At 65.6% G+C, this 55,594-nt stretch carries 56 protein-coding genes (2 of these 56 only partly in view); 32 read left to right on the forward strand and 24 right to left on the reverse strand.

Features of this window, described 5'->3' with window-relative positions:
• The 3 genes from GRI42_RS00945 to GRI42_RS00955 form a co-directional block, all read left to right on the forward strand.
• Positions 1 to 2,130, forward strand: the 3' portion of a protein-coding gene (locus GRI42_RS00945; protein ID WP_160606199.1) for a zinc-dependent metalloprotease. The gene continues 438 nt to the left of window position 1, outside the view; 2,130 of the gene's 2,568 nt are visible here — the last part of the coding sequence; its start codon lies off the left edge, out of view; the stop codon is at positions 2,128 to 2,130.
• A 167-nt stretch (positions 2,131 to 2,297) separates the two neighbouring features.
• Positions 2,298 to 3,170 carry a crotonase/enoyl-CoA hydratase family protein gene (locus tag GRI42_RS00950; RefSeq protein ID WP_160606200.1) on the forward strand — a complete coding sequence of 291 codons (873 nt, stop codon included), beginning with the start codon at positions 2,298 to 2,300 and terminating at the stop codon, positions 3,168 to 3,170.
• Between the two features lie 67 nt (positions 3,171 to 3,237).
• A complete protein-coding gene (locus tag GRI42_RS00955) occupies positions 3,238 to 3,708 on the forward strand; it encodes a MarR family winged helix-turn-helix transcriptional regulator (protein WP_160606201.1) in 471 nt (156 codons plus the stop codon).
• 51 nt (positions 3,709 to 3,759) lie between these two features.
• Here GRI42_RS00955 and GRI42_RS00960 read toward each other — a convergent pair whose 3' ends face one another.
• From GRI42_RS00960 to GRI42_RS00990, 7 genes are all read right to left on the reverse strand, one after another.
• Entirely contained in the window at positions 3,760 to 4,758 is a 999-nt protein-coding gene (locus GRI42_RS00960; protein WP_160606202.1) for a type II secretion system F family protein, read from the reverse strand.
• 20 nt (positions 4,759 to 4,778) lie between these two features.
• Complete coding sequence (locus tag GRI42_RS00965) at positions 4,779 to 5,750, reverse strand: type II secretion system F family protein (protein ID WP_160606203.1); 972 nt, start codon at positions 5,748 to 5,750, stop codon at positions 4,779 to 4,781.
• A gap of 79 nt (positions 5,751 to 5,829) precedes the next feature.
• Complete coding sequence (locus tag GRI42_RS00970) at positions 5,830 to 7,119, reverse strand: pilus assembly protein CpaE (protein WP_160606204.1); 1,290 nt, start codon at positions 7,117 to 7,119, stop codon at positions 5,830 to 5,832.
• 3 nt (positions 7,120 to 7,122) lie between these two features.
• Positions 7,123 to 7,773 carry a CpaD family pilus assembly protein gene (locus tag GRI42_RS00975; RefSeq protein WP_325065276.1) on the reverse strand — a complete coding sequence of 217 codons (651 nt, stop codon included), beginning with the start codon at positions 7,771 to 7,773 and terminating at the stop codon, positions 7,123 to 7,125.
• A gap of 11 nt (positions 7,774 to 7,784) precedes the next feature.
• On the reverse strand, positions 7,785 to 9,359 hold the full coding sequence (locus GRI42_RS00980) for a type II and III secretion system protein family protein (RefSeq protein ID WP_160606206.1): 1,575 nt from the start codon (positions 9,357 to 9,359) through the stop codon (positions 7,785 to 7,787).
• Between the two features lie 39 nt (positions 9,360 to 9,398).
• Positions 9,399 to 10,517 (reverse strand): Flp pilus assembly protein CpaB, encoded by a 1,119-nt coding sequence (cpaB, locus tag GRI42_RS00985; protein ID WP_160606207.1) that lies wholly within the window; start codon positions 10,515 to 10,517, stop codon positions 9,399 to 9,401.
• A 91-nt stretch (positions 10,518 to 10,608) separates the two neighbouring features.
• Positions 10,609 to 11,322 carry an A24 family peptidase gene (locus GRI42_RS00990; protein ID WP_160606208.1) on the reverse strand — a complete coding sequence of 238 codons (714 nt, stop codon included), beginning with the start codon at positions 11,320 to 11,322 and terminating at the stop codon, positions 10,609 to 10,611.
• A 62-nt stretch (positions 11,323 to 11,384) separates the two neighbouring features.
• Between GRI42_RS00990 and GRI42_RS00995 the strand changes: the two genes are divergently transcribed.
• Genes GRI42_RS00995 through GRI42_RS01005 form a run of 3 tightly spaced genes read left to right on the forward strand, consistent with a single transcriptional unit; the run spans position 11,385 to position 13,723 of the window.
• Positions 11,385 to 12,392: an alpha/beta hydrolase gene (locus GRI42_RS00995; RefSeq protein ID WP_407692146.1), complete on the forward strand. Its 1,008-nt coding sequence runs from the start codon at positions 11,385 to 11,387 to the stop codon at positions 12,390 to 12,392.
• Positions 12,389 to 13,486: an NAD(P)/FAD-dependent oxidoreductase gene (locus GRI42_RS01000; RefSeq protein WP_160606209.1), complete on the forward strand. Its 1,098-nt coding sequence runs from the start codon at positions 12,389 to 12,391 to the stop codon at positions 13,484 to 13,486. Before GRI42_RS00995 ends, GRI42_RS01000 begins: the two co-directional genes overlap by 4 nt.
• Before the next feature lie 60 nt (positions 13,487 to 13,546).
• A complete protein-coding gene (locus tag GRI42_RS01005; protein WP_160606210.1) occupies positions 13,547 to 13,723 on the forward strand; it encodes a YegP family protein in 177 nt (58 codons plus the stop codon).
• A gap of 2 nt (positions 13,724 to 13,725) precedes the next feature.
• Here the strand turns inward: GRI42_RS01005 and rnhA are convergent, their stop codons facing one another.
• The 3 genes from rnhA to ispH are packed head-to-tail and all read right to left on the reverse strand — an operon-like array spanning position 13,726 to position 16,136.
• A complete protein-coding gene (gene rnhA / locus GRI42_RS01010) occupies positions 13,726 to 14,175 on the reverse strand; it encodes a ribonuclease HI (protein WP_160606211.1) in 450 nt (149 codons plus the stop codon).
• Positions 14,176 to 14,203: 28 nt separating this feature from the next.
• Positions 14,204 to 15,157, reverse strand: coding sequence for a homoserine kinase (gene thrB, locus GRI42_RS01015; protein WP_160606212.1), 954 nt, complete (start codon positions 15,155 to 15,157; stop codon positions 14,204 to 14,206).
• Position 15,158: 1 nt separating this feature from the next.
• Complete coding sequence (gene ispH / locus GRI42_RS01020; RefSeq protein WP_160606213.1) at positions 15,159 to 16,136, reverse strand: 4-hydroxy-3-methylbut-2-enyl diphosphate reductase; 978 nt, start codon at positions 16,134 to 16,136, stop codon at positions 15,159 to 15,161.
• 93 nt (positions 16,137 to 16,229) lie between these two features.
• Between ispH and GRI42_RS01025 the strand changes: the two genes are divergently transcribed.
• The 9 genes from GRI42_RS01025 to tatC all read left to right on the forward strand — a co-directional run bounded on the left by GRI42_RS01025 (position 16,230) and on the right by tatC (position 23,444).
• The gene (locus tag GRI42_RS01025) at positions 16,230 to 16,883 is read left to right on the forward strand and encodes a hypothetical protein (RefSeq protein WP_160606214.1); all 654 of its coding nucleotides are present in this window, start codon (positions 16,230 to 16,232) and stop codon (positions 16,881 to 16,883) included.
• Positions 16,884 to 16,946: 63 nt separating this feature from the next.
• Positions 16,947 to 18,686, forward strand: a complete 1,740-nt coding sequence (argS, locus tag GRI42_RS01030; RefSeq protein ID WP_160606215.1) for an arginine--tRNA ligase — start codon at positions 16,947 to 16,949, stop codon at positions 18,684 to 18,686.
• Between the two features lie 2 nt (positions 18,687 to 18,688).
• Complete coding sequence (locus tag GRI42_RS01035) at positions 18,689 to 19,387, forward strand: SPOR domain-containing protein (protein WP_160606216.1); 699 nt, start codon at positions 18,689 to 18,691, stop codon at positions 19,385 to 19,387.
• Between the two features lie 88 nt (positions 19,388 to 19,475).
• Positions 19,476 to 20,495, forward strand: coding sequence for a beta-N-acetylhexosaminidase (nagZ, locus tag GRI42_RS01040; RefSeq protein ID WP_160606217.1), 1,020 nt, complete (start codon positions 19,476 to 19,478; stop codon positions 20,493 to 20,495).
• Positions 20,492 to 21,292, forward strand: a complete 801-nt coding sequence (locus tag GRI42_RS01045) for a segregation and condensation protein A (RefSeq protein ID WP_160606218.1) — start codon at positions 20,492 to 20,494, stop codon at positions 21,290 to 21,292. Before nagZ ends, GRI42_RS01045 begins: the two co-directional genes overlap by 4 nt.
• Positions 21,289 to 21,879, forward strand: a complete 591-nt coding sequence (scpB, locus tag GRI42_RS01050) for an SMC-Scp complex subunit ScpB (RefSeq protein WP_160606219.1) — start codon at positions 21,289 to 21,291, stop codon at positions 21,877 to 21,879. Before GRI42_RS01045 ends, scpB begins: the two co-directional genes overlap by 4 nt.
• A 59-nt stretch (positions 21,880 to 21,938) precedes the next feature.
• Positions 21,939 to 22,169: a twin-arginine translocase TatA/TatE family subunit gene (gene tatA / locus GRI42_RS01055; protein WP_160606220.1), complete on the forward strand. Its 231-nt coding sequence runs from the start codon at positions 21,939 to 21,941 to the stop codon at positions 22,167 to 22,169.
• A 23-nt stretch (positions 22,170 to 22,192) separates the two neighbouring features.
• Positions 22,193 to 22,639 (forward strand): Sec-independent protein translocase protein TatB, encoded by a 447-nt coding sequence (gene tatB, locus GRI42_RS01060; protein ID WP_160606221.1) that lies wholly within the window; start codon positions 22,193 to 22,195, stop codon positions 22,637 to 22,639.
• A gap of 1 nt (position 22,640) precedes the next feature.
• Positions 22,641 to 23,444, forward strand: a complete 804-nt coding sequence (gene tatC, locus GRI42_RS01065) for a twin-arginine translocase subunit TatC (protein WP_160606222.1) — start codon at positions 22,641 to 22,643, stop codon at positions 23,442 to 23,444.
• Here tatC and GRI42_RS01070 read toward each other — a convergent pair.
• Positions 23,429 to 25,078 carry an amidohydrolase gene (locus GRI42_RS01070; RefSeq protein WP_160606223.1) on the reverse strand — a complete coding sequence of 550 codons (1,650 nt, stop codon included), beginning with the start codon at positions 25,076 to 25,078 and terminating at the stop codon, positions 23,429 to 23,431. The two genes, tatC and GRI42_RS01070, sit on opposite strands and share 16 nt — an antisense overlap.
• Before the next feature lie 107 nt (positions 25,079 to 25,185).
• Here GRI42_RS01070 and GRI42_RS01075 point away from each other — a divergent pair, with 107 nt between their 5' ends.
• From GRI42_RS01075 to GRI42_RS01090, 4 genes are all read left to right on the forward strand, one after another.
• Entirely contained in the window at positions 25,186 to 26,439 is a 1,254-nt protein-coding gene (locus GRI42_RS01075; protein ID WP_160606224.1) for a threonine ammonia-lyase, read from the forward strand.
• A gap of 133 nt (positions 26,440 to 26,572) precedes the next feature.
• Positions 26,573 to 27,415, forward strand: coding sequence for an arginyltransferase (locus tag GRI42_RS01080; protein WP_160606225.1), 843 nt, complete (start codon positions 26,573 to 26,575; stop codon positions 27,413 to 27,415).
• 52 nt (positions 27,416 to 27,467) lie between these two features.
• Positions 27,468 to 29,546: an autotransporter assembly complex protein TamA gene (locus GRI42_RS01085; RefSeq protein ID WP_325065277.1), complete on the forward strand. Its 2,079-nt coding sequence runs from the start codon at positions 27,468 to 27,470 to the stop codon at positions 29,544 to 29,546.
• Positions 29,546 to 33,742: a translocation/assembly module TamB domain-containing protein gene (locus GRI42_RS01090; protein ID WP_160606226.1), complete on the forward strand. Its 4,197-nt coding sequence runs from the start codon at positions 29,546 to 29,548 to the stop codon at positions 33,740 to 33,742. The genes GRI42_RS01085 and GRI42_RS01090 overlap by 1 nt, the downstream gene beginning before the upstream one ends.
• Here the strand turns inward: GRI42_RS01090 and GRI42_RS01095 are convergent.
• The 8 genes from GRI42_RS01095 to GRI42_RS01130 form a co-directional block, all read right to left on the reverse strand.
• Entirely contained in the window at positions 33,736 to 34,299 is a 564-nt protein-coding gene (locus GRI42_RS01095; RefSeq protein ID WP_160606227.1) for a fasciclin domain-containing protein, read from the reverse strand. The genes GRI42_RS01090 and GRI42_RS01095 overlap by 7 nt on opposite strands.
• Before the next feature lie 13 nt (positions 34,300 to 34,312).
• Positions 34,313 to 35,323, reverse strand: a complete 1,011-nt coding sequence (locus tag GRI42_RS01100) for a hypothetical protein (RefSeq protein ID WP_160606228.1) — start codon at positions 35,321 to 35,323, stop codon at positions 34,313 to 34,315.
• 86 nt (positions 35,324 to 35,409) lie between these two features.
• Positions 35,410 to 36,006, reverse strand: a complete 597-nt coding sequence (locus GRI42_RS01105) for a lysozyme (RefSeq protein WP_160606229.1) — start codon at positions 36,004 to 36,006, stop codon at positions 35,410 to 35,412.
• Between the two features lie 204 nt (positions 36,007 to 36,210).
• Positions 36,211 to 37,620 (reverse strand): type I glutamate--ammonia ligase, encoded by a 1,410-nt coding sequence (gene glnA / locus GRI42_RS01110; RefSeq protein ID WP_160606230.1) that lies wholly within the window; start codon positions 37,618 to 37,620, stop codon positions 36,211 to 36,213.
• A 59-nt stretch (positions 37,621 to 37,679) separates the two neighbouring features.
• Positions 37,680 to 38,018 carry a P-II family nitrogen regulator gene (locus GRI42_RS01115; RefSeq protein ID WP_160606231.1) on the reverse strand — a complete coding sequence of 113 codons (339 nt, stop codon included), beginning with the start codon at positions 38,016 to 38,018 and terminating at the stop codon, positions 37,680 to 37,682.
• Between the two features lie 241 nt (positions 38,019 to 38,259).
• Positions 38,260 to 39,186, reverse strand: coding sequence for an N-acetyl-gamma-glutamyl-phosphate reductase (gene argC, locus GRI42_RS01120; RefSeq protein ID WP_160606232.1), 927 nt, complete (start codon positions 39,184 to 39,186; stop codon positions 38,260 to 38,262).
• Positions 39,179 to 39,532, reverse strand: a complete 354-nt coding sequence (locus tag GRI42_RS01125) for a hypothetical protein (protein WP_325065278.1) — start codon at positions 39,530 to 39,532, stop codon at positions 39,179 to 39,181. Before GRI42_RS01125 ends, argC begins: the two co-directional genes overlap by 8 nt.
• A gap of 77 nt (positions 39,533 to 39,609) precedes the next feature.
• Entirely contained in the window at positions 39,610 to 40,998 is a 1,389-nt protein-coding gene (locus tag GRI42_RS01130) for a leucyl aminopeptidase family protein (RefSeq protein WP_160606234.1), read from the reverse strand.
• 43 nt (positions 40,999 to 41,041) lie between these two features.
• On the opposite strand from GRI42_RS01130, the gene GRI42_RS01135 reads away from it, so the two are divergent.
• A complete protein-coding gene (locus GRI42_RS01135) occupies positions 41,042 to 41,872 on the forward strand; it encodes a PdaC/SigV domain-containing protein (protein ID WP_160606235.1) in 831 nt (276 codons plus the stop codon).
• A gap of 40 nt (positions 41,873 to 41,912) precedes the next feature.
• On the forward strand, positions 41,913 to 42,743 hold the full coding sequence (gene map / locus GRI42_RS01140; RefSeq protein ID WP_160606236.1) for a type I methionyl aminopeptidase: 831 nt from the start codon (positions 41,913 to 41,915) through the stop codon (positions 42,741 to 42,743).
• Positions 42,744 to 42,844: 101 nt separating this feature from the next.
• On the opposite strand, the gene GRI42_RS01145 is transcribed toward map, so the two are convergent.
• Both GRI42_RS01145 and ccmA read right to left on the reverse strand, forming a co-directional pair.
• Positions 42,845 to 43,504, reverse strand: a complete 660-nt coding sequence (locus GRI42_RS01145; protein ID WP_160606237.1) for a heme exporter protein CcmB — start codon at positions 43,502 to 43,504, stop codon at positions 42,845 to 42,847.
• On the reverse strand, positions 43,501 to 44,082 hold the full coding sequence (ccmA, locus tag GRI42_RS01150) for a heme ABC exporter ATP-binding protein CcmA (protein ID WP_160606238.1): 582 nt from the start codon (positions 44,080 to 44,082) through the stop codon (positions 43,501 to 43,503). The genes GRI42_RS01145 and ccmA overlap by 4 nt, the downstream gene beginning before the upstream one ends.
• 54 nt (positions 44,083 to 44,136) lie before the next feature.
• Between ccmA and GRI42_RS01155 the strand changes: the two genes are divergently transcribed.
• The gene (locus GRI42_RS01155; protein WP_160606239.1) at positions 44,137 to 44,430 is read left to right on the forward strand and encodes a 4a-hydroxytetrahydrobiopterin dehydratase; all 294 of its coding nucleotides are present in this window, start codon (positions 44,137 to 44,139) and stop codon (positions 44,428 to 44,430) included.
• On the opposite strand, the gene GRI42_RS01160 is transcribed toward GRI42_RS01155, so the two are convergent.
• From GRI42_RS01160 to GRI42_RS01170, 3 genes are read right to left on the reverse strand one after another with little or no spacing between them, the layout of a single operon-like run.
• Positions 44,427 to 45,470: an alpha/beta hydrolase gene (locus GRI42_RS01160; RefSeq protein WP_160606240.1), complete on the reverse strand. Its 1,044-nt coding sequence runs from the start codon at positions 45,468 to 45,470 to the stop codon at positions 44,427 to 44,429. The two genes, GRI42_RS01155 and GRI42_RS01160, sit on opposite strands and share 4 nt — an antisense overlap.
• Positions 45,471 to 45,480: 10 nt before the next feature.
• Positions 45,481 to 46,287: an SDR family oxidoreductase gene (locus tag GRI42_RS01165; protein ID WP_160606241.1), complete on the reverse strand. Its 807-nt coding sequence runs from the start codon at positions 46,285 to 46,287 to the stop codon at positions 45,481 to 45,483.
• Between the two features lie 26 nt (positions 46,288 to 46,313).
• Positions 46,314 to 46,931 (reverse strand): DNA-3-methyladenine glycosylase family protein, encoded by a 618-nt coding sequence (locus tag GRI42_RS01170; RefSeq protein ID WP_160606494.1) that lies wholly within the window; start codon positions 46,929 to 46,931, stop codon positions 46,314 to 46,316.
• 81 nt (positions 46,932 to 47,012) lie between these two features.
• Between GRI42_RS01170 and GRI42_RS01175 the strand changes: the two genes are divergently transcribed.
• The 10 genes from GRI42_RS01175 to GRI42_RS01220 all read left to right on the forward strand — a co-directional run.
• Positions 47,013 to 47,330, forward strand: coding sequence for a 2Fe-2S iron-sulfur cluster-binding family protein (locus GRI42_RS01175; RefSeq protein ID WP_160606242.1), 318 nt, complete (start codon positions 47,013 to 47,015; stop codon positions 47,328 to 47,330).
• A 42-nt stretch (positions 47,331 to 47,372) separates the two neighbouring features.
• On the forward strand, positions 47,373 to 48,389 hold the full coding sequence (locus tag GRI42_RS01180; RefSeq protein ID WP_160606243.1) for a cysteine synthase A: 1,017 nt from the start codon (positions 47,373 to 47,375) through the stop codon (positions 48,387 to 48,389).
• A 32-nt stretch (positions 48,390 to 48,421) separates the two neighbouring features.
• Entirely contained in the window at positions 48,422 to 48,787 is a 366-nt protein-coding gene (locus GRI42_RS01185; protein ID WP_160606244.1) for a hypothetical protein, read from the forward strand.
• Positions 48,765 to 49,520 carry a Gldg family protein gene (locus GRI42_RS01190; protein WP_160606245.1) on the forward strand — a complete coding sequence of 252 codons (756 nt, stop codon included), beginning with the start codon at positions 48,765 to 48,767 and terminating at the stop codon, positions 49,518 to 49,520. The genes GRI42_RS01185 and GRI42_RS01190 overlap by 23 nt, the downstream gene beginning before the upstream one ends.
• Before the next feature lie 336 nt (positions 49,521 to 49,856).
• Positions 49,857 to 50,342 carry a division/cell wall cluster transcriptional repressor MraZ gene (locus GRI42_RS01195; protein ID WP_160606496.1) on the forward strand — a complete coding sequence of 162 codons (486 nt, stop codon included), beginning with the start codon at positions 49,857 to 49,859 and terminating at the stop codon, positions 50,340 to 50,342.
• Positions 50,339 to 51,277 carry a 16S rRNA (cytosine(1402)-N(4))-methyltransferase RsmH gene (rsmH, locus tag GRI42_RS01200; protein WP_160606246.1) on the forward strand — a complete coding sequence of 313 codons (939 nt, stop codon included), beginning with the start codon at positions 50,339 to 50,341 and terminating at the stop codon, positions 51,275 to 51,277. Before GRI42_RS01195 ends, rsmH begins: the two co-directional genes overlap by 4 nt.
• Positions 51,274 to 51,789: a hypothetical protein gene (locus GRI42_RS01205; RefSeq protein WP_234033753.1), complete on the forward strand. Its 516-nt coding sequence runs from the start codon at positions 51,274 to 51,276 to the stop codon at positions 51,787 to 51,789. The genes rsmH and GRI42_RS01205 overlap by 4 nt, the downstream gene beginning before the upstream one ends.
• Before the next feature lie 41 nt (positions 51,790 to 51,830).
• On the forward strand, positions 51,831 to 53,534 hold the full coding sequence (locus GRI42_RS01210; protein WP_160606498.1) for a peptidoglycan D,D-transpeptidase FtsI family protein: 1,704 nt from the start codon (positions 51,831 to 51,833) through the stop codon (positions 53,532 to 53,534).
• The gene (locus GRI42_RS01215; RefSeq protein WP_160606247.1) at positions 53,531 to 55,003 is read left to right on the forward strand and encodes a UDP-N-acetylmuramoyl-L-alanyl-D-glutamate--2,6-diaminopimelate ligase; all 1,473 of its coding nucleotides are present in this window, start codon (positions 53,531 to 53,533) and stop codon (positions 55,001 to 55,003) included. Before GRI42_RS01210 ends, GRI42_RS01215 begins: the two co-directional genes overlap by 4 nt.
• Positions 55,000 to 55,594, forward strand: partial view of a UDP-N-acetylmuramoyl-tripeptide--D-alanyl-D-alanine ligase gene (locus GRI42_RS01220; RefSeq protein WP_160606248.1) — the 5' portion only. Its footprint extends 872 nt past the window's final position; the window shows 595 of its 1,467 coding nt (coding positions 1-595); its start codon is at positions 55,000 to 55,002; its stop codon lies off the right edge, out of view. The genes GRI42_RS01215 and GRI42_RS01220 overlap by 4 nt, the downstream gene beginning before the upstream one ends.

Consider the following 55,594-nt stretch of genomic DNA (forward strand, 5'->3'; position numbering starts at 1 on the left):
AAGATTGCCGCCACCAGCGAAGATGGCCGCAAGTTCCTGATTTCCGCAGACGCGTTGCTGGAAAAGGAAGCGCTGTCGCAGATCAGGCCTTGGCAGTCGCCCGACGACAAGCCCGGCTCCGCCTTCGCGCTGGGCGAATTGTCCGAAGACAAGACGCAGATTTCCACCTTCGCCAATTTCCCCGACAACACCGACATCCGCGTCGAATACGTCTTCGACAATCCCAAGCCGTTCCATTTCGGCGGTGCCGACATCACCGATGCGCGGTCGGTCGCGATCCTGGTGCAGCATTCTTTCCTGAAGATGCCTGCTCCTGGTTTCGAACCGCGCGCCGACGATTTCCGCGTGGGCTATTTCACCAACCAGAAGACCGACCTGACATCGATCGAGCATGCGCCCTACCGCGACGTGATCAACCGCTGGCGGCTGGAAAAGAAGGACCCGTCGGCGGCGGTATCCGACCCGGTCAAGCCGATCACCTTCTGGATCGAGAACACCACGCCGATGGAACTGCGCGGCACAATCCGCGACGCGACGCTGGCCTGGAACGAAGCATTCGAGGCGGCCGGTATCTCCAACGCGATCGAGGTGCAGATCCAGCCTGACGATGCGAGCTGGGATGCAGGCGACGTCCGCTACAACGTGATGCGCTGGACTTCATCGCCGACGCCCCCCTTCGGCGGATACGGCCCCAGCTTCACCAATCCGCGCACGGGCGAAATCATCGGCGCGGATATCATGCTGGAATTCATCTATCTGAAGAGCCGGATATGGCAGTCGGAGATCTTCGAAACGGCGGGCCTGCCTTCCTACGGAAAGTCCGTTCCGGGCATGGGACGTCATGCCGCCAATTGCACGCTTGCCGCCGATTTGCAGGCCAAGATGATGGCCGCACGTTCCGTCTTCGCGGCGCGCGGGCCGAGCGATGACGAACTGGACGAGCTGCTGAGGCAGGAACTGGCCTATCTCGTGCTGCACGAGGTGGGCCACACGCTGGGCCTGACGCACAACATGCGCTCCTCGTATTCGATACCGCTGTCCTCGCTTGGATCGAGTTCGGCCCTGCCGACCAATTCGGTGATGGATTACACCGAGATCAACATCGCGCCATCGGGCCAGCCACAGGGCCAGTTCGCGATTGCGCGGCCCGGCCCCTATGATGTCTGGGCCATCCAGTATGGCTATACGCCCGAAGAAAGCCTGCTGACTGCCATCGTAGCGCGCTCGACCGAACCGGCGCTGGTCTATGGCAATGATGCCGACGACATGCGCTCGCCCGGCACGCATATCGATCCGCGCGTGATGATCGACGATCTGTCGGACGATCCGATCGGCTGGGCAACGCAGCGCGCCGCGCTGGTCGACCAGACGCTCGCCGTGCTCGCCGACCGCGTGGTCGACAGCGGCGATACCTACCAGGCGCTGGTGAACAGCTATTACGGCCTGACCGGGCAGAAGGCGCGCGCGGCGAATATCGCCTCGCGCTGGATTGCGGGCGTCTACAATAACCGTTCGGTCGTCGGACAGCCGGGCGCGCAGCAGCCGCTGGTCCCTGTCTCGGTGGCCGAACAGCGCCGCGCGCTCGGCGTGGTCAGCAAGCTGGCCTTTGCGCCCGATGCCTTTTCGGCTGGCGAGAACCTGCTGAACCGCCTGCAGGTCGAACGTCGCGGCTTCGACATGTACGGGACCAATGTCGATCCCCAGCCGCATGCCCGGGCGTTGCGCGTCCAGCAGTCGCTGCTCGACCATCTGCTGCACCCCAATGTGCTCACGCGCCTTACCGACACGCGCCGCTATGGCGGGGCCTATCCGGTCAGCACTTACATGGCGGAACTGACCGGCGTGATGTTCGATGCGGACCGCTCAGGCCCGGTGAACACCTATCGCCAGAACCTGCAGGTGGAATATCTCACCCGCCTGATCGGTATCGCGTCGGGCGCAGGCGGCGGGATGGAGCCGACCCCCATGGGACCGCGGCCGCTGCCGACTTACGACTATGTCTCGCGCTCGGCCGCGCTGGCAGGGATCGCGCGGATCAAGGCGATAGCAGCAGGGCCTGCGGCGGATGCGGAAACGCGCGCCCACCGGGCCCACCTTGCCTCGCTGATCGCGGCGTTCGAGCGGCGGTAAGGTAAGGGCACGCTTTCCTACCACTTGTCTTCGCCGCTAGGCGTGGTGCATGGAAAGCAGCGAGAAAAAGCGCCTCGGGACCCGGCTGGGCGAGAGGGGAAGTATTTCCTCCCAGGACCCTGTTCCATGTGTTCCATCCTGTAGGCGCTAGAGGAGAGGGAATCCGAATGAGCGCCTACACGCAGATCAAGCTCGACATCGCCGATGGCGTGGCCATCGTCACGCTGCACCGGCCGGAGAAGATGAACGCCTTCACCCGCGTGATGATGGACGAGTTCATCGATGCGCTCGACGTGACCGATGCAGATGACAGCGTGCGCGCGGTGATCGTGACGGGGCATGGCGACCGCGCGTTCTGCGCCGGGGCCGATCTCACGCCGGAGGGCGGGGGGCATGTCTTCTCCGATCCCAACCCGGTGGAAAGCCTGTCCGACGAACGCGTGCGCGATGGCGGTGGTCGGCTGACGCTGCGCCTGTTCAACTCGCAGAAGCCGCTGATCGGCGCTTGCAACGGCGTAGCCGTAGGGGTGGGCGCGACCATGCAGCTGCCTTTCGACATCCGGCTGGCGAGCGACAATGCGCGGTTCGGCTTCGTCTTCGCGCGGCGCGGTATCACGCCGGAAGCGTGTTCAAGCTGGTTCCTGCCTCGCCTCGTCGGGATGCAGACCGCGCTCGAATGGTGCATGACGGGCCGCGTCTTCGATGCGCAGGAAGCGCTGGATCGCGGACTGGTCCGCTCGCTCCACCCGCAGGCAGAGCTGATGGATGCCGCGATGGGTATCGCCCGCGAGATCGCTGACAACACCTCGGCGGTGTCTGTTGCCATGACCCGCGCGATGCTGTGGCGCCTCTCGCCGCTCGAGCATCCGATGATGGCGCACCGCGTGGACAGCCGCGCAATCTACCGCCTCAGCCGCAGCGCGGATGCGAAGGAAGGCATCGCCAGCTTCCTCGAGAAGCGTGCGCCCGCCTATCCCGACACGGTCAGCGGCAACATGCCCGACTTTTACCCCTGGTGGGACGAACCCGGGTACGAATAGTAACGCTTGTGACGGTTACAGACGCAACGGTCTTGCCAAGGCGCGCCGCCTTCGCAAGGGTGGCGTCATGTCGAAACGCCAACCTGCCAAGCGCCTAGCGGACTTCCTGCCGTACCAGCTGTCGGTCGCCTCCAACGCGGTCTCGACGCGCATTGCGGAGCAGTATCGCAAGCGGTTCGCGCTCAAGACCACCGAATGGCGCATCATGGCGGTGCTCGGCGACAGCGGCCCGTTGACCCAGCGAGAGCTTTCGCAGCTCACGCTGATGGACAAGGTACCGGTCAACCGCGCCTGCAAGACGCTGGAAAGCCGCGGGCTGGCCGAACGCGCGCCTAATGCGAAGGACGGGCGCTCTCACCTGCTGGCACTGACCGCGGAGGGCAGGGCAGTCCATGCCGGCATCATGCCCCTGGCCCTGACGATCGAGCGCGAGATGTTCTCGGTGCTCGACGAGAGCGAGCAGGGGGCCCTGCGCGACATGCTCGCCCGCGTGCGCGACAATGCAGGGGACTTCGATGCAGAAAGCCTGGCCGACTAGGAAGTCGACCAGGCTCTCGATAACGACCCGCTTTTCTGCCGGGTAGCCGGGTTATCCGATACCGCCACTGAAGGCGTCGGAGATCGAACAGGCCGCCGGGCCGAGAATGACGATGAACAGCACCGGCAGGATGAACATGATCAGCGGAACGGTCATGATCGCCGGAAGACGCGCGGCCTTCTCTTCGGCGCGCATCATGCGCTCGTTGCGGAATTCCGCCGACAGCACGCGCAGCGCACTGGCGAGCGGCGTACCGTAACGTTCGGTCTGGATCATGGTGGTGACCACGCCCTGCACCGCTTCCAGGTTCACGCGATAGGCGAGGTGGTCGAAAGCCTGTTTGCGTTCGTTGAGGAAGGACAGCTCGATCGCGGTCAGGGCGAATTCGTCACCCAGTTCCGGATAGGCGCGGCCCAGTTCCTTGGCGACGCGGTTGAAGGCGGCGTCGACGGTCAGACCGGCTTCGGCGCAGATGACCAGCAGGTCGAGCGCGTCGGGCAGGCCCTTGCGGATCGCATCGGTGCGCTTGGTGGCCTTGTTCTTGAGGACGATTTCCGGGCCCTTGTAGCCAAGGAAGGTCGCCAGCGCGAGCGCAGCCACGCGCTTAAACTGCCAGTCGGGATAGATCTCGATGCCATAGAGCAGGATCGCAGCGATACCGCCAAACAGGATCGGCAGCACCATGCGCAAGCCGATGAGCAGGACCGCGACTTCCTTGTTGCGATGGCCGGCCCAGGCCAGCTTCTGCTGCATGTCCTCTACCTGGCTCTGCTGCAGCACCTTGAGGTTGCCGAGCGTGTCCTTGACCTTGTCCGCCGTGTCGTTCTTGCGCACGAGGCTCTGGCGCTTCTTGGCGCTGGTCGTGATCAGGCCGAGCTTGAGCTCTTCACGGCGGCCTTCGAGCGCTTTCACGCGCTTGGCCATCGGGTCCTTGATGGTGACGGCAGAGTAGATCGCCACGAACACCGCCAGTGCCGCGATCCCGGCAAGGATCGAGCCGACGAGGATGACGTCGAAGCCGAGGAGGGTGGGGCCGCTTGCGGGTTCCATGTTTACTCTTCCCTGCTTCCTTAGATTTCGAAACTGACCATCTTGGCCATGATGAATCCGCCGATGCTCATCCACACGAGCCCGCCGAGCCCGGCTACGATCAGGCGGTCATCCTCGAAGAAGGCACCGATGTAGGTCGGGTTGATCCACCAGATCATGAAAAAAACGATGAAGGGCAGTGCGCCAACGATGTAGGCCGAGGCCTTCGATTCCGAGCTCATTGCCTTGATCTTGAGCTTCATCTGCGCACGCTTGCGAAGCACGTCCGACAGGTTGGACAGCGTTTCAGCGAGGTTACCACCCGTTTCGCGCTGGATGGCGAGCGTGATGCAGAAGAAGTTGAATTCCGGAATGCCCAAGCGATCGGCGGTCTGCTGGAGCGAATCCTCCATGGTCCGGCCGATCTTGATGCGCTCGACGATGCCCTTGAATTCCGCGCCGACGGGCCCGGGGACTTCCTGGGCGACGACGGCCAGCGTCTCGGTCACGGGAAGGCCCGAACGAAGGCCGCGAACGAGCAGTTCGATGGCGTCGGGAAACTTCACGTTGAACTGGTTGGTACGCTTCTTGATCGCGCGGCCGACGATGAAGTGCGGGATGCCCGCACCGGCGAACAGGCCGACGCCGATCGAGAGCAGGAACGCGCCGCTCTTGAGGAAGATGAGGAGCGTGAGCACGAGCGCGATGCCGAGCGAGGCATAGGCGTACTGGCTCAGCGTCCAGCCCTTGCCCGTCCGGTCGAGCCGGATAGCGAGAGCTTCCACGCGCGAGCCGGATCCGGCCTGCCTGAACTGCTTGGGCTTGCGGGCCGCGATCGCCTTCTTAAGCTGCGATTCCACCTTGGCATCGGTACTTTCCGAATGCCGGAAGCGGAGCTGCTGCAGGCGGCGCTGGCTGTTCTTGCCGGCGTCGGGACCTGCGAAAGCCACGTAACCGAGCACGAGCAGCGTGAAGAGCCCGCCGGTAACCAGCAAGAGCTGGATCAAGTTCATCGTGTCTCTCCGTCCCGTCCCGTGATTACTAGGTCAGTCCGGGAGGCGGGGGCACCAGGCCGACCCGCCTCCGGGATACTTATTCGCCCGCGTTCTCGAACTGGGCCTTGTCCTTCTTGGCCAGCAGCGACTTGATGTCGAAGCTGCCCAGCAGCGACTTCTTGTTGCCGCCGACGTCCAGCGCCTCGTCGCTTTCCTCGTCGCCGAGGCCGATGATGCGCGAGGACAGCTGCTTGATCGCGCCGGTCGCCTTGCTCGAACCGTTCGCGTCAACGAAGGTCTTGCCAAGCTTGGCGGCGTTCACAGCGGCCTTCGCATCGTACGGGATCGAGACGTCGATCGAGCGTTCGATGGAAGCCTCGAAGTCGGCCTTGCTGATTTCCTGCATGCCGGGCTGGACCTTGTTGGCCACGATCACCGGGGTGGCATGCGCGGCATTGGTCTTGAGCCAGGACAGGATGCGGATCGTGTCGCGCGCCGAGGCGAGCGTCATTTCCGTAACCAGCGTCACGACGTTCACGTCGTTCAGCAGGTGCGGGAAGTTGATCAGCATGTTGCGCGGCATGTCGACGAGCGTCATCTCGAAGGCGTGACGGAACTCTTCCTGCAGCTGCAGGAAGGCCGAGCCATCGGTCATCAGCGGCGAGTTGATCGGCGCTTCTGCCGACAGGATCGCCAGGTTGTCGTTGGCGCGGATCATGGCGCGTTCGATGAACAGGCCGTCGATGCGGCTCGGATTGTCGATCGCGTCGGTCAGGCCGCGGCCCGGCTCGAGGTCGAGCGTGAGCGCGCCGACACCGAAGTGCACGTCGAGGTCGAGCAGCGCGGTCGGCATGTGCTTTTCCGCGTAGATCCATGCGAGTGAGGTCGCGATGGTCGAGGCACCGACGCCGCCACGCGTACCCACGACCGCAGTCGAGATGTGACGCTTGACCTGGTCGGCCTCGCCGCCGCGCGGGGCCATGAAGACCGCCTGTGCAGCATTGAGCGAGTCGCGCAGGACCGAGGCCGAGAGCGGCTTCAGCAGGTAGTCGTGGATGCCGCTCGCGAGCAGGTCGCGATAGAGGCGCACGTCGTTGACCTGACCGATCGCGATCACCACCGTGCCGGGTTCGCAAACCTCGGCGAGGGCGTTGATATCGTTCAGCGGGTCACCGCTTTCCGACAGGTCGACCATCAGGATGTTCGGGCTGGCCGACACCGACAGCGACTGGATCGCGTTGCGCAGGCCGCCCTTGTTGCACTTTTCAGGCTGCCAGCCGAGTTCGATCACCACCGGGCGCAGGACATCCAGCGCGGTTTCGTCGCAGATGAAGGCTGCAAACGGATCGCGATTTCCGGGCATTCCGGATTTCCAGGAAGCGCTCATGAATTAATCCCCTTCAGTGGTGCTGACTTCGGGCAGGCCGCCCTTTCCGGTCGGCTCCATCTCGCGATAGGCCTTGATGGCCTTGGTCGAGGTGGTGACGACGGTTTCACCGCTGCCCTGCTGGCCGCGGATCAGATCTTCGGGATTGGCGACCATCGCAGCGAGGTTGCTGTTGACGGCGCATCCGTAGTTCGGATTGGTCGCGTTGCCGTCATTGCCTTCGGCCGTGTGCGACCAGTCGGGGCACCCCGGGACCGATGCGGTCGAACGGGTGATGACCACGCGTGCCTGGCCGGGCTGGGCGTATCCGGCAGTGACCGGCACACCTTCGGCAAGCAGCAGGCCATAGCGGCCGGCGAGCACGGCGACGTCTTCGCGGACGGCGGCCGAACCGGTCGCATCCTCGATGGCGACGCGGTCACCGTAACGCAGGTCCATGCTTTCGAACCATTCGGCGAGGCGCTGCTGTTCGGACACGGGCAGGCCGTCGGCATTCGTGTTCACGTCGAGCACGAAGTTGGAGCGTTCCACCACCGGCTGCTTCACGCTGTAAAGCGTCCGGTTTTCCATGTTCGAGCTGCCGCAGGCGCCCAGTGCGAGGGCGAGCGAGGCTGCGATCGAAGCGGTAAGCTTGCGGTTGATTGCGTTAGTCACGTCTCGTCCCCTCATTCAAAGCTGAAGCCGGGCTTTGCAGCGGCGGTCTTCTCTTCGCGGCGGGCTTCGCCCTTGTTTGCTACGCGCTTGTTGTCGCCCGAGGTCTCGTAGGAGATCTGCGGATCGGCGCTGCCTGCGTCGCGCACGGTCGGAACCGGGCGGGCGGGGCCTTCGCTGTTGCTGTCGCCATTGCGGAAGCCCAGCAGGCGCTGGAATTCGGTCGGCTTCTGGTAACCGTCGGTCGGCAGGCGAATGTCGTTCGCATTGACCGGCTTCACCAGGTACGGCGTGATCACGATGACCAGTTCCGTTTCGCCGCGACGATAGTCGGTCGAACGGAACAGGTTGCCGAGGATCGGGATGTCACCGAGGCCCGGTGCCTTCTCGATCTGGTTCGACTGGTTGTTCGACAGCAGGCCGGCGATCATGAAGCTCTGGCCGGAGCCGAGTTCTACGGTCGTTTCCGCACGGCGCGTGATAAGCGCGGGGATACGGAAGCCCTCGAACTCGATCGCGCCCTGGGCCGACAGCTCCGACACTTCGGGACGCACACGGATCGAGATCCGGCCGTTCGAAAGCACTGTCGGGGTGTAAGCCAGGCTGACGCCGTAGTTCTTGTATTCGATGGTGGTGTTGCCGAGGCCCTGGTTGAGCGGGATCGGGAATTCGCCACCGGCGAGGAATTCCGCCGTCTCGCCCGAAAGGGCGGTCAGGTTGGGCTGCGACAGCGTGGTCACCAGACCCTGCGTTTCCGCAAGGTCGAGCGCGCCGCCGATGTCGAGGCCGAGGAACTTGCCGGCAAAGCCGAGCGTGCTGCCAAGGTCCGCGCCCATGATCGAGGTCGCCGGAACGATGACGTCTTCACCCGTGATCGGGTTGGTGCCGACATCGTTGGTGCGCGCGTTCATGCCGAGCGACTGGCCGGGCGCGAACAGCGTGGCCGGACGACCCTGGCCGACGCCGATCTTGAAGCCGCTGGTGCTGTCGATCGACTGGAGGTTCACGCCAAGCGTGCGAACCAGCGAACGGCTGACTTCCGCGATGCGGACCTGCAGGTTGACCTGCAGCGGGGTCGCCATGCGCAGGCGGCTGATGACATTGGTGCCTTCACCCACGAAGGCTTCGACGAGGGCCTGTGCCTCTGCCGCGTCTTCCGGAGCTGCCACCGTCCCGGTCAGGAGAACCACGTTGGTACCCATCGTGGCGACGTTGATCTGCGCTTCGGGCATCGCCAGGGCGAGCATCTGGTCGATGCTGCCGATGTTCGAACCCACGCGGACATTGGCCGACCAGATGATGTCGCCTGCCGCGTTGCTGGCATAGACCGTGGTCTCGCCGCCGGACTTGCCGAACAGGTAGAGCTGGCGCTGCGACTTGACCTGCACATCCGCGACGTTCTCGTTCGAGATGAACACATCGGTCATTGCGCCGGGCACGTTGACCAGTTCGCCGCGACCGATCGAGAGGACGATGTCCTGGCTCGGGCGGACAACCGACTGGGCCGTGGCCGTAGTCGTCGGTGCGGCTGCCAGCGGCGCCATCGCCAGGCCGGCAAGCAGCAGTTTGGTGGAAAGACGACGTTTCATGGAATTGCCCCCTGAATGGCTTCCTGAGCTTGTTTGTTCTTAGCGAAGGGTCTTGAGCGCGACCGGAACAGTGTCCGCTGCCTTGCCCGCACCGTCGCCGATGGCCTTGTTCATGCTGTGGATCGAACCCTGCATCGCGACCGGAACGGCCTCGGTGCTCTTGCCGCGGGTCACGCGGACCATCGGACCACGGACGACCGGAGCCGACGGGGCCGAGTTGCGCGGCGAAGTGTTAGAGAACGTACCATCGGCATTGTCCGAAGTGCGGCCACGCGAACCCTGCGGCGGCATCGTGGTGCGCTGGAAGCGCGAGACGTCACCTCCCGTCACATAGGTGCCGCGGGCATCGTCCGGACGGCTCATGGCAGTGCGCAGGATGCGTTCTTCCTCTTCGGGCGTGGCATCGTCGGGGATGGTCACGTCGCCCGAGGCGAGGGCACGTTCGAGTTCGCCTTCGCTGTCGGCGATGGCGCGCAGCGCGAGGCTGAGCGTGCCGATCGTCTGTGCGACGGCGACCTTCTCGGCAATGACCGGGGTCACTTCGAGCGTAACCGTGCGGAACGCCTTGACCTGAGTAACGCCATCGATGGTTTCCTGCGTGGTCGACTGGTCGGTCGCCAGCACGCGAAGGTTACGAAGGATGGTTTCCGACGCTTTCAGCGCCATGCCGTCATTGCCGGTCACGGTCTGGGTGAGGACCATGTCGACGCGGTCGCCCGGGAAGACGAAGCCGGCAACGCCGCTTTTCGCATCGACCGGAACGGTGATGGCGCGCATGCCCGGAGTAAGGGCTGCAGCAAGGAAGCCGCGGTCGCCGGGGCTCACGAGCGAACCCTGGGTCACCGGCTCGCCGGCCGTGATCGGATGACGCACGACGGTGCCGATCAGCTTGCTGATGTCGGCCTCGCCGTCGAGGAAGTAGGCATCCTGCACCAGCTCTTCCGGCCACAGCTGGTAGCCGATGGCGTCAGCAGTGATGATGGTGCCGGTAGGCAGGGCACGCTGCGCGACCAGGACCTTGGGTCCGGCGGCTTCGACCTGCGCTGCGGCGTTGGCATCCGGAGCCGCGGCTCCTGCGAACATGCTGCGGGCAACAAGTGCCGTGCCGATCGCAACGACCAGCGCACCAACCAGCAGAACCAGCTTCTTCCTATCCATGGCTTTTAAGCCCCCTCATAAGGCCCGCGTGAATCGATGGCGGGCTGCTATGGTTTCCGTCTCTACGATCCGATTGGTTAAAATCGGGTTGTCAGCCCAAAGAGGCCCGAGAAAAGTCTGCAACGAGATCACCGCCCGCGACCCACAGGCCGGCGATTGCGATGGCGAGTCCGTAAGGAATGCGCGGCTGCTGGTCGTGCCGGCGGATGATCCGGATCGAGGCCAGCGTAACGAAGGAAAGAATGGCAACCGGCACCAGCGCGACCAGAATCGACGCGGCCCCGTTCGAGGCCAGCGGTTCCATGATCGCATCGGGCAAGGCCAGCTTGGGACCACCCAGGACGGCGCTGGCGAAATTCGCCGCGACCAGCGTGCAGGCTCCCAGCAGCAGCGTATCGCGGACAGGACGTCCGCCCACGACGCGCGAATGCGCAACGCCCCACATGCCCATGGCGAGTGTCAGCACCCAACCGGCCATCGCCATGATGATTACCAGCACCATGAAGTTGGTCGGCGGGAACCACAGCGCGAGCGCGGTCAGCAGCTTCACATCGCCGCCGCCCATCTGGCGGATGGCGAAGAACAGGCAGCAGACCGCGAAGGTCACGACTGCGATACCGAGCTGGATGGCAACGCCGGGCCACAGCGAAAGGCCGCTGGCCCACCAGAACAGCGGCGCGCCGGCGGCGATCGCCAGGTTCAGGCGATTGCCGATGGTGCGGCTCTTGAGATCGGTCACCGCTGCCCACAGCAGGCCGATTGCCAAGGCGGCAAGCAAAACGTAGGTGAAAATCTGGTCGTGCATCACGCCCCCGGAACTGATCTCAGGGGGTGGTGCTACCGAAACATGCTTACCAAATAGTAACCATGCCATCGACGCGCATGCCGGAGGACATCATTCCCGACGCCACCGAAAAAATCGCCCGGACAGCAATCGACCGCCGCGCTATCCCGGCCCATGCGAACGAGAGCGTTTGGACGGCCGCAGACGGTCACGCATTGCGCCGGATCGACTGGCCGGGTGCCCAGGGGTCGCCGCGCGGCTCGATCCTGTTCCTGCCGGGGCGCGGTGACTTCTACGAGAAATATCTTGAGACGCTGGAAGAATGGCACCGCGCCGGCTGGCGGGTGACCGCGGCCGACTGGCGCGGTCAGGCAGGCTCGGGCCGCTTGGGCGACGATGCGGTCACCGGCCACGTCGGCGACTTTTCCGACTGGGTCGACGATCTTGCGCACCTGTGGCGCGATTGGACGGCACAGACCCCGGGGCCGCATATCCTCGCCGCGCATTCCATGGGCGGGCATATCGTCATGCGCGCCCTCGTGGACGGTGCCGTATTGCCCGATGCGGTGGTCCTCTCCGCTCCCATGCTCGGCATGAGCGGCCCGCCCTTGCCGCTGCCGCTGCTTCACGGCGTCGCCAAGGTCATGACCAAGGTCGGCGAACCGACAAGGCCTGCCTGGAAATGGAGCGAGAAGCCCGGCGAAATCCCTGCACGCCGCCGCGACCTGCTCACCCATGACGGCGAGCGATATGCCGACGAACTCTGGTGGCGCGAGAAGCGTCCCGAACTGGTCATGGGTCCGGGCAGCTGGGGCTGGGTCGAGCGCGCTTATGCCTCGACCCGCGCGATCGAGGCTTCGGGCGCGATGGAGGGAATCGACGTGCCTGTGCTGATCGTCTCCACCGCGAACGACAAGCTGGTCAGCCACGCTGCGGCCAAGCGCGCAGCCGAGCGCCTGCCGCGCGGCGAGCTAGTCGAGTTCGGCTCCGAGGCCCATCACGAGATTTTCCGCGAGGTGCCGGCCGTGCGAAACCGCGCGCTCGATGCCGTTTCCGAGTTCCTTGACCGGGTGGCGCCCGCCGCATCGTGACGACATACGATTTTGCCATTGTCGGAGCCGGTATCGCCGGAGCCAGCCTTGCCGCCGAACTAGCAGAGGCCGGTGCGAGCGTGCAGGTGCTCGAGGCGGAGGACCAGCCCGGTTACCACTCGACGGGCAGGTCCGCAGCCTTCTGGGAAGAATGCTACGGCGGTCCCGAGATCGTCCCGCTGACGATCGCATCGGGTGCGTACCTGCGGGAGCACGGATTCCTGACCCCGCGCGGTGCGCTTTACATCGGGCGGGAAAGCGACGCCGGTGAACTCGACGCCTTCATGTCCCGCTTCGCCGATAGCGGCGCGACGATCGAACGCATCGGCCGGGACGAGCTGGAAGGCCGTGTGCCCGGCCTGCGCGAGAGCTGGACCTCGGCCATCTGGGAACCTGCCTGCGCCGACATCGACGTGGCAGGGCTCCACGCGCATTACCTCGGTCGCGCTCGCCAGCTTGGCGTAGCAATCGCGTGCCGCGCGCAGCTGGCTGCCGCTTCCCGCACCGACGGTGTGTGGACGCTGACGGATACAAAGGGCGAAACCTATCGCGCCGCCGTGCTGGTCAATGCTGCGGGCGCCTGGGCGGACGAAGTCGCGAAACTTGCCGGGGTGAAGCCCCTAGGCATCCAACCATATCGGCGCACCGTTGCACAATTGCGCACCGATCCGGCACCGGACGCGGACCTGCCGCTCGTGCTCGACATCGCGGGGAGCTTCTACTTCAAGCCGGAGACGGGCCGGGTGTGGCTCAGCCCGCATGACGAGGATCCGGTCGAGGCCTGCGATGCCGCGCCGGAGGAACTGGCAGTCGCCGAAGCGATCGACCGGTTCGAACAGGTCGTCGACTGGAAGGTGCGCGCGCTCGAGCGCAAGTGGGCGGGGCTCAGGAGCTTCGCGCCGGACCGGTTGCCGGTCTACGGCTTCGATCCGCAGGTCGAGGGATTTGCCTGGTTCGCGGGGCAGGGGGGCTTCGGCATCCAGACGTCACCGGCGGCGGCGCGGCTGGCAGCCCAGCTGCTGACGGGCGCCGCAAGCGATGAAATGACCCGCACAATTGATGCAACCCTCTATTCGCCGGCCCGCTTCCCCTAGCCAAGCGCATATCATTTGTTAGGGTGTGGCATCCGAAGCCGCAAAAACGGGAGAAGATCGATGGCTCACCATTTCAAGATCAAGAAGAACAAGGCCGGCGAGTTCGTCGCTTACTTCATGTACAATTCGGAAGCGATCTTCTGGACCGAGGGCTACAGCTCGAAGGCCAGCGCCAAGAACGCGATTGAATCGATCAAGAAGAACGGCCCGGGCGCCGAAACGGTCGACGAAAGCTGACCCTATGATCCCTCGCCGGCCGCCGCCCTGTCGGCGGCTTGGTTGGCGAGGGCATCCACCCGTTCGTTTTCCGGGTGGCCCGAATGTCCGCGGACCCAGTACCATTCGACATGATGACGCGCCGTCACCTCGATGAGGTCGTGCCAAAGTTCGGCATTCATGACGGGCTTCTTGCTGGCATTGACCCAGCCGCGCTTCTTCCAGCCGTGCACCCACTTGGTGATGCCGTCGATCAGGTACTTGCTGTCAGTATAGATATCGACCTTGCAGGGCTCGATCAGGGCGGACAGGCCGCGGATCGCTGCGGTCATTTCCATCCGGTTGTTGGTGGTGTGAGGCTCGCCCCCCGACATTTCCTTTTCGTGGCGTCCCATACGCAGCAGCGCGGCCCAGCCTCCCGGGCCCGGGTTGCCCTTGCACGAACCGTCGGTGAAGAGTTCTACGTGTTTCATCGCCGCGCGCCCTAGCTGCCTGATGCGCTCAGGCGAAGACCCGCGCGCCGTTTTCGACGTAGAAATCCCACCGCCGCACGAAATCCATCGGATCCTTGCGCGTCACCAGCGCGTCGGCCGGGGTGTCGAGCCAGTCTTCGGCCCGGCTGGCAACGAAACGCAGGCAGGCCCCTTGCGCCAGCAGCGGCAGGGCCGCCCGTTCGGCATCGCCCAGCGGCCGGACATCGCAATAGCCTTCTACCAAGGCCTGTCCGATCGCCGGGTCGAACCGCTCGCCGCGCTTGTCGAAGCACCATGCAGCGTGAGTGACGGCAAGGTCGTAGGCCATCGACCCGTTGCAGGCGAAATAGAAGTCGATCATCCCCGTCACCTGCTCCCCCAGCATCAGGACATTGTCCGGGAAAAGATCGGAATGGATGACCGATCGCGGCAAGTCATCCGGCCATGCAGCCACTACCTCGCGGCCCTTTTCGAGAGCGCGCGGAAGGTCGGCATCGATGGAGGCGAGCGCGCTGCTGCACCGCTCCAGAATTGCCAGAGTATTGCGGGGTGCGAGGCCGTCGGTCCGGTCGAGCGGGAATTCGCGCGCGGCGAGATGCACTTCGGCAAGGGCGGCGCCGACCGCGCGGGCCTGCGCCGGCGTCGGAGCATTGGGCGAAACGCCCGGCAGGAATTCGATCAGCGCAACAGCCTTGCCGTCGATCAGCCGGTAGATGCCGCCGCTGCGATCATGGATCGTTGCCGGCACCGGGCAATCGCGTTCGGCAAGGTGGTCGAGCAGGCCGAGGAAGAAGGGCAGGTCGCCCGTGTCGATCCGCCGCTCGTACATGGTCAGGATGAACCGGCCCTGCGTCGTCTCGACCAGCCAGTTCGAATTGGAGACGCCTTCCGCGATGCCCTTGGCGGACACCAGCTGGCCGACATCGTATTCGGCGATCAGCCGGGCAAGCTCTTCCGCACCGAGATGGGTGTAGACCGCCAAGCTATTCGGTCAGCTGCCGGGGCAGCTTGAACACCATGTTTTCCTCGGCGGTGGTGATGATCTCTTCGCTCACCTGCCGCCAGTCGGACAGGCGGTCGACCACTTCGCGCACGAGCTTTTCCGGTGCGGAGGCGCCTGCCGTCAGGCCCAGTGTGGCGACGCCTTCGAGCCATTCGGGCTGAATATCCTCGGCCCGCTGGATGAGGCGGGAATCGGTGCCCATGCGCTCGGCAACCTCTACGAGGCGCAGCGAGTTCGACGAATTCGGCGCGCCGATTACGAGGACGAGATCGCAGCCGCCCGCGATTTCCTTCACTGCCGCCTGCCGGTTGCTGGTGGCGTAACAGATGTCTTCCGCCTTGGGCGCGACGATCTGCGGATAGCGGTCCTGAAGCGCCTCGATGATTTCGCGCGTGTCGTCGACCGACAGCGTGGTCTGGCTGAGGAAGGAGAGGTCGTCATTCTGCGTGAAGGGCAGGTCGGCGACATCCTCGACCGTTTCGACCAAGGTGATCTGGCCTTCGGGGACCTGCCCCATGGTGCCGATCACCTCGGGGTGGCCGGCATGGCCGATAAAGAGGATGTGCTGCCCCTTTTCGATCTGGCGTTCGGCCTGGCGGTGCACCTTGCTCACCAGCGGGCAGGTGGCATCGACATAAAGGAGCTTGCGCCGCTCGGCCTCGGCCGGGACCGATTTCGGCACGCCATGCGCGGAAAAGACGACCGGTGCATCGTCGGGCACCTCGTCCAGTTCCTCGACGAAAATCGCGCCCTTGGCCTTCAGGGAATCGACCACATAGCGGTTGTGGACGATTTCGTGCCGCACATAGACTGGCGCACCATACTTTTGGAGCGCACGTTCCACGATCTCGATCGCACGGTCGACGCCGGCGCAGAAACCGCGGGGCGCTGCAATCAGCAGCTTCAGGGGCAGCCGGGGGTCGTTGCCCGCAGCGGTGGATGGAAAGGGGGCGTTCATGCGCGCCCCTCTAGCGCTTTGCATCGCGCCAAGCTAGGGCACGCACGCCCCGGTCGGGTCTTTGAATACGAACTTACGAGGAATGCCGCAGACATGACCAATCGCTTTCGCCTCCTGACCGCACTTGGAATGGGTCTCGCACTGGCGGGATGCAAGAGCGATGGTGAACTGGTCGTGTCCGGAAACGCGGTCGGCATTACCGCAGTGCGCACGGCCTGCCCCGCCGTCGGTATCCCCGATTACACCGGCGATATCACCGTGTTCCGCAACACGGGCACCAAGACGCAGGCCGATCTCGACGTGACGGCCGCGATCACCAACCTGACATCGACCTGCTCGGAAGACGTGGAGCGCGTCTATTCCGAAGCGAGCTTCGATGTGGTCGCCCGCCGCAGCGATGTGCGCGGCGCACGCACGGTCGAACTGCCCTATTTCTCCACCGTCCTGCGTGGTGGCAGCGCGGTCGTCACCAAGCGTGTCGGCACCGTGACGCTCAACTTTGCCGATGGCCAGGAGCGCGCCAGCGCGTCGGCCAAGGCGGGTGCTTTCGTGAACCGTGCCGATGCGACGCTTCCCGCCGACGTGCGCGAACGCATCACACGCAAGCGCGAGCCGGGCGATCCCGATGCCGCGCTCGATCCGCTGGCCGATCCCGAAGTGCGTGCCGCCGTCCAGCGCGCGACCTTCGAACTGCTCGTCGGCTTCCAGCTGACCGAAGACCAGCTGCGCTACAACGTCACCCGTTGACCGGGCGGGCGCAAGCGCCCCTCGCATCTTGCCATTTCGCCCGATTCGTCTAGGCGCGCGGGCATGGCTGACATGCAGACACTCCACGCCTCTTTCGCGGCGAAAATCGACGCTGTTCTCAATGCTCTCGAGATGGAAGGACAGCTTCCGTCCGGGACCGACCGATCGAACGTAACGGTGGAACCGCCGCGCGATCCCTCGCATGGCGACCTTGCGACCAATGCCGCCATGGTGCTGGCCAAGCAGGCCAAGACCAATCCGCGCGCGCTTGCCGAACTGATCGTCGATCACCTCACGCGCGAACCCGATATCGTCGAGGCCAGCATTGCCGGACCGGGCTTCATCAACCTGCGCCTTGCCGACACGGCGTGGCTGCGCGAACTCTCGGCGATTGCCGCCATGGGCGCAGACTATGGCCGGTCCGCGATGGGCGGCGGCCAGAAGGTCAATGTCGAATACGTGTCGGCCAACCCGACCGGCCCGATGCACATGGGCCATTGCCGCGGCGCGGTGGTGGGCGACGCGCTAGCGGGCCTGCTCGAATTTTCCGGTCACGAGGTGATCCGCGAATATTACGTCAATGATGCAGGCGGACAGGTAGACGTGCTCGCCCGCTCGGCACACCTTCGCTACCGCGAGGCGCTTGGCGAAGACATCGGCGAAATCCCCGAAGGCCTCTACCCGGGCGAATATCTGAAGCCGGTCGGCAAGACCCTGGCTGCCGAATTCGGCGGCAAATACGCCGCCGCTCCGGAAGGGGAATGGCTGGTGCTGTTCCGCCAGAAGGCAGTCGCGGCGATGATGGACATGATCCGCGCCGATCTCGCGCTGCTGGGCATCAATCACGATACCTTCGCCTCCGAGGCCGAATTGCAGGCCGCCGGAAAGCCCGAAGATGCCGAAAAGTGGCTGCGCGAACACGGCTTCGTCTATGACGGCGTGCTCGAAGCGCCCAAGGGCAAGGCCCCGCCCGAAGATTGGGAGCCGGTCGAACTGCCGCTGTTCCGCTCGACCCGGTTCGGTGACGACCAGGACCGCCCGATCAAGAAATCGAACGGGGCCTGGACCTATTTCGGGGCCGACCTCGCCTATCACCTGCAGAAGGCGGAAAAGGCCGACGCGCTGATCGATATCTGGGGCGCTGACCATGCCGGTACGGTCAAGCGGATCAAGGCGGCCGTCGCCGCGCTTTCCGAAGGGCAGGGCCAGCCGATCCCCTTCGACGTGAAGCTGGTGCAGATGGTCAACCTGATGCGGGACGGCGAACCGGTAAAGATGTCCAAGCGTTCGGGCACCTTCGTGACGCTGGCCGACGTCGTCGAGGAAGTGGGCAAGGACGTGGTGCGTTTCACCATGCTGACCCGCAAGCCCGAAGCGCAGATGGAATTCGACTTCGCCAAGGTGGTCGAGGCCAGCAAGGACAACCCGGTCTTCTACCTCCAGTACGCCCATGCGCGTATCCGCTCGACCCTGCGCAAGGCCGGTGTCGAGCCGAGCGACGCGCATCTGGGTCGCCTCGGTGCGGACGAACTGGCGCTGGTGCGCGAAGCCGCGCAATTCCCGCGTATCGTCGAGGCCGCCGCGCGCGCCCGCGAACCTCACCGCATCGCATTTTTCCTCGGCGATCTCGCCGCCGCCTTCCACAGCTACTGGAATGCGGGTAACGATGATCCGGCAAAGCGCATCATCCAGGAGGGGGATGCCGAATTGACCGGAGCGCGGCTGTTCGTCGCCTCCCAGATCGGGCAGGTAATCCGCAACGGCCTCGGCATTCTCGGGGTCGAGGCGGTCGAGGAGATGTAGGAATGGCCGCAGGCGGCTACGACCAGGGCGCAGACTGGGACGAGGGCGAAGATCTCGAGCTGATCGACAGCGACGAGCGCTTGCCGTGGCTGGAAGCCGACGAGGAAGAGGGCGAGGAAGGTGGCTTTGCGACCTCGCGCATCGTCCTCATTGGCGTGCTTGCCGTCGTCCTGATCGGTGCGATCCTCGGCGGCGCCTGGTACTTTCTCGGCGGCGCGGCCAGCGAACCGCCTGCCGACGGCAGCCTGATCGCCGCTCCCGACGAGCCCTACAAATCGCGGCCCGAAAACCCGGGCGGCAAGACCTATGCCGGCACGGGCGACACCAGCTTTGCCGTGGGCGAAGGGCAGACCCGCGAAGGCCGCCTGGCCGACAAGCCCGGCAGCGCCGCCGCGCCGTCGCTCGCCACCACGCTCAATGCCGGGGACGAGCCTGCCGCCGCGCCTGCCCCGAAGCCGGAACCGCGTTCGGGCGTCGGCGTCCAGGTCGGCGCATTCCCGAGCCGCGAGGAAGCGGAAGCTGCCTGGGCTCGCCTCATCCGCCAGACCGAGGCGCTGAGCGGGGTAAGCCACCGCGTCGTCGAGGCGCAGGTCGATATCGGCAAGGTCTACCGCCTCCAGGCCGTCGCGGGTGATCGCGGTTCGGCCAACGCGCTGTGCGGCCGGCTGAAGTCCGACGGCCTGCCCTGTTTCGTGAAATAGCGCCCGGCCGGCCAAATAGGGCGCGCTTTCCACACCTCCCGTCGGCAACCCGCTTGCCTGCAAGGGGCAAGCGGCGCAAATTCCTCGCATGTTGCCCGTAATCTTCGGCATTTCCGGCCCCGAACTGACGGCCGAGGAACGCGCCTTTTTCAAGGACGCCGATCCGGCGGGCTACATCCTGTTCGCGCGCAATTGCGAAAACCGCGAGCAGATGCGGCGGCTGACCGACGATTTGCGGGCCATCCATGGCCGTGACCGCCTGATCGTCTCCATCGACCAGGAAGGCGGACGCGTTTCGCGCATGAAGCCCCCCGAATGGCCGAAATTCCCTGCCGGCGAGGCATTCGCGCGCCTGTTCGAAATCGCCCCGGCATCCGCGATCGAGGCCGCCCGCGTGAATGCGGAAGCGATTGCCCGCGAACTCGCCCGAGTCGGTGTCAGCGTGGATTTCCATGCCCCCTTCGACGTGCGGCGACCCGAAACGGACAATGTCATCGGCGACCGGGCCTTGGGCAGCGACCCGATGCAGGTGGCAGCGCTCGGTCGCGCCGTGCTCGACGGGATGGGGCATGCAGGCGTGGTCGGCTGCCTCAAGCACATGCCGGGCCACGGCCGCGCCACGGTCGACAGCCACAAGGAACTGCCCCGCGTCGAAGCCAGCGAGGCGGAGCTCGAAGTCGATATCGAACCGTTCCGCTCGCTTGCCAGCCACCCCTTGGGCATGAGCGCGCATATCGTTTTCACTGCCTGGGATGCGCATCGCCCGGCAACGCTTTCGCCCGATGTGATCGGCAATGTCATTCGCGGGAAGATCGGCTTCGACGGCCTGCTCCTGTCCGACGATATCGACATGCAGGCGCTCGAAGGCACGATCCCCGAACGCTGCGAAAAGGCGCTGGCCGCCGGATGCGACATCGCCCTCAACTGCTGGGCGCGCATGGACGACCAGATCGCCATTGCGAACCGGATCGGCGCGATGGGCGATGCAGCGACCGCGCGCCTCGAACGCGTCCACGCGCTGATGGGCGATCCCATGGACGAGGTCGAGATCGGCCACCTCCTCGCCAAGCGCGATGCGCTGCTCGCGGTGGCGGAGCATGCGGCATGAGCGACGGGCTGCTCTTCGGCGACGCGCCCGATCAGGCGGACGACTGGGACGGCATTGCCGCCGAAGCGCCGGTCGATGACGGCGCGCTCTACCTCGAACTCGACGGGTGGGAAGGGCCGCTCGACCTGCTGCTGGACCTCGCACGGCGCCAGAAGGTCGACCTGCGCGAGATTTCGATCCTCGCGCTGGTCGAGCAATACCTCGACTACATCGACAAGGCCGAGGCGCTGAAGCTGGAACTGGCGGCGGACTATCTCGTGATGGCCGCCTGGCTTGCCTACCTCAAGTCCGCGATGCTGCTGCCCAAGGAAGAGCAGGAGGATCCGAGCCCGGAAGAACTGGCGCTCAGGCTCCAGCTGCGCCTCCAGCGGCTTGGCGCGATGCGCGATGCGGCAGCGCGCCTCATGGGCGGCGACCGTATCGGGCGCGACGTGTTCCTGCGCGGGGCACCCGAAGGCCTCGCCATTGTCCGCAAGACGCAGTGGCACTGCGACCAGTTCGCGCTGATCGAGGCCTACGGACGGGTCAAGGCGCGCACCGCGCCGGCCATCCACATGGTGCGCGAACGGCCCGTGATGACGCTCGACAGCGCGCTCGAACGCGTGTCGAACATGCTGGGCGTGACGCTGGAATGGATGGAAATCCGCGATTTTCTGCCGCCGCATGCCGAACCGCGCCTCAAGCGCTCGGCGCTCGCATCGAGCTTCGTAGCCGCGCTCGAACTCGCCCGGCTCGGCAAGGCCGAGCTTGCGCAGGAGGACATTTTCGGCCCGCTGCGCCTGAGGCGCGTGTCGTGACCGAACTGGAACGCGCGATCGAAGCGGCGCTGTTCGCGGCCGAGGAACCGATGAGCGTGGATGCGCTTGCCGGGTTCCTGGGCGATGCGGCGACGTCGGACGTGCGCGATGCACTGGCAGTGCTGGCGGAAACCTATGCCGAACGCGGCGTCCACTTGGTCGAGCGCGGCAAGCGCTGGCATTTCGAGACCGCGCCCGACCTTGCCCATTTGCTGCGCAAGGAAAAGGAACAGGTCCGCCGCCTCAGCCGCGCCGCGACAGAAGTGCTGGCGATCATCGCCTATCACGAACCCGTAAGCCGCGCCGAAATCGAATCGATCCGCGGCGTCCAGACATCTGGCGGCACGCTGGACGTGCTGATGGAAGCGGGCTGGGTGAAGATCGCCGGGCGGCGGGAAGTGCCCGGGCGCCCCACGATCTACGCGACGACGCCCGAATTCCTCGACCATTTCGGCCTTTCCAGCCGCCGGGACCTGCCCGGAATCGCGGAATTGCGCGCTACCGGCCTGCTCGATCCGGTCGACGACGCGTTCGAGGAACTCACCGCGATGCCGGACGAGGAAGACGAGAGCGAAGACGCAAGCTGACTGGCATTGCGCCTGCCGAACGCCTATATCGGCAGAAACCCACTTACAAAGGTAATCCCATGTCGCTCGGCCCCTGGCAGCTCATCATTATCGCCATCGTCATCCTCGTCCTGTTCGGCCGCGGCCGCATTTCCGAGATGATGGGCGATTTCGGCAAGGGCATCAAAAGCTTCAAGCAGGGCATGAACGAAGACGACGCCAAGCCGACCAAGCACCTCGAACACGAGGCGAAGCCCGCCAGCGAAGGGCTGACCGAAGACCAGGTCAAGTCGACGTCCGACACCAAGTAATCCGCTAGAGGGCGGAGGCACGCATGTTCGATATCGGCGCCAGCGAACTGCTGGTGATTGTCATCGTGGCGATCCTCGTGATCGGCCCGAAGGACATGCCGCGTGCCATGCGTAGCGCCGGACGCTGGATCGGCAAGCTGCGCCGCATGTCCACCCATTTCCGCGCCGGCATCGACGAGATGGTCCGGCAGGCGGAAATCGAGGACATGGAAAAGCAGTGGGCCGACCGCAACAAGGAAATCATGGCCAAGTATCCGACCGGCAACGAGCCGGAAGGCGGCGCGCCCGATAGCGAAATGACGCCCATGGCTCCTGCGGCGGACCCGGCGGATGCCGACGCTGCGGCAGAGGCGGCAATCAAGCGGGCCGCGCCGAAGAAAGCGCCGGAACATGGCGGCCCCGCCGAGGCGGAGCCGGGCCTGCCGCTTGGTGACGTACCGCCCCCTCCGCCGGCCAAGGGCGAGAGCTGACATGGCCTTCGAGATCAAGGACATCGACGAAAGCCAGGCGCCGCTGCTCGACCACCTGATGGAACTGCGCACGCGGCTGGTCCGCTGCGTCGCCGCGCTGGTGGTGGCGTTCGGCGCGTGCCTCTATTTCGCGGACGACATCCTCGGCTTCCTGATCCAGCCGCTCAAATCGTCCTTTCCCGACGGCAAGGGGCAGCTGATCTTTACCAAGCTTTACGAGGTGTTCTTCGTCGAGCTGAAAGTGGCGCTGTTCGCAGGCTTCTGCATCGCGTTTCCCTATATCGCGAACCAGCTCTGGGCGTTCATCGCGCCGGGGCTCTATGCGCGCGAGAAGAAGGCATTTCTGCCCTTCCTGATCGCGACGCCGTTCCTGTTCACCTGCGGCGCGGCGCTGGCCTATTACGTCGTGATGCCGACCGCTTTCGAGTGGTTCCTCGGCTTCGAGGGCACGGCAGGCGGGCTCGAAATCAATGCCCTGCCGACAGCCAACGAATATCTCGGCCTCGTGATGCAGTTCATCCTCGCCTTCGGGATGAGCTTCCTGCTCCCCGTCCTTCTGCTGCTGCTGCATCGCGCAGGCATCGTGACGCGCGAACAGCTGGTCAATGCACGGCGCTATGTCATCGTGCTGGTCGTGATCGTGGCAGCGATCATCACGCCGCCCGACCCGGGTTCGCAGCTGTTGCTCGCCATCCCGCTGCTGCTGTTGTTCGAAGGCTCGCTCGTGCTGATGCGCATCTTCGACAAGCGCGACGCGAAGGAAAAGGCGGCGGAAGAACCCGCCGCCGATCAGTCCGCGTCGTAGACCTTCCGGCCGCCGACCCAGGTTTCCAGCACCTTGGTCGCGCGGATTTCTTCCGGCGTCGCCATCAGCGGGTCGCGGTCGACCAGGATGAAGTCGGCCCTCTCGCCCGGCAGCAGCCTGCCGAAGCGGCCTTCCGCAAAGCCAGCATAGGCCGCGTCCGAGGTGAACCCGGCAAGAGCTTCCTCGCGATTGACGCGTTCCTTCGGCAGCCAGCCGCCGAAGGGCTGGCCGTTCGCATCCATGCGCGTGATCGCGGCTGCATAGCCGGCAAAGACGTCCGACGGTTCCACCGGCGCGTCCGAGCCGAAGGCCAGCTTGCCGCCCAGTTGCAGCACGGTGTTCCAGGCATAGGCGCCTTCGAGGCGGTCCATGCCCAGCCGCGCCTCGGCCATCAGGCGATCGGACGTCTGGTGGAGCGGCTGCATCGAGGCGATGATGCCGTTTTCCGCGATCTTCGGCAGGTCGACCGGATCGATGATCTGCGCGTGTTCGATCCGCCAGCGGCGATCGCCGTCGAAGCTTTCCGCGATCTCGTTCACCGCGTTCAGCACTTCCGCATTGGCAGCCGTGCCGATGGCGTGGACTGCCGGCTGGAAGCCGCCCTGTGCGGCGCGCACGAGGATGTTGCGAAGCTGCGCTGGGGTCTGCAGCGGGAGGCCGTAATTGCCCGGATCGTCGGCATAGGGGCGCTTGAGCCATGCCCCGCGGCTGCCCAGCGCGCCGTCGAGATAGAGCTTCACGCCGTTCATGCGCAGCTTGTCGTCGTAGAGCCAGGGCGAGGGGCCCGATCCGCCGATCAGCACCATCTGTTCGGGCCCCGAGGCGTAGGACATGATGCGCAGGTTCAGCGCACCCATGTCGCCGGCGCGGCGGAAGGCCTGCCAGTCCTCGATCGTGGTGCCCATGTCGGCGACCGCCGTGATTCCGTAGCGGTGGAAGACTTTCTGCGCCTCGGCGAGCGCGAGGTCGCGCTCGTTGGCACGCGGTGCCGGGATGGCCTTGCGCATGAGTTCCTCGGCAGCATCGACGAAGACGCCGCTGGGCTGTTTCGAGCCGGGCAGGGTTTCGATCCTGCCGCCTGCAGGAGACTTGCTCTGCGCGGTGATCCCTGCGGCCTGCATGGCGAGGCTGTTGGCCCAGCCGGCATGGCCGTCGACGCGCTCGAGATAAACCGGGCGATCGGCCACGGCGCTGTCGAGTTCGGCAGCGGTCGGGAAGCGGCCTAGGCCCCATTTTTCCTGGTTCCAGCCGCGCCCGAGGATCCACGGACGGGCTTCGTTTTCGGCAGCAAAGGTGCGGATCTTGTCGAGCGCTTCCTCAAGCGAATTCGTTTCGGACAGGTCCAGCGTCAGCGCGCCGAAGCCGACGCCCATCACGTGGACGTGCGCATCGATCATGCCGGGCAGCATGACGCGGCCCTTGCCATCCTCGCGGTAGTCGGTGCGCGGGCGGTCCTCGCCCCGGCCGATAACCTTCGCCACCTTGCCATCGTCATCGATCACCAGCGCCTCGAACCGCTTCACCTTGCCGTCGGCATCCATGGTGATGCCGGTCACGTTGTCGACGAGCACGTCGGCCTGTGCGGGCACGGCGACGGTGGTGGCGAGCAGGGCGGCAACAAGTGTCTTCTTCATCAGGCTTTCCCAATCCGTGTTCGGGGCCTGCGATAAGGCAAAGCTTGGCACGGGCAAACCCTTTCGCTCATTGCGCCGCCAAGGAGGGGTCCGTAGTTTCCCCGGCGATGACACAGGCCAATCCCCTGCCGACCGGAGAGAAGGCGACCGATCTCCTGACCCTCGACGATGTGAGGGCTGCTGCTGCGCGTATCGAAGGCGCAGTGGTCAAGACCTCGTTGATGCACTCCATCACCCTGTCGGAGATTACCGGGGCGGACATCTGGCTTAAGTTCGAGAACCACCAGTTCACGGCCGCCTACAAGGAACGCGGCGCGCTGAATGCCTTGCTCCACCTGTCGGAAGAACAGCGCCGCCGCGGCGTTATCGCGGCGTCTGCAGGCAACCACTCGCAGGGCCTGTCCTATCACGGGCGCAGGCTGGGCGTTCCCGTGACTATCGTGATGCCCTCGACCACGCCCAGCGTGAAAGTGATGCAGACCGAAAGCGTCGGCGGGAAGGTCGAGCTGTTCGGCGAGACCTTCGACGAGGCCTATGCCCATGCGCGCGAGCTGGAGCGGGAACGCGGCCTCACCTTCGTCCACCCCTTCGACGACCCCAATGTCGCGGCAGGGCAGGGCACGGTCGCGCTCGAGATGCTGGAGGCAAAGGACGATTTCGACTGCCTCGTCGTGCCGATCGGCGGCGGCGGCCTGATGAGCGGCATGGCGACGGTCGCCAAGGCGCTGCGCCCCGATATAGAGATGGTCGGCGTGCAGGCCCAGCTGTTCCCCTCGATGTATTCCGCCGTGACCGGCGAGGAATTGCCGTGCGGCGGCGACACGCTGGCGGAGGGCATAGCGGTCAAGCAGCCCGGTGCCTTTACCAGCCAGGTCATCCGCGAACTGGTCGACGAGGTCCTGCTGGTCGGCGAACCCAAGCTGGAACACGCCGTGTCGCTGCTTCTCCAGATCGAGAAGACCGTCGTCGAAGGTGCTGGCGCTGCGGGTCTAGCCGCCGTCCTGTCCTATCCCGAACGCTTTGCCGGCAAGACCGTCGGCCTTGTGCTGTGCGGCGGCAATATCGACACCCGCCTGCTCGCCAACGTGCTGCTGCGCGACCTTGCCCGCAGCGGGCGGCTGGCGCGCCTCAGGATCACGCTGCAGGACCGCCCCGGCGCGCTCTACAAGGTGATGCGCGAGTTCAACGACCACAACGTCAACATCATCGAGATCTACCACCAGCGCATTTTCACCGCGCTTCCCGCCAAGGGCCTGATCACCGAGATCGAGTGCGAGGCGCGCGACGGCAGCCAGATCGACCGCCTGGTCAAGGCGCTGGAAGCCAAGGGCTATTCGGTCGAACTGGCCGAGCTGGAATAGGGCGACCGGCGGGGCCGGAAACGGCCTTGGGTCCACTTTCGTGGTTAAGGCACTTTTAACCCGGGCACCACTCGGGCATAAAGGAGTCGTTAAACATATAAGTCGCCCGCAACGCAGAGGATGTCATCAACCCGTGACGGCCCCGATCCGCTTCCCCCGCTTCTTCGTGACGAGCCCTGCGCCGTGCCCGTATCTGCCGGGCAAGAGCGAGCGAAAGGTGTTCACGGAACTGCGCGGGCAGAGCGCGGACGAACTCAACGAAGCGCTCGGGCGAATCGGGTTCCGGCGCAGCCAGACGGTCGCCTACCGGCCCTCCTGCCTCGACTGCCAGGCCTGCGTCTCGGTCCGCGTCGTCGCCAACGAATTCAAGCCTTCCGGCAGCCAGAAGCGCACGCTGAAGGCGAACAGCGATATCGAAGTCGCCGAATGCCGCCCCTGGGCGACCGACGAACAGTACGAATTGCTGCGCAAGTATCTCGCTCATCGCCACCCCGGCGGCGGCATGGCAGAGATGGACGAATCCGACTTTGCGGATATGGTGGAACACACTCCGGTATCCAGCTATGTCGTTGAATATCGGGAGCCGGGAGTTGGGTCGCAGCCGGGACGGTTGATCGGCGCCTGTCTCACGGACGTGCAGGGCGACGGGCTGTCGATGATCTACAGCTTCTACGACCCTGATATTGAGGATCGTGCCGGGCTTGGAAATTTCATCATCCTCGACCACATCCGCCGGGCAGCCGCGCAGGGCCTGCCCTACGTCTACCTCGGCTATTGGGTCGAAGGGTCGGAGCGGATGCAGTACAAGGTGCGTTACCGCCCGCTCGAACGGCTTACCCGCGGAGGATGGGAACGCATGCCCGAAGACGAGCAGAAGCGCCTCATCACCGCAGCAACCCGGCCGCGCGTCGCTCGCACCGTCGAGCCCCTGCCGGCCAAGGACGGAAGCCAGCGCGAATACAAGCTGGCCGACTGAACCGATACGCGCATTCCTGAAAAGCTGTGTTGCCGCGCTCGCGCTAGCGTCGGTGCCTGCGGCTACGCAGGACCAGCAGGCGCCTGAACGGCTAGAGGACCTGATCCCCGACAGCGCTCTCGACAATCCCGAGGAGTGGGCAGCGCAGGGCACGGTTGAAGACACCGAGACCACCGGCGACGTCGTTCCCGAACCCGAAACGCCGATCGACGCTCCTCCCGGGTTCGATCTTGCATGGCCGGACGAACTGGAAATCGACGGTTTCGAGCCGCTCGAACCGGAAGAGGACATTCAGTTTGCCGATCTCGACACCGGCGCCCCGCAGGTCGAGTTCGAGAATGCCGAGACGGAGCAACTCGCCGACAATCTGATCCTCGGTTTCCCTCAGGCCGAACCACCCTTTACCGAGCGTGGCGGCTTCGTCGCCCGTTACGAGGCACTATCGACCATCGAGGAACTCGGTTCCGACGATGCCAATGTCGCGCAGATCGCCGCCCGTGCGCGCGAGGACGAGGAACTGCTCAACAACCTCCTGCGGGTCTATGGCTATTACAATGGCGAGATCCTCCGCACGATCGGAGCGCTGGAACCGGGCGAGGGCGAGGCCGAAGGCAGGCCGGTCGTGCGCTTCGATGTCATTCCGGGCGTGCGCTATCGCTACGGCACCATCGACCTCGGCAATCTGAGGAGCGCGCCCGACTACAACGCACTGCGCGATGTCTTCAACATCCTGCCCGGCGATTACCTCCAGAGCGACACGATCATCCAGGAACAGTTCGACCTCGACCGGGCCCTGGGCGAGAGCGGATATGCCTTCGCCAGGATCGAGGAACCCGAACTGCTGATCGATCACGACCGGCAGGAAGGCGACCTGACCCTGCCGGTGGAGCCGGGCGGTAAGTACGTGTTCGGCGAGGTCACCAGCAACGATCCCGAGTTCCTGTCCAGCCGTCACCTTGCCAGCATCGCGCGCTTCGAACCGGGCGATACCTACCAGCGCAGCCTGTCGATGGACCTGCGGCGCGCGGTGACCGCGACCGGCCTCGTGTCCTCCGTAGCGATTACGCCGCGCGAGATTACCGCGCCGCAAGGCGACGAGCCGGGCGTGGTGGCGATGGATGTCGAAATGACCCGCGCCAAGCTGCGCACCATTGCGGGCGCCATCGGCTACGGTTCGGAAGAAGGCTTCCGCGTCCAGGCAAGCTGGGAGCACCGCAACCTTTTCCCGCCCGAAGGTTCGCTCAAGGTACGCGGCGTGGCGGGTACGCTCGAACAATTGGCGGGCGTGACGTTCCGGAAGAACAATTTTGGCGGAAGAGATCAGGTGCTGACTCTCGATGCCTATGTGTCGAACCTCGACACGGCGGCGTACGACGCTCGGACTGTCGCAATAACGGGCACGTACGAACGGCTTTCCACGCTACTGTTCCAGAAACCCTTGGCTTGGGCACTAGGTGCCGAAATTCTGGCGACGGATGAACGCAATCGCGTCATTGGTGGCATCGAGCGGCCGCGTCGCACCTATTTCGTGGGATCAGTTTTCGGTCGCGCCACGATTGATACGACAGATTCGCTTCTCGATCCGACAAAGGGTTTCCGGGTCACCGGCTTTCTGGCACCAGAAACCTCACGGACAGGTGGTGAACAATATTACTACCTGCGCAACCAAGTCGACGGATCCCATTACCAGTCGATTGGCATGGATATGGTCGTGGCGGGGCGGGTCCGTTTCGCCAGCATTCAGGGTGCACCGTTGTTCGCCATCCCACCTTCGCGGCGCCTCTATGCAGGCGGGGGTGGTTCGGTACGCGGTTACGGGTACCAGAAGATCGGTCCGGTCAATGACTTGCTCGAGCCGGTCGGTGGACGCAGCCTCGTCGAAGCTTCGGTTGAAGCGCGCATAGGAACGGGTTTCTTCGACGGGGCAGTTTCAATCGTACCCTTCTTCGATCTCGGCGCCGTTTCCATCGAATCGACGCCTGATTTTCGCTTTGTAAAATACGGTGCAGGCGTTGGCCTCAGGTATGACACGGGCTTCGGTCCGCTGCGCCTTGATGTCGGTGTTCCCCTCAACCCAGACGAAGACGATTCACCTGTCGCGGTTTACGTTTCGCTGGGGCAGGCGTTCTGATGGAAGAGGCCGCCGTGTCCACCGAGGTGCCGAAGCGCCGGTCCATTGCTGGACGCATCGCCAAATGGTCGCTGGGCTTACTGGGCGGGGCGGTGCTGCTGGTCGTGGGCGCGCTCCTGCTTCTCAACACTCCCATCGGGGAGCGTTTCCTTGCCGACCGGATCGCGCGCCACGTCTTTCCCAATGGCCTCAACATCGCCATCGGCCGGATCGACGGGAACATCTACGGCAATGCCGTGCTGCACGATGTGCGCGTGTCCGATCCCCAAGGCGTCTTCCTGACAATCCCGCGCGCGGAGATCGACTGGAACCCGCGCGGCTGGCTGCGCAACCGGCTCGATATCGACAGCTTCATCGCCCGCCGCGGAAACCTGTCGCGCATACCGGAATTCCTGCCGAGCGAGGACGACGGGCCGGTACTTCCAGGATTCGACATCGCGGTCGACCGGTTCGAAATCGACAATCTCACGCTTGCGCCGGGTATCGCAGGCGACGTTTCGCAACGTGTGGATCTTGCTGCCGAAGTCCAGGTCCATGACCGGCTCCTGTTCGTCGACGGCGATGCGAAGCTTGGCGCGGATGATTCACTGGCCTTGTTGTTGCACGCAGAGCCGGACGGGGACGATTTCGACCTGTCCGCCGATATCAGCGCAAGCGAGGGCGGGGCGATTGCCGGCATTCTGGGTGTCGAGGGCCCTTACGAGGCGCGCCTGCGCGGCGATGGCACCTGGTCTGCATGGAAGGGCGGCCTGCTGGTCCGCAGCGGGGAGGAGCGAATTGCCGCGCTTCGCATTACCAATCGCGAAGGCGTGTTCGGAGTTCTCGGCAAATTCGACGCGACCGACTTCGTCGACGGCCTGCCCGAACGCGCGCTCGGCAATGACACGGCGATCAAGGCAAGGCTGACGATCGACGACCGGAAATTCGACGGGCGAACGATACTCGTCGGGCGGGGTATCCTGCTCGATGGCGACGGCCTGCTCGATCTCGCCGAAAACCGTGTCGAGGACTACCGGCTCGGCGCAAGTCTGCGCGACCCGGCGCTGTTCGACGACGGCCTGCGCCTCAATGGCACGACAGCGACGGCAACGCTGAACGGTGCTTTCGACCAGCTCGACATCGTCCACGAACTCAGGATCGGCGAACTCGTCTCGGGTGAGACACGGGTCGCATCTCTGAGGCAGCAGGGCACGGCCCGATACGACGGCAAGACCTGGACTGTCCCGCTGGCAGTCACCGCAGGCCGGGTTTCGACCGGCAATGCGCTGGTCGATCCGCGGCTGGTGGACGGCGTCCTGCGCGGTCAGCTGGCGCTGTCAGGTAACCGGCTGGTTGCCGATGACCTGAGCGTCGCCTTCCGCGGCCTCGCTGCCAATCTTGCCTTGCGCGGCGATCTGGATGCCGGGCGCTACCAGTTGCGCGGTCCCGTGCGGGCGGACGGGCTGGTGCTCGACAATGTCGGGCGGGCAGGCGGTACCGCCATGGCCGACTTCGAGCTCTATCCCGGCGGGTGGAAGCTCGGCGCGGACCTCGATGCGCGCGTCTCGCCGGTGACCAATGCAACGCTCGCCAATCTGGCGGGATCGGCGATCCGAGTGCGTGGCGGCATTGCGACCGGCAGCGGGGCGGCGCTCGATTTCAACCGCGTGCGGGTCAGTGCCGAAAAGCTGCAGATGGCGCTCGACGGGTCGGTCTCGGGCGGGGCGACACAGCTGGCAGGGTCCGGCACGCATACCGAATACGGCGACTTCACCGTCGAAGCGCGCATCGCGGACGACGGCCCCACCGCGCAGCTGGTCTTTGCAAGGCCTTTCACCGGGCTCGAGAACGTACGCGTAGCCATCGCTCCGAGCGAGAACGGATTTGCCATCGACACGCAGGGCGATTCCGTGCTCGGTCCGTTCGACGGGATCCTGGCGCTGTTCGCTCCGGCAAATGGTCCGACGCGTATCGACGTCGAACGGCTCACGGTTTCCGAGACCTCGGTAAGCGGCGGCCTGACGCTGGTCGATGGCCGCGTCGACGGGACGCTCGCGCTTACGCGGGGCGGACTGGAAGGCACGATAGCGCTCGCTCCGCAGGGTGGCCGGCAGGGGCTCGTCATCGACCTGACCGCTCGCGACGCCAGCTTCGGCGGGGATACCTCGCTGACCATCGCGCGCGCCGACATCGACGTCGAGGGCCTGCTGGGTGAAGGCAATTCCAGCTTCTCGGGCACGGCGAATGCGCAAGGGGTGCAGTACGGCAGGCTCTTCATTGCGCGGCTCGCGGCCCAGGGGAAGGTCGAGAACGGGGTTGGCAGCGTCGATGCCCGCATCACCGGCCAGCGGGGGGTCCGTTTCGCGCTCGATCTCAAGGGACGCTTCCAGCCGGAGCGCATCGCTGTCGCCGCGCAGGGCGAGTTTGCCGGACGGGCCATCTACATGCCGCGCCGGGCCTACCTCACCAAGATGGAGGATGGCGGGTGGAGGCTGTCGCCGACGCAGTTGTCCTATGGCGATGGCGGCATGGTCGCATCGGGCGAGTTTGGTGGCGGCAATCTTGCGCTCGACGTGAAGCTGGCGCGCATGCCGCTGTCGCTCGGCGATGTCGCTCTGTCGGACCTCGGCCTTGGCGGCACGATTTCCGGTGTGGTCGAGTACCGCAGCCCCGCAGGCGGCCTGCCCACCGGCTCGGCGCGCGTGAAGGTCGATGACCTCACGCGTTCGGGCCTCGTCCTGTCGTCGAAGCCAATGGACCTGTCGCTCGTGGCGCGGCTGGAAACCAACAGCTTCGAAGCGCGCGCCGTCATGGAAAGCGACGAAATTCGGCGCGGGCGCGTGCAGGCCTATATCACGGGCCTGCCGCCAGAGGGCGATTTGACCCGGCGCCTCAGGGCAGGCCGGCTCGATGGCCAGCTACGCTTCCAGGGTGCTGCGGAAAGCCTCTGGCGGCTGGCGGCTGTCGAGGCGTTCGATCTCACCGGCCCTGTATCGATCGCGGCCAATGCCAGCGGCTCGCTTGCCGAACCAAGGGTGCGGGGAACCGTAGCCAGCGATGACCTGCGGGTCCGCAGCGCCCTGTCCGGCACGGATATCGACGATGTGAGTGTGCGCGGCTCCTTTGCAGGTTCGCGCCTTCGCCTCACACGGTTTGCCGGAACGACCGTCAATGGTGGCAAGGTTTCGGGAAGCGGGATCGTCGATCTCGCAGGGCTTGGCGAGCGCGTCGAAGGGCGGTTTGTCGAGATCCGCGGGCCAACACTCGACTTGCGAGCTGCCGCCAGCAACGCCCGACTGGTCGATGCGAACGGTCTATCGGCGACAGTCACGGGACCGTTGCGCATCATCTCCAACGGGCTTGGCGGCACGATCGCAGGTCGACTGCGCGTGGACCGGGCCAGCTGGCGCCTCGGAACTGCGGCGGATGACCTGCGCCTGCCGCGGATCAGCACGCGCGAGATCAACCTGCCTGCGGACAGGCGCCGCCGGGCGGCTTCCGCGCGTCCGTGGCGTTACCTGATCGATGCCAAGGCCGAGAGCCGGATCGATGTCGACGGCATGGGTCTCGACAGCGAGTGGCGCGGCGACATCATCCTGCGCGGAACCACCGACGATCCCCGCATCGGCGGCACTGCCGAGGTCGTGCGCGGCGATTACACCTTTGCAGGCACGCGCTTCGAACTGACCCGCGGCGAGATCGATTTCGACGAGAACGTACCCATCAACCCGCGCCTCGATATCCGGGCGGAGACGGAGGCCGGCGATACCAACGTCATCGTCACGATCACCGGCAATGCCGTGCAGCCCGAAATCACCTTTGCTTCCGACCCGTCGCTGCCGGAAGAGGAGATCCTTGCCCGCCTGCTGTTCGGCGGTTCGATCACCACGCTGTCCGCCACCGACGCCCTCCAGCTCGGCGCGGCTGTCGCCAGCCTTCGCGGCGGCGGAGGCATGGACCCGATCAACCAGCTGCGTTCTGCCATCGGCCTCGACCGCCTGCGCATCGTCAGCGCCGATCCGGCGCTTGGGCGAGGCACGGGCATTGCGCTCGGCAAGAACATCGGCCGGCGCTTCTACGTCGAGATCATCACCGATGGTAAGGGTTACAGCGCCACCCAGGTCGAGTTCCGTGTCACGAGCTGGGTGTCGCTGCTGGCGAGTGTCTCGACCATCGGACGCGAGAGCGTCGTGGCCGAGATCAGTCGCGATTACTGAGGCTGGAGGACAGCCCCGATCGGAATAACGACGCCGTTCGATGCGGCGACCGCCTTGCCCGAGAACTGCGCGCTTGCGCCGTCCTCGCGCGTGACAGTGATCGTTTCACCATCCTTGGTGAAGGTCACATCGCCTCCGCCGAGCGTGGTCATGGTCACCGCGCCATCCTTGGCATCGATCGCCTTGGAAATGTCTTCGGGCTGCAGATAGCCCGGCAGGATGTGATTGCGCAGCACGCCGACGAGGATCGGCTTCTGCTCTTCGGTCATAAGCGCCTGTCCGGCCTCACCGAGAGCCGCGAAGGCCTCGTCGCTCGGGGCAAGCAGCGTGTAGCTGCCCACACCGTCGAACACGGTGTTGAGATCGGCAGTCACGATCGCCGAATTTACGGTCGACAGTTCGGGCAGCTTGCCGAGGGCGGCTGCCAGCGTTTCCGTCTCGTCGATCTGCGTCGACCCGTCGGCGGCATCGGTTTCCGCGCCGCTGCCGCAGGCGGAGAGGGCGACCAGTCCCACGATTGCGAAGGCGTGGACGAAGGGCTTGTTCTTTGTCAGCATTGCTCGCGTCTCCTCAGATCAGCAGGTCGATGGCGGCAGCCACGAGCTGCGTTTCCGGGTCGATGCGGTACACATACCCGTCCGAATAGCGGTAATAGGCATCCGGCGTGTCGTAGTACCGGTCGCGATAGGGCGCAGGGACGTTGTAGACGTCGTAGCCGCGCGGCATCGGCTGGCCGACGGCGAACTCGTCGCCGGTGATCAGCGCCGCGATCGACATGATCGCCGCATCTTCGGGATCGACCCGGTAGATCACATTGTCGGCATAGCGATAGCGGTCCGGTCCACCGAGGCCGTAATAGTCGACGTAATAGTCGGGCACCTGGTAGCTGGTGTAGCCGACCGGCCAGAGGTTGCCGACGCCCAGCGCGCCGCCGAGCAGCGGGATCCAGCCCGAAATGCCGTCATTGCCGTAACGCACCAGATAACCGTCGCGGTAGTAATAGTCGCCGCGGCCGTAGCTGGTGAGACCGAACAGGCTCGGGCGATAGTCCACACCGAACAGGCTGCGGCGATAATCGTCCTTGAGCTGGCCCGGCGGGTTGCAGCCGTTGCGCTTCTTGGCGAGGCCCGGAGGACAGCCGTCGATCAGGCCGCGCTCGCGGTCGCCGGCCAGCCAGAAGCCGCCGCCGTCGTAGCGCACGTTCACGCCCCGCGCATCGCGTCCGCGGTCGTCGTAGCGCACACGCACATCGTTGCGGTCGTTTCCGTTGCCGTTTCCATTGCCGCGACGTTCGACGACACGGTCATTCCCGTTGCCGTTCCCGTTACCGCGGTTGGCATTGCCGGCCTGTGCGGGACGGCGGTCATTGCCGCGTTCCGCCTTGGCGTTGCCGTTCCCGTTACCGCGCGCTTCCATGCGCTGCGGACCGCGATCGGCCTTGGCATTGCCATTACCCTTGGCCTGGGCAGCGGCAGGCTTGTCGCCGCCATTGCCCTTGCCGTTTCCATTACCGTTTCCTTGTGCCGCGGCCCCGCTCGCTGCAAGGGCGAGCGCGGCGGCACCTGCTAGTAGAACTCGCATTTGTTAACTCCTTTGCCTCGGGTAACGGACCTTGTCCGATTCGGGTTCCGATTAAGCTGCTGGCAAGGTTGGTAAACCGTCTCGCCTCATGAACGGTATAGCCGCGCTTCCTCGTTGCGCCGCCGCACCAGGCCCTTGAGCACGCGGCCGCCTGCGTATTTCCACCTCGCGAACTCGTTGGCCGCATCCCCATGCCGGCCGGCGCGGTGCAAGCGGGTCAGACTGGCGCGGCGGATGGCGCCGGTGTTGTAGTGGAAGCTGACGAGCGCATCGAACTGCGCCTGCGTGGTCGGAACATCGCCGATGGCCTCGCGCACGTCGGCGGCATGGCGCTGCAGGTCGGCCTCGAGCCGCGCATCGCATTCCTCGCGGGTCCAGACGGTGGCGGGGCCGATGTCCGGGCCCGTCGCGCCCCAGCCGATGGTCCAAGGTGCTGCCCCGGTGCCCGGATCGGGATAGGCTTCGACCAGCCCGTCGGGCCGCAGCCGCGCGCATCCCTCGAACCGCTTCACCAGTTGGATACCCGCTGGCGAGACACCACAGGATGGAACGGATGGAACACGGTCCTGGGGAAGAATTCCTCCCGCCTCGTCGAGCACGCGGTCGAGCGCCTCTACCTCGCTCTGGCGAAAGCCCCTGCCGAGCAGGCGGCGGACGTGGTCGAAGATGGTCTTGCGGTTCATGGATCGGCACCTCGGATGAAAATTTGAGGCGCGGGAATTAGGCGCGGACAGGGCGCGTAGGAAAACCAAAACGCATGGCCACTGCAATCCGACGCAAAAGGGCGCCCAGATCGCTCCGGACGCCCTTTTATTGTTGCCCTACCGCTTCGCTGCTTGAGGGCGTCTTGTCCGCCCTACTGCTTCGCTGCTTGAGGGCTGCAGTGCTTACGCGCTGTAGTACATGTCGAATTCGGCCGGGCAGGGCGTCGTTTCGACACGCAGGACTTCTTCCCACTTCAGTTCGGCATAGGCCTCGATCTGGTCCTTGGTGAAGACATCGCCCTTGAGCAGGAACTCGTGGTCGGCTTCGAGCGATTCCAGCGCCTCGCGGAGCGAACCGCACACGGTCGGCACGTCGGCCAGTTCGGCCGGCGGCAGGTCGTAGAGGTTCTTGTCCATGGCTTCGCCCGGGTGGATCTTGTTCTGGATCCCGTCGAGGCCGGCCATCAGCAGCGCGGCATAGGCGAGGTAGGGGTTGGCCATCGCGTCGGGGAAGCGGAATTCGACGCGCTTCGCCTTGTCGCCCGTGCCATAGGGAATGCGGCACGATGCCGAACGGTTACGGGCCGAATAGGCCAGCAGCACCGGCGCTTCGAAGCCCGGTACCAGGCGCTTGTAGCTGTTGGTGGTCGGGTTGGTGAAGGCGTTGAGGGCCTTGGCGTGCTTGATCACGCCGCCGATGAAATAGAGGCAGTTTTCCGACAGGCCGCCGTACTGGTTGCCGGCGAAGGTCGGCTTGCCGTTGTCCCAGATCGACATGTGGGTGTGCATGCCGCTGCCGTTATCCGCCTTGATCGGCTTGGGCATGAAGGTCGCGGTCTTGCCGTAGATGTGGGCGACCTGGTGCACGACATACTTGTAGATCTGCATGTTGTCGGCGGTTTCGACCAGCGTGCCGAAGGTGAGGCCGAGTTCGTGCTGCGCGGCGGCCACCTCGTGGTGGTGCTTGTCGCAGTTGAGGCCCATTTCGATCATGGTCGAGACCATCTCGCCGCGGATGTCGACGGCGCTGTCGACCGGGGCCACGGGGAAGTAGCCGCCCTTGGCACGCGGACGGTGGGCGAGGTTGCCGCTCTCGTATTCCTTGCCGGTGTTGGTCGGCAGTTCGATGTCGTCGATAGCGTAGCCCGATCCGGCATAGCCGTCTTCGAAGCGGACATCGTCGAACATGAAGAATTCGGCTTCGGGGCCGACGTAGATGGTGTCGCCGATGCCGGTCGACTTGAGGAAGGCTTCGGCGCGCTTGGCGGTGGTGCGCGGGTCACGGGCATACCATTCGCCGGTCGAGGGTTCGACGATGTCGCAGAAGATGATCATCATCGGCTCGGCGCTGAACGGGTCGATGTAGACGCGCTCGAGGTCGGGCTTCAGGATCATGTCGGATTCGTTGATGACCTTCCAGCCGGCGATCGACGAACCGTCGAACATCAGGCCGTCTTCGAACTCGTCCTCGCCCAGGATCTTGGCGACCATGGTCAGGTGCTGCCACTTGCCCTTGGGATCGGTGAAGCGCAGGTCGACCCACTCGATACCTTCGTCCTTGATGCGCTTGAGGACGTCCTTAGCACTAGCCATTTTATTGCCTCCGTCTGGGGTAGTTCGTGTTGCGCCCGGCGGATTGCCGGGCAGGTAGCTCAGATTGCGTCTTCGTCCTTTTCGCCGGTGCGAATGCGCAGCGCGCTTTCGATCGACGAGACGAAAATCTTCCCATCGCCGATGCGGCCGGTCTGCGCGGCGGCAGCGATCGCTTCGACGGTGCGTTCGGCGATGTCGTCGGTGACGACGACTTCGAGTTTCACCTTGGGCAGGAAATCGACGACGTATTCGGCGCCGCGATACAGCTCGGTGTGGCCTTTCTGGCGGCCGAAACCCTTGGCCTCGGTCACGGTGATGCCGGACACGCCGATTTCGTGCAGCGCTTCCTTCACCTCGTCGAGCTTGAAGGGCTTGATGATCGCTTCGATCTTTTTCACGTGGCCTGTTTCCCGCCTGGTCAGAATTGCGCACGCCCTGGTGAACGAATGCGCGCTTACGCGCGGTGTTCCAAGAATCGTGCCAAGCGGCGCGATGGCGGTGCGGGAGGGATTCGGCAAGCCCTGCGGCGGGATTGCGCCATTTTCGGCAAGAGTTTTGCCAAGACTGCGCAATCGGGGCTGATTTGCGCGCCGCCGCTGCCTAAAGCGCAGTCGGGTACTGCCTAAATTTTAGGCAAGGCTAAAGCTGCAGGCCGGCGGTTTCGGGAAGGCCGCACAAGAGGTTGAGGTTCTGAACCGCGGCCCCGCTCGCTCCCTTGCCGAGATTGTCGAGCCGCGCGACCAGCCGCGCGTTCCAGCCGCCTTCATTGCCGAACACCGCAAGCTCGATCCCGTCCCACGGCGCGGCATCCTGTTCCAGCAGCAGTTCGCCCGGTACGCCCTCATCACGAACGGTCACGACCTTGGATCCGGCATAGAATGCCCGCAGCGCATCGCGCAGGGTATCGGCACTCGGGTCGTTCGCCATCGCGCCGAGATGCAGCGGGACTTCCACGATCATGCCGCGATAGGCAGGGACCACGGCAGGGGCGAAGATCACGGGATGTTCGAGCCCGGCATGGCGCTTCATTTCAGGCAAATGCTTGTGCGCCATGTCGTAGCCATAGGCGCGGAAAGCGGGCGCGCCTCCGGCCTCGAAGCGTTCGATCAGCGCCTTGCCGCCGCCCGAATATCCGCTGACGGCATTTACCGTATAGGGCCAGTCGGCGGGCAGCAGGCCCTCGCGCACCAGCGGCGCGACAAGGGCGAGGAAGCCCGTGGGGTAGCAGCCCGGATTGCTGATCCGGCGAGCGTCGGCCACGCGGTCGGCGCCGACCAGCTCGGGGAAGCCGTAGCACCAGCCCTCGGCCGTGCGATGTGCGGACGAGGCGTCGATCACCCGCGTGCCGCTGGCCGGATCGATCAGCGCGACCGCTTCGCGCGCGGCATCGTCGGGCAGGCAGAGGATGGCGACATCAGTCTCGTTCAGCGCCTCGCGGCGGGCGGAGGCGTCCTTGCGGCGTTCGTCGTCGAGAGTGATCAGCGCGAATTCGCTGCGGCCTTCCAGCCGTGCGGCAATTTCGAGGCCGGTGGTCCCGGCCGCGCCGTCGATGAAGACCTTATGCACCGCTTTCGGCAGCCAGCGCGCCGATGTGGACGTAGCCGCTCGGCCCGTCCGGTCCGACGGCGATCCATGCCCAGTTGCCTGCGATGTCGAGCAGTTCCACCTCGCTGCCGGCGGGCAGCGTTGCGCCATTGTCGGCATCGTCGCGCATGCCAACCTTCAGGACGACGTCGGCATCGCCGATCCGGCGTTTCACGGGAACGACATAATGTGCGGCCAGATAGCGTCCGGCGAGCGCGATATGCGCCAGGTCTCCGCGCAGCGGCAGCGTCCCGGGCGCGGGCCGGGTGACCGGACCTTTCAGTCCGACGATGCCTTCGGGCAGGGAATAGCTGGTATGCTCGCTCACGAAACCGGATGTCATGCTATTGGATACAAGCCCGCGCGCTTAGCCGCGCTTGGACATTCCCGCAAGACGGCTGCCCCTCATGTCCCCGCATAGCGCGCCTTGAGCATATGCCACGCGGCGCGCAGGCCATAGGCGTCGCCGCCCTTGGGCCGCCCCGGCTTGGGCATCGGGCGCCATGCGAATGTGTCGAAATGCGCCCAGTCGATGCCTTCGCCCACGAACTTGTCGAGGAACAGGCCCGCCACGCTCGCCCCGGCAAAGGAATTGGCGTGGGCGTTGTTCGTGTCGGCAATGTCGGAGTTGAGCCATTCGCGATAGGCTTCGGGCAGGGGCAGGCGCCACGGTTCGTCGTCATTGGCCTTGCCCGCCTCGATCAGCGCCTGTGCGGTTTCGTCGCGGCGCGTCATCAGGGCAGGGTAGTCGGGGCCGAGCGCCACGCGCGCCGCGCCGGTCAGCGTGGCGAAGTCGATGACGAGGTCGGGCTTTTCCTCGCTCGCGCGGGTCAGCGCATCGCCCAGGATCAGGCGCCCTTCGGCATCGGTATTGCCGATCTCCACGGTCAGCCCCTTGCGCGTCTTGAGCACGTCGCCCGGGCGGAAGCTGTTGCCGGAAATGGCGTTCTCTACTGCCGGGACCAGCAGGTGCAGGCGCACGGGCAGCTTGGCACCCATGATCAGCCCGGACAGCGCGATGGCATGGGCCGCGCCGCCCATGTCCTTCTTCATCAGCAGCATGCCAGCAGAACTTTTCACATCGAGACCGCCGGAATCGAAGCACACGCCCTTGCCGACGATCGCCAGCACGGGGTCGCTTTCCTTGCCCCAGGTGAGGTGGATGTGGCGCGGTGCATGGCTGCGCGCCGCAGCGCGCCCGACCGCATGGACCATGGGATAATCCCGCTCCAGCGCGTCGCCCCTGGTCACGCTGACCTTGGCCGAATGGAGCTTGGCCAGCTTCTCCACCTGGTCTTCGAGGTCTGCCGGGCCCATGTCCTCGGCCGGCGTATTGACGAGATCGCGCACGAGGCAGACCGCCTTGGCTTCTGCGATGGCGCCTTCGATCCTGCCGGCTTCCTTGGTCAGCAGGATACGCGGGCCGACCGGCTGTTCGGGCTTCTTGTAGCGTTCGAAGCGGTATTGCGCGGTCTGCCAGCCGTGCAGCGCGGGACCGGGCTGGCCATCGGCACGGCGATAGGTGCCTTCGGGCAGGACTTCGGCCAGCTTGGCCATGCACCAGCTCGACAGCTTGTCGGGATTGGCGACGCCGCCGACCGCGAACCAGCCATCCCCATCGGGCACGATGCCCACCTGGTATCCGCTGCCATCGAACTTCTGCGCCTTGAGCGCTGCACGCTGGGCTGCGGAGAGCTTCTTCGCCCAGTTATCGAACCCGTCCTTGTTCACAAGGTGGATAAGCGTTGCGTCCTGGCCCTGGTCGGGCTGGATGAGAGCGGCGGTATCGGCCATGAAGTTCACCCCGTACTAATCTGATCTCGGGCATGGAAATGAGATGCGTAGAAGCCTGTTCCTGATTTCGCTCGCCCTGTCGAGTGCCGCCTGCTCGCAATCTCCAGCCGAGAACGCGGCGGACGAACCAGCTCCTGCCGCGACTGCGGACGCGGCGGCGGATGCCGGGGCTCCGGCCGCCGACACCGCGAAGGCGGTGGACTTCGAGGACGACGACAAGGAGGGCGAGGCGGTACGCGAGTTCGCCTATAAATGGCCGTCTGCGGTGTCTGCTACCCCTGCGCTCGCCAAGCGCCTGACTGCCGAGCGCGAGAAGGCGCTGGCCGAGCAGAAGGCGGAGTGGGCCGAAGCGCTGCAAACATCGCCCGAAGGCTGCATTTCCTGCGTCAACCGCGGTTACGAGGTTGAATGGAAGGTCGTCGCCGACATACCCGGCTGGCTCAGCCTGTCGCAGGACCTCTACGTTTTCACCGGCGGGGCGCACGGAAATTACGGCCGCAGCTCGATGGTGTGGAACCGCGCAACGGGCGAGGGAGTGGACGGCATCGCGCTGTTCAAGTCGCCCGTTACGCTGGAGAATGCGCTGGGCCGCAAGTTGTGCGACGCGCTCGACCGCCAGCGCGAGCGCAAGCGCGGCATGAAGGTGGACAGGGCAGCCGGGGGCATCTTCGACGATTGCCCGGGCCTCGACGAGGCGAGCGTCTTCGTCGGCTCTTCCGACGGTGAGCATTTCGACCGGATCGGCATCTATTTCGGCCCCTATGTCGCCGGATCCTATGCCGAGGGAGCCTACGAACTGAATTTCCCTGTCACAGCCTCTGTCCTCGACGCCGTGAAGCCCGAATTCGCCGAAGCGTTTCGCGTCGCGCGCTGATCCCCTCGCAATTTCGCGCCGGCATCGCTATGTGGCGGCCATGACCGAATACCAGGTGATCGACAGCGAACAGACCGTCTACCGCGACGGGACCATCAAGCTCCACGGGCCCGAAGGCTTCGAAGGCATGCGCAAGGCCGGACGGCTGGCTGCGCAGATCCTCGACGAGCTGACCGATTTCGTGAAGCCGGGCGTGACCACGGGGGAGATCGACGATCTCGTGCGGACCATGACGCTGGATGGCGGCGCGGTACCAGCGACCATGGGCTATCGCGGCTATGCGCACAGCTGCTGCACCTCGATCAACCACGTGATCTGCCACGGTATCCCGGGCGACAAGGCGCTCAAGGACGGGGACATCATCAATATCGACGTGACCCCGCTGCTCGACGGCTGGCACGGCGATACCAGCCGGATGTACCTCGTCGGCGACGTTCCCCTGAAGGCCAGGCGGCTGGTCGACGTGACCTACGAATGCCTCATGCTCGGCATCGAGGCGGCCTCGCAGCCCGGCGCGCGCCTCGGCGATATCGGCGCGGTGATCGAGGCGCATGCGCGCCAGAACCGTTACGGCGTGGTGCAGGAATTCTGCGGCCACGGTCTTGGTCGCCTGTTCCACGACGCACCCGAAGTGATCCACACCGGCCGCAAGGGCACCGGCCCGCTGCTGAAGCCGGGGATGTTTTTCACCATCGAACCGATGATCAACCTTGGCCGACCGCACGCCAAGATGCTGAGCGACGGCTGGACCGCCGTGACGCGCGACAAGTCGCTTTCGGCGCAGTTCGAACATTCGATCGGCATCACCGAGAACGGCGTGGAAATCTTCACCGAAAGCCCCAAGGGCCTCCACAAGCCGCCTTACGCTTAAGCGCCCTCAGTCGCCGGGCGCAGTGCGTCCGCACTGCTTGGCTACCTCGCAAAGGCTCGGGCGGGCGGTCGCCCTTGCGACACTGCGTGTCGTAGGTCCCGTCAGCTTTCCCGTGCAGCCCGGATCGCCGCGCCTGCGGCAATCGGGGCGAGGGCGCACAGGCCGAGGCTGATTGCCGCGGTCAGCAGCAGGCCGCTGGGGTCCGGGCGGGCAAGGCTGCCGGCTCCGAAAATCAGGATCGGCACGGCGAGCGGGATCACCATAAGTCCGGCAAGGGCTGCGCCTCCTCGCAGGCTGGCAGTCAGCGCCGCGACGGCAAGACCTACGGCGGCAAGCCCCGGCGTGCCTGCCAGCAGTCCGAGAAGGACCGTTCGCGTCGTCTCGCCCGACAGTCCGAGCAGGGCGGCAGCGGGCAGGGTCGCCACCAGCAACAGCGGCGCAAAGGCGAGCCAGTGCGCGATGAGGCGCGAGGCCATGGCCCATTCCTCGCTCACACCGCGCAGGGCCAGCTGGTCGAACACCCCAGCCTCCAGATCGCCCGATACCAGCTTTTCGAGCGGCAGGATCGCCGCCAGCAGCGCCGCCACCCAGATCACGCCGCCCCCGGTCCGGCCCAGCAATTGCGCATCGGGCCCGACCGCGAAGGGGTAGAGCATGGCGACGGCAAGAAAGAACAGCAGCGGCAAGACGCCCGCGCCGCCGCGTCCGCCGGGCAGGAGAAGGCCGAGATCGCGGCGCAGCAGGGTCGCAAAACCGTTCATGCCGAGAACCTCGCCAGATCGATCTTCTGCGGATCGGGAAGTGCCATCGGCTGGTGCGAGGCGACGACCGCGATGCCGCCGCGCCCGCAATGCAGCGCCACCAGTGCCTCCACGCTCTTCATCGCCTGCGTGTCGAGCCCGTTCAGCGGCTCGTCCAGCAGCCAGATCGGGCAGTTGCGATTTAGCAGGCGGGCGAGCGCGGCGCGTTTCTTCTGGCCGGTGGACAGGTAGCGCACGGGCACGTCCAGCAGCGGGTCCAGCTGCAGCACCTCGAATGCGCGTCCCGCATCGCGGCACCCGTCGAGGCTTTCCCAGAAAGCGAGCGCCTGGCCCAGCGGCAGGTTCGCATCGAGCGCCAGCCGTTCGTCGACAAGACCCATGGCGCCTTCGCTTTCGACCTGTCCGGCAAACGGGCGTAGCAGGCCCGCAAGGATGCGGATGAGGCTCGACTTGCCGATGCCATTGGCGCCCGCGAGCTGCAATGCGGCGCCCGGTTCGCAGGAAAAGGACAGCCCACGGAAAAGCAGCCGCTCGCCGCGGCGGCAGGCGAGGTCCATTGCTGCGAGGCGCGCTTGCATGGGCGCGAGCGATAGGCAAAAGCGCCCGCAGCGACAAGCAGGAGAGATTCGCAAATGGCCGCCGTCGAACAACTGACCGAGGAAGAGCGCACCACCTGGCTGCGTGCGTTGCCCAAGTGGTCGCTGGCTCGCGACGGCGCTGCGATCGAGCGCAAGTTCGAATTTGCTGACTTCGCTGAGGCGTTTTCCTTCATGACGCGCGTCGCCATCATGGCGGAAAAGCGCGATCACCATCCCGAATGGTTCAACGTCTACAACCGCGTCGAAATCACCCTGACCACGCATGACGCGGGCGGGCTGTCCCTGCGCGACGTTAACATGGCCAAGAAGATCGACGCGCTGGTCTAGTCGCCCAGCGTCCCTTCCCGCGGGGCAGGGCCGAGTTCCAGCAGCAGGCAGCGGTAATAGAGCGCCTCGCGCCCGCGTTCTGCGGTGCCCGGCGTCATCGCGCGGCTGTTGTCGCGCGTGCATTCGCGCTCGAGCAGGGCTTTTTCCTCTGCCGTGCGCTCGGTAATCGCCGGCCCGCCGATCAGCGGGCTGCCGCGATATTCGCGGCTGGGCGTGCCGTAGAGCGTGCGGAAGGCATCGAGCGCCATCGGGTGGAAGAGCGTGCCGTGCGTCTCGCTCTCGCCTGCGTCCACGAAGGTCCAGCGCAGGCTCTCGGGCGCATCGCTGCGCAGTGCCGCGACCAGCCGTTCGGTCCCTTCGCGGTGCCAGTCGCCCTCGTTCGCGGTGGTGAGGTAGAGCCTGCGCTTACCCGCCGGATGACGCGCGAAATAGCCCGCTGCCTCGCGTCCGTATTTCATCGCCTCCCACCATAGCGAGGGGGAGATCGCGATGTAGTCGTCGAACAGTTCGGGGTCTTCGAGCAGCGTCTCGACCACGAACAGCGCGGCAAGCGATTCCCCGATGATCGCATCGTGACCGTCGGTGCGGAAATTCGCCTCGACCAGCGGTTTCAGCTCCTCGCGCAGGAAGCGGCGGTACGCGGGCGAACCGCCGGGCGTCGCGTTGAGGAACCGTTCGTAAGGGCGCGGGTCGGCCACGGGCGGGGCCAGTTCGTGCCGCCGGTTCACGCTCTGGATGCCGACGAGGATGAACGGCTCGAACGAATAATTCATCTCGCGGCTCTGGGCGATGCCGGCGATATGCGCGAAATCCTGGTCCGGTCCGCCGTCGAGCAGGTAGACGACCGGGAACCGCCGTTCGGGTTCGGCCTCGTATTCCACCGGCAGGCGCAAGGTCACCTTGCGGCTCTCGCCTTCGAGGATTTCGGTTGCGACCGTGTAGGTCTGGCCGAGCACGTAAGGCTCTGCCTGCGGAAGCTGCGCGGCACCGGGCACGGCGAGGGCGAGTGCCGCAAGCGGCAGCAGGTGGCGAATTCTCACAAGCGGCTCCCTACTGGCCGAGCGGCCTCAGGCTGGAGCGGGTCTGCTTGCGCACCCTACCGGGCATCCAGCGCGCCCCGAAGGCGAGGCTGCGTGCGGTCTTGCCCACCAGAGTGTGAAGCCGGTCGCCATGCACCGCGGCCCAGGCCGCTTCCGCGACATCGGTAACCGGCGTGATTTCCAGCCCCGCGTCCTTCACGCGCTGGCGGATCGCCTCGTTGCTCTGCGCATTGGGCGCGTGCTCCAGCAGCGGCGTGTCGATGAAACTGGGGCAGAGCGAGCGCACGAGGATGCCATCATCCGCCCATTCGCCGTCGAGGCTTTCGGTGATGCCCTTCACGCCGAACTTGGTCGCTGTGTAGACGCTCGCTCCGGGCGTGCCGTAAATGCCCGCAGCGCTCGCGGTGTTGAGCAGGCAGGAGCCCGGCGCGGTCTTCTTGAGGTGGGGGTAGGCCGCCTGCGCACCGAACAGCACGCCCTTGAGGTTGATGTCGAGACAGCGCTCGATTTCCTCGGTGCTGTTCTCGATCAGTGCACCGCCCAGCGGGATGCCGGCATTGTTGGCGAGCACGTCGATGCGCCCGCCTGCCGCGGTGGAGAAGCCGTCCAGCGCCGTGTCCCATGCCGCGCGGTCGCGCACGTCGAACTTGTGCGTGTAGGTGAAGCCGTTTTCGATCAGCTGCAGCGTCTCGTCCATGCCGCGCTGGTCGATATCGCCGAGGCCGACGAACCAGCCTTCCGAGGCAAATTTGAGCGCGATGGCGCGGCCGATACCCGATCCGCCGCCGGTGATGAAAATGGCCTTACGCTGGCTCATCGAATATCTCTCCCCTTGTGCGTCCCTCACAGCGCCGCGTTGTTATAGGTGTGCCAGGTGAAGATGGCCATCGCCCCGCGATAGGGCTTCCACCGATCACCCAGCGTGCGGGTTTCCTTCTCGCCAGGCCGGGCAGGCAGGTCGAGCAGGCGCCCCACCGCTTCCTGCACGGCAAGGTCGCCCGCCGGCCAGATATCCTGCCGCCCTTCGGCAAACAGCAGGTAGATTTCCGCCGACCAGCGCCCGATCCCCTTGATGCGGGTAAGCTCGGCGATGGCTTCCTCGTCGTCTTCCGGCAGGCTGTCGAACTCCAGCTCGCCGCTTGCCACCAGTTCGCACAGGGACCGGGCATAGCCCTGTTTCTGGCGCGAGAGGCCGCAGGCGCGCAGCGTGTCGAAATCGCGGGCGAGCAGTTCGTGGGCGTGCATGTCCTCGCCCAGTTCGGCCTCCAGCTTGTTCCAGACCGAGGCGGCAGCGGCCACGCTGACCTGCTGGCCGACGATGGTGCGCAGCAGGGTGCGATAGCCGGTCGGGCGGATGCGTTCCTCGGGATAGCCGCAGCGCTCCAGCGCGCCGGCCACCACCTTGTCCTGCGCGGCAACGGCATCGAGATGCTCGCGCAATTGCGAATTGGTCAGGCCCACCTTGCGCTCCCGCGTCACTTTGAATAGCAGCACGCGGCATAGGGCCCGCGAGGCGGGCGAGGCAACAAGGATACGCAATCGATGCCCAGGCTGATCGTCACCACCCGCGAAGGCGAGACGAGCGAGATCGAGGTCGAGGACGGCCTCACCGTAATGGAAGCGATCCGCGACAACGGCTTCGACGAGCTGCTGGCGCTGTGCGGTGGCTGCTGTTCGTGTGCGACCTGCCACATCCATGTCGACCCGGCCTTTGCCGACAAGCTCCCCAAGATGAGCGAGGACGAGGACGATTTGCTCGAATCGACCGACCACCGCACCGAAACCTCGCGCCTGTCGTGCCAGATCCCCTTCACCGGCGATCTCGACGGGATGAAGGTTACTATCGCCCCTGAAGATTGATGTTGTTTGCGAGGTAGGTGCCGCGCGCCTACCTCAGCCAACATGACTTCAATTCCCATTCGCGAGCGAACGCTCGACCTGATCGGCAACACGCCGCTCGTCCGCCTCGAAGGGCCGAGCGCGGAAGCCGGCTGCGACATCTACGGCAAGTGCGAATTCGCCAATCCCGGCGCCTCGGTTAAGGACCGCGCCGCGCTCTACATCATCCGCGATGCAGAAGCGCGGGGCGAACTGAAGCCCGGCGGCACCGTGGTCGAAGGCACGGCCGGCAACACCGGTATCGGCATTGCGCTGGTCGCCAATGCGCTGGGCTATCGCACGATCATCGTGATGCCCGACAACCAGTCGAAGGAAAAGATGCAGACCCTGCGCGCGCTCGGCGCGGAGCTGGTCCTCGTCCCGCCGACCAAATACGCCGACCCCAACCATTTCCAGCACGTCTCGCGCCGCATGGCGGACGAGATCGAGGGCGCCATCTGGGCGGGCCAGTTCGACAATACCGCCAACCGCAAGGCGCATATCGAAGGCACGGCGAAGGAAATCTGGGACCAGACGGGCGGCCGGATCGACGGCTTCACCTGTGCAGCGGGCACCGGCGGCACGATTGCCGGCGTCGGCATGGGCCTTAAGGAACTGGACGAGAATGTCGTCATCGCCCTGACCGACCCGCACGGCGCGGCGCTGTACAATTACTACGCCAATGGCGAACTCAAGGCCGAAGGGTCTTCGGTTGCCGAAGGCATCGGCCAGGGCCGCATCACCGGCAATCTCGAAGGCGCGCCGATCGACACGCAGTTTCGCGTTTCCGACGAGGAAGGCTTGAAGTGGGTCGCTCGCCTGCTGCGCGAGGAAGGCCTGTGTCTCGGCCTGTCGAGCGGCATCAATGTCGGCGGCGCGGTCGAACTGGGCAAGCGGCTGGTGGCCGAAGGCCGCGAAAACCCGCGCGTGGTCACCATCCTGTGCGACACGGGCTTCCGCTATCTCTCGACGCTCTACAATGCAGAGTGGCTGGAGGCGAAGGGCCTGCCGGTGTTCGACTGGCTCGAAGGCACCGATTGACCTCGCGCCCCAAGCAGCGCAGAATCTCCCGAATGCCGCGCTATTTCGATCTGTCGACCAGCAAGCCCGAGCCGGGCGAGCTTCCCGAGGTTCCGCTCGGGGGCACCCGTGCGCAGGCCATTCATCGCATGCAGATCGGCGTGGCCGGTGTGGTCCTGATGGTCCTGCTCGTCGGACTTGCGAGCCTCGTCCAGGAACGCACCCGCGAAGTCGATGCCGCTGCCGTGCCGGAAGCTGCCTCCACGACCGAGCCGAGCGCCGGCCCGACGCAGGCCGACCCGCTGGTGGAAGCGGGCGTGGTCCCCGATCTTCCCGCCGGACCCAGCCCGACCGCATCGCAAAGTCCGGCCCCCGTGCCCGAACAGGGTGTCGGCAATGCCGCGCCTGCGGGCGAATAACCTCCTAGCTCCGCTTGCCGCCCTCCTGCTCGCCGCGTGCGGGGCGGATGGCGGCGCGGCGGACGAGGCTGCCGCCGAAGGACCGCGCGAGCGGCTGGGCCTGTTCACCACACTGCCGATCTACTGGAACGAGCAGCAGGACATTGCCGCCATGCTCGAACCTGAAGCGCAGGAGCCTTCCTGGGTTCGTGCCGCGCTGGAAGAACGTCACGAGCTGGTGCCGCTCGACACGCTGGAAGTCGGTGGCATCTCCGGCCTCGACACGCTTCTCATCGCACAGCCGCGCGCCTTGTCGGCCGCCGAGAACGTCGCGCTCGACGACTGGGTGCGCGGAGGGGGCAGGGCGCTGGTGCTGGCCGATCCCTTCCTGACCCAGCATTCCGATTTCGCGCTGGGCGATCCGCGCCGGCCCTTCGATGTCGTGCTGATCTCGCCCATCCTCGCACGCTGGGGCCTCGCGCTCGAATTCGACGATGCGCAGGGCGAGGAAGAGCGCGTCGTCACGGTCGGCGATGTGGCGGTGCCTGTCCGGCTGGCCGGTCGCTTTGTTGCGGCGGAAAGCGGTGAAGATGCCGAATGCGCCATCGCGGGCGAAGGCCTGCTGGCCGATTGCAGCGTGGGCGAGGGGCGCGTGCTGCTGCTGGCGGATGCCGCCATCCTCGACACCGAAAGCGACGACGAAAACCGCCGTGCCGCAGTCGAGTCGCTGCTGGCGCGACTCCGGAAGCGTTAGGGTACGGGAAAACCCGGGAGGGATGCCGGGAATTTGCGGGACCGCACCCGATTCTCCGCGGAATTCCGTGACTTGGCTTAAGGATGTGGTAAGATTGCCCACAAGCTTTTTCGGTAAAAACACATTATAAATCAGTATATTGCTGGTTTATCCCGTAATTTCCCGCAATTTTCCCTTCCATCCCCGCGTCTCCCGCGATAAATCTACCTGACATCGGACAGCCAGTGTCTTTGCGCGCTCGATCAATGGGTTGGGCGAGCCGGTCGAGCCTTGCTCGCCCGGGACGGGGGAGGTGTGTCCGGGCAATGTGTCGAACACGAGCCGGGGACGGGGCAGGTGCAATTCGGAGGGTACAGCGGACAAGCCTATTCGCCTGCGGGCGACAAGGGCCGCTTTGTGCTTCCGCCGGTCTTCCGCAAGGCGCTCAAGGAATCCAGTGACGGCCGCGTGCTGTGCCTCATGAAGCACAACAAGTGGGACTGCCTCGTCGGCTTCGGCCTGTCGCGCAAGGAAGAGCTCAACGACCAGCTCGACCGCGAGGAAGAAATGGCCGTGCGCCTCGGCAGGGATTTCGACCGCGACACCCGCGCCAGCCAGCTGTTCGGCTTTATCGAGATGCCCTTCGACGACAGCGGCCGCTTCGTGATGCCGGAGCACCTGCGTGCGCTCGGCAAGATCGAGGACGGTCTCTATTTCCAGGGCGGCGGCCGCTTCTTCACTCTGTGGAACCCTGCCGAACTGGCCAAGATGGACGATGAATGGGCGGGCGCGAAGGCGGCCTGCGAAAGCTTCCTCGCCGAAGCGAAGGCGAAGGGCAAATGAGCGCCGCGCCCCATATCCCCGTCCTCCTCGACGAAGTGATCGAGGCTCTCGACCCGCAGCCGGGCGACGTCGTCATCGACGCGACCTTCGGTGCGGGCGGCTATACGCGCGCGCTGCTGGAGCGCGGCGCGACGGTCCATGCCTTCGACCGGGATCCCGACGCAATTGCTGCGGGTCGCACCTGGCGCGAGACGGGGGAAAACCCGCCGCGCCTTATTCTCCATCCGCATCGTTTCTCCGAAATGCTCGACGTCATGACGTCGACCGGGGTGGCGCGAGTCGATGGCGTGGTGATGGATATCGGTGTGTCTTCAATGCAGCTTGACCAGGCGGAGCGCGGCTTCGCCTTTTCCGCGGACGGTCCGCTCGACATGCGCATGAGCCAGGACGGTGAAAGCGCGGCAGATTTTCTCAATACTGCCGACGAAGCGGCGATTGCCGACGTCATCTATCGCTATGGCGAGGAACGCCAGTCGCGCCGCGTGGCCCGCGCCATCGTCGCCGCGCGCCCGCTGGAGACGACCGGCGAACTGGCGCGCGTGGTGCGCAGCGCCCTGGGGCACAAGCCCCATGACAAGAAGGACCCAGCCACCCGCACTTTCCAGGCCATCAGGATTCACGTGAACGGCGAGCTCGACGAACTGTCCCAGGGGCTGTCCGCCGCCGAACACCTGCTGCGCGAAGGGGGCCGCCTTGCGGTGGTCAGCTTCCACAGCCTCGAAGACCGGATCGTCAAGCGCTTCCTGCGCGAGGCATCCTCAACCCCAAGCGCCTCGCGTCACGTCCCACAGGCGGCGCAGCGCGATCCGGTCTTCATCAAGGTTTCCAAGGCAATCAAGCCGACCGATGCCGAGATCGAGCGCAACCCGCGCGCCCGCTCCTCGGTCCTGCGCCATGCCACGCGCACGGCCACAGAAGCGAGGGAGGCGGCATGATGGCCCGGTCTTCCCGCCTGCACCAGATCGGCTGGCTCCTCTCGCTCGGCGCCTGCCTTGCAGTGCTCCTCGCGCTCACCTTCAAAGTGAACGCGGTGAAGAGCGACGTGCGCCTTGTCGAACGCCAGATCATCGCTGCCGAACGCGCCAAGCTGATGCTCGAAACCGAGTTCCAGACCCGCGCCAGCCAGCAGCAGCTCGCCGCCTGGAACCAGGTCGAGTTCGGATATTCCGCCCCCCGGGCCGACCAGTATGTCGAGCAGGAACGCCAGCTCGCCGCGCTCGGCTCGCCGCGCGGGATGGATGCCCCGGAGCCCATTCGTGTCGCCATGCTCCGCCCTGTCAGCCAGGGTGAAGACGAAGAGAGCCTCTTCGGGGACTGGCTCGGCGAGGAGGAACAACCTCCCGCCGACGCCCGGCGTGACGTCGCAAACGGCCTCGCCACCACGCTTGCCCAGCGCCTGTCGCAGCCGGGCAATGCCACGCTTGCCGCTGCCGAGGTGGCTCGGTGAACGCTTTTTCCGCCATCCATGGCGGGCCCGGCGCGGTTAGCATGGCGGTTGCAAGCGGGCGGGTGCAGCTCGTCACGCTGCGCCAGCGCTCGCTCGACCTCGCGCGCTGGCGCGTGCTGTGGATCGCGCTCGCTTTCGCGCTGGCCGCAATGGTCGCGCTGATGCGCATTTCCTATCTCGGCATGAACGGCGAGGGCGCCCGCGCTACCTCGCTGGCCGATGCCCTGCTGCCCCCGCGCGGCGAGATCACCGACCGCAACGGCGTGCCGCTGGCGCGCGCTTTCCCGGCCTATGCCCTGTGGTTCAATCCCAAGGCGCTGGGCGAGGACGGCGATCCGCTGGTGCGTTCGCCGCGCGAAGTGGCGCGCAAGCTGGTCGCCATCTTCCCCGATCTCGACGAGAACAAGCTGACCGCGCATCTCGCGTCGGGCAAGCAGGGCTACCTGCGCCGCCGCCTGCTGCCGGAAGAAGCCAACCGTGTGCAGGAAATCGGCGAGCTCGCGCTCGAAGTACCGATGGAGCAGGACCGCCACTATCCGCAGGGAGCGATGGGCGCGCACGTGCTCGGCTATGTCGCTGCCGACGGCACGGGCCGCGTCGGGATGGAGCAGGTCCTGAACGACCATCTCAGCAATCCCGCTACCCGCGGCACGCCGGTCGCGCTGTCGATCGACGTGCGCGTGCAGGGCGCGCTGGAGGATGAACTGCGCCGCGGCATGAAGCTGACGCAGGCGCAGGGCGGTGCGGGCATCGTGCTCGACGTCGATACGGGCGAAGTGCTCGCGCTGGCCTCGCTTCCCGAATTCGACCCCAACAAGATCGACGAACGCGGCCAGGCGCTGATGTTCAACCGCGTGACCAACCAGGTCTACGAACTGGGTTCGACCTTCAAGCCGCTGACTGTGGCGGCCGCGATCGATTCCGGCACGATCCGGGACCTCGGCAAGCGCTACGACGCATCGCCCGTGAAGGTCGGCCGCTTCACCATCAAGGACAGCCACGCGATGGGCCCGACGCTCAACGCGGTGGAAACGCTGATCCACTCGTCCAACACCACCACTGCTCGTATCGCCGACGACATGGGGCCGGAACGCCTGCGCCAGTACATGATCGACATGGGCATGAACGAGCGTCCGCACATCGAACTGCCGGCCAAGGGCTTCCCGCTCTGGCCGCGCGGCGACTGGGCGCGCCTGACCAACATGACCGTTGGTTTCGGCCACGGTATCGCCGTGACCCCGCTGCACCTCGCCAGCGCCTATGCCGCCATGGTCAACGGCGGTGTCTGGCGTCCCGCTACACTGAAGAAGCTGGGCGCGGGCGAAGCACCCAAGGGTCGCCGCGTGTTCAAGGCTTCCACCTCCAGCCGGATGCGCCAGATGATGCGCGCCATTGCCGTCTACGGTACCGGCCGCAATGCCGACGCACCGGGTTACCGTGTGGGCGGCAAGACCGGCTCTGCCGAAAAGCCCGGCGGTTCGGCCGGCTATCGCAAGACCGCGCTGGTTTCGACCTTCGCCGCGGCCTTCCCGATGGACCGTCCGCGCTACGTCATTATCGCCATGCTCGACGAGCCCAAGGGCACCGTCGCCTCCAGTTTCCAGCGGACTGCCGCATGGAATGCAGCGCCCATCGTGGGCCGGCTCGTCCCGCGCATCGGGCCGTTGATCGGCGTGCGCCCCGACGATACGCGCGACATCGACATCTCGGCAATCAAGCCGCTGATCCCGGAGGCGCAGGAGTGAAGCTTTCAAGGCTGTGTGAAAAGGCTGGCATGGCGTGTCCCGAAGGGGGCGATGCCAGCGTCACGGGCTTTGCGATCGACAATCGCAAGGTCGCGCCCGGCACGGTCTTCGGCGCGTTCCGCGGCAGCGTTTCCAATGGCGAGGATTACATCCCTGCCGCCATCGAGGCAGGCGCAATCGCAGTCGTCGCACGGCCCGAAGCAAAGGTAGACGGCGCACTCCACATCGCGGCCGACGAACCGCGCAAGGCCTTCGCCCTGCTGGCGGCACAGTTCTTCACCCCCGTGCCCGACCATATCGTCGCGGTCACCGGCACCAACGGCAAGACCTCCACCGTCGAAATGACGCGCCAGATCTGGCGTATGGCGGGCGAGCGCGCGGCCAGCATCGGTACGCTGGGTGTTACCACCCCGGACGAGAGCGTTTCCACCGGCCTTACCACGCCCGACATCGTCACTTTCCTGTCGAACATGAGCGGCCTTGCGCGCGAAGGCGTAACGCATGTCGCCTACGAAGCGTCGAGCCACGGCCTGTGGCAATCGCGCAACGAGGGGGTGCCGGTCGAAGCGGCTGCCTTCACCAATTTCAGCCGCGACCATCTCGACTACCACAAAGACATGGAAGACTATTTCGCGGCCAAGATGCGCCTCTTCGACGAGGTGGCATCGGACGGCGCGACTGCGGTGGTCTGGCTCGACGGCAGCGATTGGAATGCGCGCGTGGTCGAACACGCAAGGGCGCGCGGTCTTTCGGTCATGACGGTCGGCGAAACGGGCGATGACATCCGCCTCGTCAAGCGCGAGCCGACGCAGCTCGGCCAGTCGCTGACGGTCGAGCACGCCGGGGCGCAGCGGACCATCAACCTGCCCCTGATCGGTGCCTACCAGATCTCGAACGCGCTTGTCGCTGCAGGCCTTGCGCTTGCGACCGGTATCGATGCCGGCCGCGTCTGGGACGGCGTTGCCCGCCTGCAGCCCGTGCGCGGGCGGCTGGAACGCGCGGTCATCGCGCCCTCGGGTGCGCCGGTCTATATCGACTATGCCCATACGCCCGACGCGATCAAGGCGGCCATCGCCGCGCTCCGTCCGCATGTCACGGGCCGTCTCATCACGGTCTTCGGTGCCGGCGGCGACCGCGACCACGGCAAGCGCGCGCCGATGGGCGAGGCCGCTGCCAAGGCGAGCGATGTGGTTATCGTCACCGACGACAATCCGCGCGGGGAAGACCCTGCGGATATCCGCCGCGCCGTGCTTGAAGGCGCGAAGGGCGCCCGCGAGATAGCAGGCCGCCGCGACGCCATCTGCGCCGCCATCGGCGAGGCCGGTCCCGACGACATCGTGCTCGTCGCGGGCAAGGGACACGAACTGGGTCAGATCATCGGATCGGGAGAGAACATGAAGGTGCTGCCCTTCGACGATGTGGAAGTCGCGCGCGAATGCGCTGCCGCACTCGCCAGAGGTGACGCATGAGCGCTGCCATATTGCGCCATCCGGCTTTCATCGACTGGCATGCCGACCCGCGCGACCGCTTGCCGCTGACGCTGTGGGATGCCCGCGCCATCGCCGAGGCGACGGGCGGTACGGCCAGCTGCGATTTCCAGGTCGCGGGTGTCGAAATGGACAGCCGCGACGTGGTGCACGGCGATCTCTTCGTCGCGCTGAAGGGCGAGGCGATGGACGGCCACCGCTTCCTCGACAAGGCCTTCGCCAACGGCGCGGTCGCCGCGCTGGTGGACCGCCCGGTCGAATATCCGCACATCCTGGTCGAAGACACGACCGAGGCGTTGAAAGCGCTGGCCCGCGCAGCCCGCGAACGCACGCAGGCGCGTATCATCGGTGTCACCGGATCGGTCGGGAAGACGGGCGTCAAGGAAGCCATCTTCGCCGCGCTCGAACGCGCCAGCCGCGGGGCCGCGCACCGTTCGACCCGCAGCTACAACAACCATGTCGGCGTGCCGCTCAGCCTTGCGCGCATGGGTGCCCGCAGCCGTTTCGGCGTGTTCGAGATGGGCATGAACCATGCCGGCGAGATCGAGGGCCTGACCACGCAGGTCCGCCCGC

Origin of the sequence: Qipengyuania gaetbuli (assembly GCF_009827315.1) — a bacterium.
Lineage (GTDB): Bacteria > Pseudomonadota > Alphaproteobacteria > Sphingomonadales > Sphingomonadaceae > Qipengyuania > Qipengyuania gaetbuli.

What these genes read in the sequence shown, in the direction of transcription:
- GRI42_RS00950 (WP_160606200.1), top strand. Translation starts at nt 2,298, where the DNA reads ATGAGCGCCTACACGCAGATCAAGCTCGACATCGCCGATGGCGTGGCC.
- GRI42_RS00955 (WP_160606201.1), top strand. Translation starts at nt 3,238, where the DNA reads ATGTCGAAACGCCAACCTGCCAAGCGCCTAGCGGACTTCCTGCCGTAC.
- GRI42_RS00960 (WP_160606202.1), bottom strand. Translation starts at nt 4,758, where the DNA reads ATGGAACCCGCAAGCGGCCCCACCCTCCTCGGCTTCGACGTCATCCTC.
- GRI42_RS00965 (WP_160606203.1), bottom strand. Translation starts at nt 5,750, where the DNA reads ATGAACTTGATCCAGCTCTTGCTGGTTACCGGCGGGCTCTTCACGCTG.
- GRI42_RS00970 (WP_160606204.1), bottom strand. Translation starts at nt 7,119, where the DNA reads ATGAGCGCTTCCTGGAAATCCGGAATGCCCGGAAATCGCGATCCGTTT.
- GRI42_RS00980 (WP_160606206.1), bottom strand. Translation starts at nt 9,359, where the DNA reads ATGAAACGTCGTCTTTCCACCAAACTGCTGCTTGCCGGCCTGGCGATG.
- cpaB (WP_160606207.1), bottom strand. Translation starts at nt 10,517, where the DNA reads ATGGATAGGAAGAAGCTGGTTCTGCTGGTTGGTGCGCTGGTCGTTGCG.
- GRI42_RS00990 (WP_160606208.1), bottom strand. Translation starts at nt 11,322, where the DNA reads ATGCACGACCAGATTTTCACCTACGTTTTGCTTGCCGCCTTGGCAATC.
- GRI42_RS00995 (WP_407692146.1), top strand. Translation starts at nt 11,385, where the DNA reads ATGCCATCGACGCGCATGCCGGAGGACATCATTCCCGACGCCACCGAA.
- GRI42_RS01005 (WP_160606210.1), top strand. Translation starts at nt 13,547, where the DNA reads ATGGCTCACCATTTCAAGATCAAGAAGAACAAGGCCGGCGAGTTCGTC.
- rnhA (WP_160606211.1), bottom strand. Translation starts at nt 14,175, where the DNA reads ATGAAACACGTAGAACTCTTCACCGACGGTTCGTGCAAGGGCAACCCG.
- ispH (WP_160606213.1), bottom strand. Translation starts at nt 16,136, where the DNA reads ATGAACGCCCCCTTTCCATCCACCGCTGCGGGCAACGACCCCCGGCTG.
- GRI42_RS01025 (WP_160606214.1), top strand. Translation starts at nt 16,230, where the DNA reads ATGACCAATCGCTTTCGCCTCCTGACCGCACTTGGAATGGGTCTCGCA.
- argS (WP_160606215.1), top strand. Translation starts at nt 16,947, where the DNA reads ATGGCTGACATGCAGACACTCCACGCCTCTTTCGCGGCGAAAATCGAC.
- GRI42_RS01035 (WP_160606216.1), top strand. Translation starts at nt 18,689, where the DNA reads ATGGCCGCAGGCGGCTACGACCAGGGCGCAGACTGGGACGAGGGCGAA.
- nagZ (WP_160606217.1), top strand. Translation starts at nt 19,476, where the DNA reads ATGTTGCCCGTAATCTTCGGCATTTCCGGCCCCGAACTGACGGCCGAG.
- GRI42_RS01045 (WP_160606218.1), top strand. Translation starts at nt 20,492, where the DNA reads ATGAGCGACGGGCTGCTCTTCGGCGACGCGCCCGATCAGGCGGACGAC.
- tatA (WP_160606220.1), top strand. Translation starts at nt 21,939, where the DNA reads ATGTCGCTCGGCCCCTGGCAGCTCATCATTATCGCCATCGTCATCCTC.
- tatB (WP_160606221.1), top strand. Translation starts at nt 22,193, where the DNA reads ATGTTCGATATCGGCGCCAGCGAACTGCTGGTGATTGTCATCGTGGCG.
- tatC (WP_160606222.1), top strand. Translation starts at nt 22,641, where the DNA reads ATGGCCTTCGAGATCAAGGACATCGACGAAAGCCAGGCGCCGCTGCTC.
- GRI42_RS01070 (WP_160606223.1), bottom strand. Translation starts at nt 25,078, where the DNA reads ATGAAGAAGACACTTGTTGCCGCCCTGCTCGCCACCACCGTCGCCGTG.
- GRI42_RS01075 (WP_160606224.1), top strand. Translation starts at nt 25,186, where the DNA reads ATGACACAGGCCAATCCCCTGCCGACCGGAGAGAAGGCGACCGATCTC.
- GRI42_RS01090 (WP_160606226.1), top strand. Translation starts at nt 29,546, where the DNA reads ATGGAAGAGGCCGCCGTGTCCACCGAGGTGCCGAAGCGCCGGTCCATT.
- GRI42_RS01095 (WP_160606227.1), bottom strand. Translation starts at nt 34,299, where the DNA reads ATGCTGACAAAGAACAAGCCCTTCGTCCACGCCTTCGCAATCGTGGGA.
- GRI42_RS01100 (WP_160606228.1), bottom strand. Translation starts at nt 35,323, where the DNA reads ATGCGAGTTCTACTAGCAGGTGCCGCCGCGCTCGCCCTTGCAGCGAGC.
- GRI42_RS01105 (WP_160606229.1), bottom strand. Translation starts at nt 36,006, where the DNA reads ATGAACCGCAAGACCATCTTCGACCACGTCCGCCGCCTGCTCGGCAGG.
- glnA (WP_160606230.1), bottom strand. Translation starts at nt 37,620, where the DNA reads ATGGCTAGTGCTAAGGACGTCCTCAAGCGCATCAAGGACGAAGGTATC.
- GRI42_RS01130 (WP_160606234.1), bottom strand. Translation starts at nt 40,998, where the DNA reads ATGGCCGATACCGCCGCTCTCATCCAGCCCGACCAGGGCCAGGACGCA.
- GRI42_RS01135 (WP_160606235.1), top strand. Translation starts at nt 41,042, where the DNA reads ATGCGTAGAAGCCTGTTCCTGATTTCGCTCGCCCTGTCGAGTGCCGCC.
- map (WP_160606236.1), top strand. Translation starts at nt 41,913, where the DNA reads ATGACCGAATACCAGGTGATCGACAGCGAACAGACCGTCTACCGCGAC.
- GRI42_RS01145 (WP_160606237.1), bottom strand. Translation starts at nt 43,504, where the DNA reads ATGAACGGTTTTGCGACCCTGCTGCGCCGCGATCTCGGCCTTCTCCTG.
- ccmA (WP_160606238.1), bottom strand. Translation starts at nt 44,082, where the DNA reads ATGCAAGCGCGCCTCGCAGCAATGGACCTCGCCTGCCGCCGCGGCGAG.
- GRI42_RS01155 (WP_160606239.1), top strand. Translation starts at nt 44,137, where the DNA reads ATGGCCGCCGTCGAACAACTGACCGAGGAAGAGCGCACCACCTGGCTG.
- GRI42_RS01165 (WP_160606241.1), bottom strand. Translation starts at nt 46,287, where the DNA reads ATGAGCCAGCGTAAGGCCATTTTCATCACCGGCGGCGGATCGGGTATC.
- GRI42_RS01175 (WP_160606242.1), top strand. Translation starts at nt 47,013, where the DNA reads ATGCCCAGGCTGATCGTCACCACCCGCGAAGGCGAGACGAGCGAGATC.
- GRI42_RS01180 (WP_160606243.1), top strand. Translation starts at nt 47,373, where the DNA reads ATGACTTCAATTCCCATTCGCGAGCGAACGCTCGACCTGATCGGCAAC.
- GRI42_RS01185 (WP_160606244.1), top strand. Translation starts at nt 48,422, where the DNA reads ATGCCGCGCTATTTCGATCTGTCGACCAGCAAGCCCGAGCCGGGCGAG.
- GRI42_RS01190 (WP_160606245.1), top strand. Translation starts at nt 48,765, where the DNA reads ATGCCGCGCCTGCGGGCGAATAACCTCCTAGCTCCGCTTGCCGCCCTC.
- rsmH (WP_160606246.1), top strand. Translation starts at nt 50,339, where the DNA reads ATGAGCGCCGCGCCCCATATCCCCGTCCTCCTCGACGAAGTGATCGAG.
- GRI42_RS01205 (WP_234033753.1), top strand. Translation starts at nt 51,274, where the DNA reads ATGATGGCCCGGTCTTCCCGCCTGCACCAGATCGGCTGGCTCCTCTCG.
- GRI42_RS01210 (WP_160606498.1), top strand. Translation starts at nt 51,831, where the DNA reads ATGGCGGTTGCAAGCGGGCGGGTGCAGCTCGTCACGCTGCGCCAGCGC.